Below are 57671 nucleotides of genomic sequence, written 5' to 3' on the forward strand. Positions count from 1 at the left end.
TCACCATGGGTAAAGGATGTTAAAAAGTGTTCACCATGTCCCCGAACACCTGTCTACCATGTCCCCGGACTGTACACCCACAGGGAGAGGGAGAAAACACAGACCACCACACTCAGACAATTCCCGACAGTCTTCCATATTTCCTCCATTTTTCCGCTGTGTTGCCTGACTAAACTAGTATCATTCCCCGAAGTATTCAGGATGAGAACGTATAACGATGAAAGGCAGTAACAAATCCCGCTGGGCAATCGCCGCTGGCATCATTGTGGTGGTCCTTGCCGCCGCCTGGTACTGGCACAGTCAATCCGCGAACTCCGCCGCACCCGCCGGTGCCACCAGCCAGCCACAGCGCCCGGCTGGCGGAGGGCGTCACGGTATGCGTGGCGGCGCGCTGGCACCGGTCCAGGCGGCCACGGCGGTGAATAAAGCCGTTCCTCGCTATCTTACGGGACTCGGGACCATTACCGCCGCCAACACCGTGACGGTGCGCAGCCGCGTCGACGGCCAGCTGATGGCCATTCACTTCCAGGAAGGCCAACAGGTCAAAGCTGGCGATCTGCTGGCGGAAATCGACCCGAGCCAGTTTAAGGTCGCCCTCGCCCAGGCGCAGGGGCAGCTCGCGAGAGACAAAGCCACCCTCGCCAACGCCCGGCGCGATTTAGCGCGCTACCAGCAGCTGGTGAAAACCAATCTGGTCTCCCGTCAGGAGCTGGACACGCAGCAGTCGCTGGTCAGCGAAACGCAGGGCACCATTAAGGCTGACGAAGCCGCGGTAGCCAGCGCGCAGCTGCAGCTGGACTGGAGCCGCATCACCGCGCCGATTGACGGCCGCGTCGGCCTGAAGCAGGTGGATATCGGCAATCAGATCTCAAGCGGGGATACCACCGGCATCGTGGTGATCACCCAAACCCACCCGATTGATTTAGTCTTTACCCTGCCGGAAAGCGATATTGCCACGGTAGTGCAGGCGCAAAAAGCCGGCAAAGGGCTGGTGGTTGAAGCCTGGGACCGCACCAATAAGCAGAAACTGAGCGAAGGGTCCCTGCTCAGTCTGGATAATCAGATCGACACCACCACCGGCACCATCAAGCTAAAGGCGCGCTTTAATAACCAGGACGATGCCCTCTTCCCGAACCAGTTCGTCAATGCGCGCATGCTGGTAGCGACCGAAGAGAACGCGGTGGTGATCCCCACCGCTGCGCTGCAGATGGGTAACGAAGGCAACTTCGTCTGGGTGCTCAACAGCGACAATAAAGTCAGCAAGCATCTGGTGAAAACCGGGATTCAGGACAGCCAGACGGTGGTGATCAGCGCGGGCCTTTCCGCAGGCGACCGCGTGGTCACCGACGGCATTGACCGTCTGACCGAAGGGGCCAAAGTGGAAGTGGTAGAACCGGCGAAACAGGGAGCGACCTCCTGATGCAGGTGATGCCGCCAGGCTCCACAGGTGGGCCGTCACGCCTGTTTATCCTCCGCCCTGTCGCCACCACGCTGCTGATGGTGGCGATCCTGCTCGCCGGGATTATCGGCTATCGCTTTCTGCCCGTCTCGGCGCTGCCCGAGGTGGACTATCCCACCATTCAGGTGGTGACGCTTTATCCCGGCGCCAGCCCGGACGTGGTGACCTCCGCCATCACCGCCCCGCTGGAGCGCCAGTTCGGCCAGATGTCGGGATTAAAGCAGATGTCCTCCCAGAGTTCCGGGGGCGCATCCGTGGTGACGCTGCAGTTCCAGCTTACGCTGTCGCTGGACGTCGCCGAGCAGGAGGTTCAGGCCGCGATTAACGCCGCCACCAACCTGCTGCCGTCGGACCTGCCTAACCCGCCGGTCTACAGCAAAGTGAACCCGGCGGATCCGCCGATCATGACCCTTGCCGTCACCTCCTCCGCCCTGCCGATGACCCAGGTCGAAGACATGGTCGAAACTCGCGTGGCGCAGAAGATTTCTCAGGTCTCCGGCGTCGGGCTCGTCACGCTGGCGGGCGGACAGCGCCCGGCGGTGCGCGTTAAGCTGAACGCGCAGGCAATTGCCGCGCTGGGGCTGACCAGCGAAACCATCCGCAGCGCCATCAGCAATGCCAACGTCAATTCGGCAAAAGGCTCGCTGGACGGCCCGACCCGCGCCGTGACGCTCTCTGCCAACGACCAGATGCAGTCCGCCGATGAATACCGTCAGCTGATCATCGCGTACCAGAACGGCGCCCCGGTGCGTCTGGGCGATGTGGCGACCGTGGAACAAGGCGCGGAGAACAGCTGGCTGGGGGCGTGGGCTAACAAACAGCAGGCGATTGTGATGAACGTGCAGCGCCAGCCTGGGGCGAACATTATCGAAACTGCCGACAGCATCCGCGCGATGCTGCCGCAGCTGATTGAAAGCCTGCCGAAATCGGTCAGTGTGAAGGTGCTTTCCGACCGCACCACCAACATTCGCGCCTCGGTCACCGACACCCAGTTTGAGCTGATGCTGGCGATTGCGCTGGTGGTGATGATTATCTATCTGTTCCTGCGTAACGTTCCGGCAACCATTATTCCCGCCGTCGCCGTCCCCCTCTCGCTGGTGGGCACATTTGCCGTCATGGTGTTCCTTGATTTTTCGATCAATAACCTGACGCTGATGGCGCTAACCATCGCCACCGGGTTCGTGGTGGACGATGCCATCGTCGTTATCGAGAACATCTCGCGCTATATCGAGAAAGGTGAAAAACCGCTGGCCGCCGCGCTGAAAGGCGCAGGCGAAATCGGCTTTACCATTATTTCGCTCACCTTCTCGCTGATTGCGGTGCTGATCCCGCTGCTGTTTATGGGCGATATCGTCGGGCGTCTGTTCCGCGAGTTTGCCGTGACGCTGGCGGTCGCCATTTTGATCTCCGCCGTGGTCTCACTGACCCTGACGCCGATGATGTGCGCACGCATGCTGAGCCACGAATCACTGCGCAAGCAAAACCGTTTCTCGCGCGCCTCCGAGCGCATGTTCGAGCGGATTATTGCCGCCTACGGTCGCGTACTGGCGAAAGTCCTCAACCATCCATGGGCCACCCTCGGCGTGGCGCTGGGAACCCTGGCGCTCAGCGTGATGCTGTGGATTTTCATTCCGAAAGGCTTCTTCCCGATCCAGGACAACGGCATTATTCAGGGTACGCTACAGGCCCCGCAGTCGGTCTCCTTCGCCAACATGGCCCAGCGCCAGCAGCAGGTGTCTGAGATCGTCCTGAAGGATCCGGCCGTGGAAAGCCTGACCGCCTACGTGGGGGTGGATGGCACCAATCCGTCGCTGAACAGCGCGCGTCTGCAGATCAACCTCAAGCCGCTGGATGAGCGTGACGATCGCGTCAACACCGTGATTGAACGGCTGCAAAACGCCGTCGCCCGCGTGCCGGGCGTGGAGCTTTACCTGCAGCCGATTCAGGATTTGACCATCGATACCCAGGTCAGCCGTACGCAGTACCAGTTCACGCTGCAGGCCACCTCACTGGACGCGCTCAGCACCTGGGTGCCGCAGCTGGTGGATAAGCTTAATACCCTGCCGCAGCTCTCCGACGTCAGCAGCGACTGGCAGGACAAAGGGCTGGCGGCGTATGTAAACGTCAACCGCGACGCCGCCAGCCGCCTGGGCATCACTATGGCGGATGTGGATAACGCGCTGTATAACGCGTTCGGGCAGCGTCTGATCTCCACCATCTACACCCAGGCGAACCAGTATCGCGTGGTGCTGGAGCACAACACGGAAAACACGCCGGGCCTGGCGGGGCTGGACTCGGTGCGCCTGACCAGCAAAGACGGTGGGATTGTGCCGCTGAGCGCGATTGCGACGGTGGAAGAGCGCTACACCCCGCTGTCGGTTAACCATCTGGATCAATTCCCGTCCACCACCATCTCCTTCAACGTGCCGGACAATTATTCACTCGGCGAAGCGGTGGAGGCCATTCAGGCGGCGGAAAAAGCGGTAAGCTTCCCGGCTGATATTCAGACCCAGTTCCAGGGCAGCACGCTGGCGTTCCAGGCCGCGCTGGGCAACACCATCTGGCTGATCGTCGCCGCCGTGGTGGCGATGTATATCGTGCTCGGCGTGCTGTACGAAAGCTTTATTCACCCAATCACCATCCTCTCCACCCTGCCGACGGCGGGCGTGGGGGCGCTGCTGGCCTTAATGCTGGCGGGGAGCGAGCTGGACGTGATTGCCATCATCGGCATCATCCTGCTTATCGGGATCGTAAAGAAAAACGCCATCATGATGATCGACTTCGCCCTGGCCGCCGAGCGCGAGCAGGGCATGTCGCCGCGTGATGCCATCTTCCAGGCCTGCCTGCTGCGTTTTCGCCCGATCCTGATGACCACGCTGGCGGCCCTGCTGGGGGCGCTGCCGCTGATGCTGAGCACCGGCGTCGGCGCGGAGCTGCGTCGTCCGCTGGGCATTGGCATGGTCGGCGGTCTGCTGGTGAGCCAGGTGCTGACGCTGTTCACCACGCCGGTGATTTATCTGCTGTTTGACCGCCTGGCGCTGTGGGCCAAAAGCCGCTTCCCGAAACGTGAAGAGGAGGCATAAGTGAAGTTTTTCGCCCTCTTCATTTATCGCCCGGTGGCGACAATATTAATCTCGCTCGCCATTACGCTGTGCGGCGTGCTGGGCTTCCGGCTGCTGCCGGTAGCGCCACTGCCGCAGGTGGATTTCCCGGTGATCATGGTCAGCGCCTCGCTGCCGGGTGCGTCACCGGAAACCATGGCCTCGTCCGTTGCCACGCCGCTGGAGCGCTCGCTCGGGCGGATCGCGGGGGTCAACGAGATGACCTCCAGCAGCTCGCTCGGCAGTACGCGCATCATTCTGGAGTTCAGCTTCGACCGGGATATCAACGGCGCGGCGCGCGACGTGCAGGCCGCCATTAACGCCGCGCAAAGCCTGCTGCCAAGCGGGATGCCGAGCCGTCCGACCTACCGGAAAGCCAACCCGTCCGACGCGCCGATCATGATCCTGACGCTGACCTCGGATACCTACTCGCAGGGCCAGCTGTACGACTTTGCGTCCACTCAGCTGGCGCAGACAATTTCACAAATTAACGGCGTCGGTGACGTAAGCGTCGGCGGCAGCTCTCTGCCCGCGGTGCGCGTGGGGTTAAACCCGCAGGCGCTGTTTAACCAGGGCGTGTCGCTGGACGACGTGCGCTCCGCCATCAGCAACGCCAACGTGCGCAAACCGCAGGGGGCGATTGAGGACGGAAGCCACCGCTGGCAGATCCACACCAACGACGAGCTGAAAACCGCGGCAGAATATCAGCCGTTGATCATTCACTACAACAACGGCGCGGCGGTGCGCCTAAGCGACGTCGCCAGCGTCACCGACTCGGTGCAGGACGTGCGCAACGCCGGGATGACCAACGCCAAACCGGCGATTTTGCTGATGATCCGCAAGCTGCCGGAAGCCAACATCATTGAGACGGTGAACAGCATTCGCGCCCGCCTCCCGGAGCTACAGCAGACCATCCCGGCGGCTATCGATCTGCAAATTGCCCAGGATCGCTCCCCGACCATTCGCGCCTCGCTGGAAGAGGTGGAGCAAACGCTGGTGATCTCGGTTGCGCTGGTGATCCTTGTGGTGTTCCTGTTCCTGCGCTCCGGCCGGGCGACGCTGATTCCGGCGGTGGCCGTGCCGGTGTCGCTGATTGGCACCTTTGCCGCCATGTATCTGTGCGGCTTTAGCCTCAACAACCTGTCGCTGATGGCCCTGACGATTGCCACGGGCTTTGTGGTGGATGACGCCATTGTGGTGCTGGAGAATATTTCCCGCCACCTGGAAGCCGGGGTTAAACCCCTGCAGGCTGCCCTGCAGGGGACGCGCGAGGTGGGCTTTACGGTGCTCTCCATGAGCCTGTCGCTGGTGGCGGTGTTCCTGCCGCTGCTGCTGATGGGTGGGCTGCCGGGCAGGCTGCTGCGCGAGTTTGCCGTCACCCTCTCCGTCGCCATCGGTATTTCGCTGATTATCTCCTTAACGCTCACGCCAATGATGTGCGGCTGGATGCTTAAGCGCAGCAAGCCGCACTCGCAGCCGCGCCGCAAAGGCTTTGGCCGCGTTCTGCTGGCGATGCAGGAGGGCTACGGAAAATCGCTGAAGTGGGTGCTGAACCATACCCGGCTTGTCGGTCTGGTGCTGATCGGCACCATCGTGCTCAACGTCTGGCTCTATATCTCCATCCCGAAAACCTTTTTCCCGGAGCAGGATACCGGCGTGCTGATGGGCGGTATTCAGGCGGATCAGAGCATTTCGTTCCAGGCGATGCGCGGCAAGCTGCAGGACTTTATGAAGATCATTCGTGAAGACAAAGCCGTGGATAACGTCACCGGCTTTACCGGCGGGTCACGCGTGAACAGTGGGATGATGTTTATTACCCTTAAGCCGCGCGGCGAGCGCAATGAAACCGCCCAGCAGGTAATTGACCGCCTGCGGGTGAAGCTCGCCAAAGAGCCGGGCGCCAACCTGTTTTTGATGGCCGTTCAGGACATCCGCGTCGGTGGGCGTCAGGCGAACGCCAGCTACCAGTACACGTTGCTTTCTGACGATTTAGCCGCCCTGCGCGAGTGGGAGCCGAAGATCCGCAAGGCGCTGGCCGCCCTGCCCCAACTGGCGGACGTAAACTCCGATCAGCAGGACAACGGCGCCGAGATGGCCCTGACCTATGACCGCGAAACCATGTCGCGGCTGGGCATTAACGTTGAAGCCGCCAACAGCCTGCTGAACAACGCGTTCGGTCAGCGCGAAATTTCAACCATCTACCAGCCAATGAACCAGTATAAGGTGGTGATGGAGGTTGATCCGCGTTACACCCAGGACATCAGCGCCCTGGACAAAATGTTTGTCATCAACAACGACGGCAAGGCGATTCCGCTCTCGTACTTTGCCAGCTGGCAGCCCGCCAACGCGCCGCTGTCGGTGAACCATCAGGGGCTGTCGGCGGCCTCGACCATCTCCTTTAACCTGCCCGCTGGTTCGTCGCTTTCGGAGGCCAGCGAGGCGATCAACCGGGCGATGACGCAGCTTGGCGTACCGTCCACCGTGCGCGGCAGCTTTGCCGGCACCGCGCAGGTGTTCCAGGAGACGATGAACTCGCAGGTGATTTTGATTCTGGCCGCCATCGCCACGGTCTACATTGTGCTGGGCGTTCTGTATGAGAGCTACGTGCACCCGCTGACCATCCTCTCGACGCTGCCGTCGGCGGGCGTGGGGGCACTGCTGGCGCTGGAGCTGTTCGATGCGCCGTTCAGCCTCATCGCGCTTATCGGGATCATGCTGTTAATCGGTATTGTGAAGAAAAATGCCATCATGATGGTCGACTTCGCCCTGGACGCCCAGCGCAACGGCAACCTGTCGCCGGAAGAGGCCATCTTCCAGGCCTGCCTGCTGCGTTTTCGTCCGATCATGATGACCACCCTGGCGGCGCTGTTTGGCGCGCTGCCGCTGGTGATTTCCGGGGGCGACGGCTCGGAGCTGCGCCAGCCGCTGGGGATCACCATTGTCGGCGGGCTGGTGATGAGCCAGTTGCTTACGCTCTACACCACGCCGGTGGTCTATCTTTTCTTTGACCGCCTGCGGCTGCGCGTTGCACGTAAAAACAGAACCACGGTGACCGGGTAAATGACTGAGCTTCCCAGCAGCGTTCGCTGGCAATTATGGATTGTCGCCTTCGGCTTTTTTATGCAGTCGCTGGATACGACTATCGTTAACACCGCCCTCCCCTCGATGGCGAAAAGCCTGGGGGAGAGCCCGCTGCATATGCATATGGTGATTGTCTCCTACGTGCTGACGGTGGCCGTGATGCTGCCTGCCAGCGGCTGGCTGGCCGACAAAGTCGGCGTGCGGAATATCTTCTTCACCGCCATCGTGCTGTTTACCACCGGCTCGCTGTTTTGCGCCCAGGCCAATACCCTCGACCAGCTTGTCATGGCGCGCGTGCTGCAGGGTATCGGTGGGGCGATGATGGTCCCCGTCGGGCGGTTAACGGTGATGAAGATTGTTCCGCGCGAGCAGTACATGGCGGCAATGACCTTTGTCACCCTGCCCGGCCAGGTGGGACCGCTGCTGGGTCCGGCGCTGGGTGGCGTGCTGGTGGAGTATGCCTCCTGGCACTGGATTTTCTTAATCAACCTGCCGGTGGGCATCGTTGGCGCGATTGCCACCCTGGCGCTGATGCCAAACTATAAAATGCAGACGCGGCGCTTTGATTTCTTTGGTTTTATCCTGCTTGCCGCAGGCATGGCAACGCTCACCCTCGCCCTCGACGGGCAAAAAGGGCTGGGGATTTCGTCCCTGACGCTGGGTATCCTGGTCGCCCTCGGCCTCACCGCTATTTTGGGGTACCTCTGGCACGCCAGAGGAAACGACAAGGCGCTGTTCAGCCTGACGCTGTTTAAAAATCCCACCTACCGTCTTGGCCTGTTCGGCAGCTTTGCCGGACGCGTCGGCAGCGGCATGCTGCCCTTTATGACGCCCGTTTTTCTACAAATCGGCATGGGCTTTTCACCGTTTCACGCGGGCCTGATGATGATCCCGATGGTGCTCGGCAGCATGGGGATGAAGCGCATCGTGGTGCAGGTCGTCAACCGCTTTGGCTATCGTCACGTGCTGGTGGCCGCCACGCTTGGCCTGGCGCTGGTCAGCCTGCTGTTTATGGCCGTGGCGCTGATGGGCTGGTACTACGTCCTGCCGCTGGTGCTGTTCTGCCAGGGGGTGATCAACTCCATGCGCTTCTCATCGATGAATACCCTGACGCTGAAAGACCTGCCGGATGAGCTGGCGAGCAGCGGCAACAGCCTGCTGTCGATGATCATGCAGCTCTCCATGAGCGTCGGCGTGACTATCGCCGGTCTGCTGCTCGGCATGTACGGTCAGCACCACCTCAGCGTCGACACGCCGGTGGCACATCAGGTCTTTTTATATACGTATCTCAGCATGGCGGTCATTATCGCCCTGCCCGCATTCATCTTCGCCCGAGTGCCGGATGATACCCGCAAGAACGTCGTGATTGGTCGCGGCAAAAGGAGTGGCTCATGAAATTCTGGCGTCCGGGGATTACCGGTAAGCTCTTTCTGGCGATTTTTGCCACCTGTATCGTTCTGCTGATCACCATGCACTGGGCGGTGCGGATCAGCTTCGAGCGCGGGTTTATTGATTACATCAAGCATGGCAATGAACAGCGTTTACAGGGCTTAAGCGATGCGCTGAGTGAACAGTACGCCCAGCACGGCAACTGGCGTTTTCTGCGCAATAACGACCGCTTTATTTTCCAGATCCTGCGTTCGCTGGAGCACGACACCGGTGATGACCGCCCGGGACCGGGCATGCCGCCGCACGGCTGGCGTACCCAGTTCTGGGTGATCGACCAGGAGATGCGCCCTCTGGTTGGCCCGCGCGCGCCAATTCCGCCGGACGGCACCCGCCGGGCGATTAAAGTGAATAACGCCACCGTCGGCTGGGTGATCGCCTCGCCGGTGGAGCGCCTGACGCGCAACACCGACATTAACTTTGACCGCCAGCAGCGCCGGACAAGCTGGCTGATTGTCGCCCTCTCCACCCTGCTCGCCGCGCTCGCCACCTTCCCGCTGGCGCGTGGTCTGCTCGCGCCGGTAAAACGGCTGGTGGAAGGTACGCACAAGCTGGCGGCCGGGGATTTCACTACCCGCGTCGACACCCGCAGCCAGGACGAACTGGGCAAGCTGGCGCAGGACTTTAACCAGCTCGCCAGCACCCTGGAAAAAAACCAGCAGATGCGCCGCGATTTTATGGCCGATATCTCCCACGAGCTGCGCACGCCGCTGGCGGTGCTACGCGGCGAGCTGGAGGCCATTCAGGACGGCGTGCGCCAGTTTACGCCTGAATCAGTGGCCTCTCTGCAGGCGGAAGTGGGCACGCTCACCAAACTGGTGGATGACCTCCACCAGCTCTCTATGTCCGATGAAGGGGCGCTGGCTTACCAGAAGGCACCCGTCGATGTGATCAACGTGCTTGAAGTCGCCAGCGGCGCCTTCCGGGAACGGTTTGCCAGCCGCAATCTGAAGATTGATCTCTCCCTGCCGGACAGCGCGGTAGTGTTTGGCGACAAAGATCGCCTGATGCAGCTGTTCAACAACCTGCTGGAAAACAGCCTGCGCTATACCGACAGCGGCGGCGGGCTGCATATCTCCGGCAAACAGGAAAACGGACGCTTCGCCCTCACCTTCGCGGATTCCGCCCCCGGCGTGCAGGATGCGCAGCTGGAAAAACTGTTTGAGCGTTTTTATCGCACCGAAGGGTCCCGTAACCGCGCCAGCGGCGGCTCCGGGCTGGGGCTGGCGATTTGCGTTAACATCGTCGAGGCGCATAATGGGACGATCCGCGCCGCCCATTCGCCTTTTGGCGGGGTTAGCATTACAGTAGAGTTACCGCTGGAACGGGAGTTATCGAGAGAAGTATGACCGAGTTACCCATTGACGAAAACACACCGCGCATTTTGATCGTCGAAGACGAGCCCAAGCTCGGGCAGTTGCTGATCGACTATTTACGTGCGGCCAGCTACGCCCCGTCGCTGATTAGCCACGGCGACCAGGTGCTGCCGTACGTGCGCCAGACGCCGCCGGACCTGATCCTGCTGGATCTGATGCTGCCCGGTACCGATGGCCTGACCCTGTGCCGGGAAATTCGTCGCTTCTCCGACGTGCCGATCGTGATGGTCACCGCCAAAATTGAAGAGATCGACCGCCTGCTGGGGCTCGAAATTGGCGCGGACGATTACATCTGCAAACCTTACAGCCCGCGTGAAGTGGTCGCCCGCGTGAAAACTATTCTGCGCCGCTGTAAACCGCAGCGCGAGCTTCAGGTGCTGGACGCGCAAAGCCCGCTGATTGTGGATGAAAGCCGCTTCCAGGCGAGCTGGCGCAGCAAGCTGCTGGACCTCACGCCCGCCGAGTTCCGCCTGCTGAAAACCCTCTCCCACGAGCCGGGGAAAGTCTTCTCCCGCGAGCAGTTGCTGAACCGCCTGTATGACGATTACCGTGTCGTGACCGACCGCACCATCGACAGCCACATCAAAAACCTGCGCCGCAAGCTGGAGGCACTGGACGCTGAACAGTCATTTATTCGCGCGGTGTATGGCGTGGGGTATCGCTGGGAAGCGGATGCGTGCCGGATAGTGTGACGTTTCACCTCTGAAACCCGCCCTCTGGCGGGTTTTTTCTTTTCTGGAATCCATCCCGGAATCAACCATACTCTTTTTACCGGTTCGCTTACTTATAACTGGTGCTGATAATTTTTACTTTCGCTCAAGGAGTTCCTATGTCTGGTTGGTTCGAATTAAGTAAAAGCAGTGATGGTCAGTTCAGGTTTGTGCTGAAAGCTGGAAACGGGGAGATCATCCTGACCAGCGAGCTTTACACCAGCAAAAGTGCCGCCGAAAACGGCATTGCTTCCGTACGCACGAACAGCCCGCAGGACGAGCGTTACGAAAAGAAAACAGCCTCGAACGGTAAGTTCCATTTCAATCTCAGGGCGGGTAATCATCAGGTGATTGGCAGCAGCCAGCTTTATGCGACGGAACAATCGCGTGATAAGGGTATCGCCTCCGTCAAAACGAACGGGTCATCTCAGACGGTAAAAGACAATACCTGACAGCAGGACGCGCGCCGGGAGAACGGTGACGCGACCCGGCGCTTTACCTTCCTGCCCCGCAGCGCTACAATGCCCGCCCTTAAAGTGGGGGATCTCCCCTTACCGCTGCACCGTGTGCACGCGGATCTGACCTGTCATCAGAACGAGAACAAACATGTTTAAACCGGAACTCCTTTCCCCGGCGGGAACGCTGCAAAATATGCGTTACGCTTTCGCCTATGGTGCCGACGCTGTCTACGCGGGCCAGCCGCGCTACTCGCTGCGCGTACGTAACAATGAATTCAACCACGAGAACCTGCAGCTCGGCATCAATGAAGCGCATGCGCTGGGCAAAAAATTCTACGTGGTGGTCAACATCGCGCCGCACAACGCCAAGCTGAAGACCTTCATCCGCGACCTGAAGCCGGTGGTGGAGATGGGGCCGGACGCGCTGATCATGTCGGATCCGGGTTTAATCATGCTGGTTCGGGAGAACTTCCCGGAGATGGATATTCACCTCTCCGTACAGGCTAACGCCGTAAACTGGGCGACGGTGAAATTCTGGAAGCAGATGGGGCTGACCCGCGTCATTCTCTCCCGCGAGCTCTCCCTGGAAGAGATCGAAGAGATCCGCACCCAGGTGCCGGATATGGAAATCGAAATCTTTGTTCACGGCGCGCTGTGCATGGCCTACTCCGGCCGCTGCCTGCTCTCTGGTTACATCAACAAGCGCGACCCGAACCAGGGGACCTGCACCAACGCCTGCCGCTGGGAATATAACGTCCAGGAAGGCAAAGAGGACGACATCGGCAATATCGTCCACAAGCATGAACCTATCCCGGTGACTAACGTTGAGCCTACACTGGGCATCGGCGCGCCCACCGACAGCGTATTTATGATTGAAGAAGCCAAACGTCCGGGCGAGTACATGACCGCCTTTGAAGATGAGCACGGCACTTACATCATGAACTCAAAAGATCTGCGCGCTGTTGCTCACGTCGAGCGGTTGACCCAGATGGGGGTGCACTCCCTGAAAATCGAAGGCCGCACCAAATCCTATTACTACTGCGCGCGCACCGCACAGGTGTACCGCAAAGCCATCGACGATGCCGCCGCCGGTAAACCGTTCGATACCAGCCTGCTGGAGACCCTGGAAGGCCTGGCGCATCGCGGCTATACCGAAGGCTTCCTGCGCCGTCATACCCACGACGACTACCAGAACTACGAGCACGGCTACTCCGTATCCGAGCGCCAGCAGTTTGTCGGTGACTTCACCGGCGAGCGTAAAGGCGCGCTGGCGGCCGTAGCGGTGAAAAACAAGTTCACCAAAGGCGACAGCCTGGAGCTGATGACCCCGCAGGGCAACATGAACTTCACGCTGGAGCATCTGGAAAACGGCAAAGGCGAAGCGATTGACGTAGCGCCGGGGGACGGTCATACCGTCTGGCTGCCGGTGCCGGAAGAGGTGGAGCTGAAGTTTGCGCTGCTGATGCGTAATTTCAACGGTGAAAGCACCCGAAACCCACACGGCAAATAGTTAATCAGGGAAATTTTTTCGCGCTGGGATAATTCTTAGAATCGGATCACATACCGCTTCGTTCAATACGGGTATTATCCCCCCGCTGAAAAACATAACCCATAAATGCTAGCTGTACCAGGAACCACCTCCTTAGCCTGCGTAATCTCCCTTACGCGGGCTTATTTTTTTGCACCGTTCAGTCCACTTATTAAGAATCAAATTGCAAAGACCCACCATATGAAGGGTGTTGGGCAGTGCTATCTCGGGTACAATCCGGAATTCTCAGAATATTACACAATCTGGAAAATACGTTTTTGGTTTGATTCAGTCTTTTTCATATACAGGAAGTAATTGACCCGGACATGATAAAATACATCAAGAAGAGCCTTGCATTAAGTACTCTGATTACACGTCAAATGGCGACTGACGATCTCCATCGGCTTGAATCATTGAAAGATCGCTTAAAAGGTCAGTTCGGTGTTCCTGTGGGTGTACATATGACAGGCATACCCTTAGCAATAAGTACCTTACTCACTATTTTTTGCTACGCTATGCTACAAGTTTCTGTCTGGATGTTGCTATTTCGCCTGCTCGGCTTACCTGAGTTTAAGGTAATGATGGGGGTATTCCTTGCAGCAGTGGTGTATTGCATAGTTGTGATGAGCACGATGTTTCTAACTGCCAGAGGATCCTTAACGGGATATAAACTGCATATTTCTGTCATTACACTGACTGGCTTGATGAGCATCGTTTACTTTATCTGGACGTGGGTTTCGCTTGTATTCAGCTCTGTAGAGAATTACACACCGCAAATAACCTCATTATTAGGATTGGGATTTTTCTGCCTGAATATCGTGTGGATGAATACATCGGTCTTTTACCGTTCAATTGCGCTAACGCTACATAATCGGGTGTGGCGTAAGCAGTTGAAAATAGAGGCAAAGCAAACGGCAGGACTCAAACGTTAAGGGTATGAGTCCTTTGAGGAACCGGCATATAAAAGATGAAGGCCATGAAGGGGGATAAATCCCCTTTCCGCAGCCTTATTTTTGCCTTTCATCCTGTTCTTACCCGCTTTTTTTCTCTCTGCTATACACTCTTATTAACGCTAAAAAAGGGAGCAGCGAGGATGGCAACCTATCCAGACAGTTTATTGATTCTCAATGGCAAAAGTGCAGGCAACGATCTGTTGCGCCAGGCAATAACCGAACTACGTGAAGACGGTGCGCGAATTCACGTCCGGGTGACATTCGAAAAAGGTGACGCAGCACGGTACATCGATGAAGGCATTCGACTGGGCGTTAAGACCATCATTTCCGGCGGCGGCGATGGCACCATCAATGAGATCGCCTCTGCACTTATCGACCTGCCCCCGGCAAACCGCCCGGTGATGGGCATTTTACCGCTCGGCACCGCCAATGATTTTGCCACCAGCGCCGGGATCCCTGAGGAGTTAGCGAAGGCGCTTCAGCTGGCTATCCTCGGTAAAGCTACCTCCGTGGACATTGCTCAGGTGAATGATAAAACCTGCTTTATCAATATGGCGACCGGCGGGTTTGGCACCCGCATCACCAGCGAAACGCCGGAAAAACTGAAGGCGGCGCTGGGCGGCGTGTCATATCTGATCCACGGCCTGATGCGCATGGACACCCTCAAACCTGACCGCTGCGAAATTCGCGGCGAGGATTTTCAGTGGCAGGGCGACGCGCTGGTGATTGGCATTGGCAATGGACGCCAGGCGGGTGGCGGACAGCAGCTGTGCCCGGAGGCGCTGATTAATGACGGTCAGCTACAGCTGCGGATTTTCACGGGCGACGGCCTGCTGCCCGCGCTGTTTACCACGCTGACGCAGCCGGAAGAGAGTCCGAATATCATTGCCGGGAAATCGGCATGGTTTGAAGTGAATGCCCCGCACGGGATGACCTTTAACCTTGACGGGGAACCGCTGAGCGGGACGCAGTTCCGCATTGAGGTGTTGCCCGGCGCGCTGCAGTGTCGGTTGCCGCCGGACTGTGCGCTTCTCCGCTAATTGTATTGCCGGGTGGCGGCTACGCCTTACCCGGCCTACATTTCGCCCTCAGGTCAGGCAATCGTCACTTTACTGTCCAGATAAACGTCCTGCACCGCATTGATCAGCTTCACGCCGTCGGCCATCGATTTCTTAAACGCCTTACGGCCCAGGATCAGCCCCATGCCGCCCGCGCGCTTGTTGATAACCGCCGTACGCACCGCGTCTGACAGGTCAGTATCCCCGCCCGCCGCCCCGCCGGAGTTAATCAGCCCCGCACGGCCCATGTAGCAGTTCGCCAGCTGGTAGCGCACCAGGTCTATCGGGTTATCGCTGGTCAGCTTGCTGTACACGCGGTCATCGGTGTAACCGAAGTTCACCGCTTTGTACCCGCCGTTATTCTCGGCCATTTTCTGCTTCACAATATCCGCGCCGATGGTGGCCGCCAGGTGGTTCGCCTGACCGGTCAGGTCCGCAGACACATGATAATCCACGCCCTCTTTTTTGAACGCCGGGTTACGCAGGTAAGCCCACAGCACGGTCACCATGCCCAGCTCGTGCGCGCGCTCAAACGCCGCAGAGATCTCTTCAATCTGACGACGGGACTGTTCAGAGCCGAAATAGATCGTCGCCCCGACGGCGACCGCCCCCATATTGAACGCCTGCTCGACGCTGGCGTAGAGGGTTTGATCATATTCGGTGGGGTAGCTGAGGGTTTCATTATGGTTGAGCTTCACGAGGAACGGAATGCGGTGCGCATAGCGACGCGCGACCGAGGCCAGCACGCCATAGGTGGACGCCACGCAGTTACAGCCCGCTTCAATCGCCAGCTCAACAATATTCTTCGGATCAAAATAGAGCGGATTCGCCGCGAAAGAGGCACCCGCCGAGTGCTCAACGCCCTGGTCTACCGGCAGAATAGAGAGATACCCGGTGCCACCGAGCCGCCCGGTGTTGTAGAGGGTCTGCATGTTTCGCAGCACGGCAGGCGGACGGTTGTTATCGACCATCACGCGGTCGACGTAGTCATGACCAGGCAGATAAAGCTGGTCGGCTGGAATGGTCATACAACGATGCTGTAAAAGGCTGTCGGCGTCTTTGCCAAGCAACTGCGCAATATCAGTCATGTGATACTCCCGTAAGTCCGACGTCGTGTCGGTGTGTGTTTATCCAGTCCCATTATTTCTGGGCAGACTAAGCCTGGTACCGACTTAACAGATTTTCCACCTTTTGCATTTTTTTTCAGCACAATCTGCTGGCTCGATTCGTGTACAACAAAACTGTTACATTGATCAAACAATCACCACAAAGGTATTTAAAAGGTATTATTGAATGGTATGTTAAAGGCGTACCCTCTGACATGCAGGATTAAACAATGAAAACGAAAGTCCAACTGTCATTCATGATGTTTGTTGAATGGTTTATCTGGGGAGCCTGGTTCGTACCGCTGTGGCTGTGGCTGAGCAAAAGCGGGTTTACCGCCGGGGAAATCGGCTGGTCTTACGCCTGTACCGCTATTGCCGCTATCCTCTCACCTATTCTTGTCGGCTCGCTGACTGACCGCTTCTTTGCCGCGCAGAAAGTATTGGCGGTGCTGATGTTTGCCGGCGCGATTCTGATGTACTTCGCCGCACAGCAAACCCAGTTCAGCACCTTCTTCCCGCTGCTGCTGGTTTACTCCCTGACCTACATGCCCACCATCGCGCTGACCAACAGTATTGCCTTCGCCAACGTGGACGACGTCGAGGCCGATTTCCCGCGCATCCGCGTGATGGGAACTATCGGCTGGATCGCCTCCGGGCTGGCGTGCGGCTTCCTGCCGCAGATGCTGGGCTACAGCGATATTTCCGATACCAATATTCCATTGCTGATGACCGCGGCCAGCTCCGCCCTGCTCGGCGTGTTTGCCCTGTTCCTGCCGAACACGCCACCGAAAAGTACCGGCAAGCTGGATTTCAAAGTGATGCTGGGGCTGGATGCGCTGATCCTGCTGCGTGACAAAAACTTCCTGGTGTTCTTCTTCTGCTCGTTTCTGTTCGCCATGCCGCTGGCCTTCTACTACATCTTCGCCAACGGCTATCTCACGGAAGTGGGAATGAAAAACGCCACCGGCTGGATGACGCTCGGTCAGTTCTCTGAAATCTTCTTCATGCTGGCGCTGCCGTTCTTCACCAAACGCTTTGGTATTAAGAAGGTCTTGCTGCTGGGCTTGATCACCGCCGCTATCCGCTACGGTTTCTTTGTTTACGGCGGCGCAGAGCAGTACTTCACCTATGCCCTGCTGTTCCTCGGCATTCTGCTGCACGGGGTGAGCTACGACTTCTACTACGTTACCGCGTATATCTACGTGGATAAAAAAGCGCCGGTGCATATGCGCACTGCCGCGCAAGGCCTGATTACGCTCTGCTGTCAGGGGTTTGGTAGCCTGCTGGGCTACCGCCTCGGCGGCGTAATGATGGAAAAAATGTTCGCATACAAAGAGCCGGTGAATGGGCTGACCTTCAACTGGGCCGGAATGTGGACATTCGGCGGGATCATGATTGCTGTGATTGCCGTGCTGTTTATGCTGTTTTTCCGCGAATCGGACACTGAGATCACCGCAATTGAGGTGGTGGATGGCGATTCTGCGCTGACACAAGGGGAAGTTAAATGAAACAAGAACGTGTTCTCGGTGCCCTCTATGGGCAGGCGTTAGGGGATGCGATGGGCATGCCGTCGGAGCTGTGGCCGCGAAAGCGCGTCAAAGCGCACTTCGGCTGGATAGACCGCTTCTTACCCGGCCCCGCAGAGAATAACGCGGCCTGCTATTTTAAGCGCGCGGAGTTCACCGACGATACCTCAATGGCGCTGTGCCTGGCGGATGCGATCATTGAGTGCGAAGGGGAAATTAACGCGGATGTTATCGGCAAACATATTCTGCGCTGGGCGCTCGATTTCGACGCCTTTAACAAGAACGTGCTTGGCCCGACATCGAAAATCGCGCTCAACGCTATTCGTGACGGGAAACCGGTCAGCGAGCTGGAAAATAACGGTGTCACCAACGGGGCGGCGATGCGTGCCTCCCCGCTGGGCTGCCTGCTTCCGGCGACGCGGCTGGAACACTTTGTCGCGCAGGTGGCGCTGGCCTCCAGCCCGACCCATAAATCTGACCTCGCGATTGCCGGCGCGGTGGTTATTGCCTGGGCGGTTTCACGCGCCATCGACGGGGAATGCTGGCAGAACATCGTCGATGCCCTGCCGGGTATCGCCCGCTATGCCCAGGAAGCGAAAACCACTACCTTCAGCGCCTCGCTGGCGGCACGTATTGAGCTGGCGCTGAAGACCGTACGGGAAGCCAACGGTATCGACTCCGCCAGCGAGCGGATTTACCAGTTGACTGGTGCGGGAACCAGCACCATTGAGTCCGTTCCGGCGGCCATCGCGATGGTCGAACTGGCGGGAACAGACCCGAACCGCTGCGCGGTGTTATGCGCCAACCTGGGCGGAGACACCGACACCATTGGCGCAATGGCGACGGCCATCTGCGGGGCGCTCCACGGCGTGCAGGCCATTGACCCGGCGCTTAAAGCCGAGCTCGACGCCGTCAATCAGCTTGATTTCGGCCATTACTGCGAAAAACTGCTGCACTACCGGGAGCAAAGGGAGGGGGTATGAGTTCATTTGCCCAACGCCTGGAAACCCTGCACGCCACGCGCCCGGTGACGGTACTGGGCGCGGCGGTGATTGACGTCATCGCCGACGCCTGGGCCCTGCCCTGGCGCGGGTGCGATATCGAGTTAAAACAGCAGGGGGTAAATATTGGCGGCTGCGCGCTGAACACCGCCATCGCTCTGAAGCGGCTCGGCATTTCGGCGCAAAACGCCCTGCCTGTCGGCCACGGCGTGTGGGCGGATATTATTCGTAACGCGATGGCGAAGCAGGATCTGCACAGCGCCGTGGAGGCCGAAACCGGCGACAACGGCTGGTGTCTGGCGCTGGTGGAGCCTGACGGCGAGCGCACCTTTATGTCCTTTAGCGGCGTGGAGAACCAGTGGCAGCAGCGCTGGCTGGCTGCGCTTCACGTTCCGCAAAACAGCCTGGTCTATTTGTCCGGCTACCAGCTGGCCTCGCCGTGCGGCGAGCTGCTGACGGGCTGGCTGGAAGGGTTGCGGGACGTGACGGCGTTTATCGATTTCGGCCCACGCATTGCGGATATCCCTGACGCGCTGATGGCACGGATTATGGCCTGCAGGCCGATCGTCTCGCTGAATCGTCAGGAAGCGGAGATCGCTGCTGAAAGACTGGATGTGGAGGCTGAGAACCTGGGTGAGGTATGGCAGGAGCGCTTCGGCGCCGCGCTGATTGTGCGCCATGATAAAGACGGTGCTACGTGGTATGACGGTAACGCCTCAGGTGTTGTTCCGGCGTTTCCCGCCACGGTGGTGGACACCATTGGCGCTGGCGACAGCCATGCGGGCGGTACGCTTGCGGGGCTGGCCGCGGGATGGACACTGGCAGACGCGGTGCAGCTCGGCAACGCGGTCGCCGCGTGGGTGGTCAGCCACCGTGGCGGTGATTGCGCCCCGACGCGCGAAGCGCTACTCCTCGCACACAAAGACGTATAGGTCGCTGCGACAGTAGCTGATACTGTACTCAATCGGCCGGTGCTGCTGATCGAGCGCAACCTGCTTGATCACCAGCACCGGTATTTTTTCATCCATCTTGATGTGCGCCTGAAACTCGCTGTCCGGCATGCGGGCGCTGACGCGCGAGCGGGTACGCTGCGGGAAAATATTCTGGCTGCGGAAGTAATCGTAGAGCGAAATACCGATCGCATCCGGGTCAGGGATTAACCCGACCGGTACCCATGACTCCTCAATCGAGACGGCGTCCTCGTCAACGTAGCGAATACGTTTGAGCAGGAATACCTCGCTCTCGGGGGGGATGGAAAGGTGATTCGCCACCTCTTCCGGACACTTCACCACCCGCTTGTTGACCCACAGCGTATTCGGCTTTTGACCGCGCAACACCACCTGCTGGGAAAAACCGCGCGCCTCTTTCAGGGAATATTCGAAGATATTGTTGATTTGCGTGCCATAGCCGCGGGCGCGCGTCACCACGCCCTCTTCTTCCAGCGCCTGCATCGCTTTACGCACGGTGATGCGCGACACGCCGGTTAACTGACTCAGATCGCGCTCGCCGGGCAAAATATTACCGTGCTCCAGCACCCCGCTGCGCACCGCGTTTTTTACCGTTTCGGCAAACTTCAGGTACAGCGGCGTGTTATCGGGCGCGGCGATCCGTTCATTCAATTGAGCGATTAACCGGGTATGCGCTTGTTCCATCTCTGTTTTTCTCAGGCGTGACGTGTTCTGCCAGTATAAGGCCTACCACCATGCATGAAAATGGTGAACCGGCCCAATACCGTGACCCACTTCCAGAGTATCGGCTTTTGCCAGCGCCGCGGAGAGCCAGGCTTTCGCTTCCTGCACCGTATCGGCCCAGTTTTTATGCCGTGGACGCAGCGCCGCCAGCGCGGCCGAGAGTGTACAGCCCGTGCCATGGGTATTTTTGGTTTGCACGCGCGGGGCGGTGAAACGCACTTCGCCTTCGCGAGTGAAGAGCCAGTCCGGACTTTCAGCGTCATCCAGATGCCCACCCTTCATCAGCACCGCCCCGCAGCCCATCGCCAGCAGGGCATTCCCCTGCTCTTTCATTTCACGCTCAGTTTGCGCGTGCGGCGCACCTAACAGCGCGGCAGCTTCAGGCAGATTAGGGGTAATGAGCGCCACCTGCGGCAGCAGCTTTTTGCGCAGCGTCTCCACGGCGGAAGCGGAGAGCAGCGGGTCACCACTTTTTGCCAGCATGACGGTATCCAGCACCACGTTTTGCACCTGATAACGCTTAAGCCGTTCCGCCACCGCTTCAACAATGTCCGTCTCGGCCAGCATGCCGATTTTGGTGGTATCGATGCGCACGTCGCTGAACACCGAATCCAGCTGTGCGGCGACAAAATCGGGCTCGATACGGTAGACCGACTGCACCCCGCGCGTATTTTGCGCCACCAGCGCGGTGATCACCGAGCAACCGTACGCGCCAAGAGCCGAGAACGTTTTCAGGTCAGCCTGGATACCGGCGCCGCCGCTGGGATCGGTGCCGGCAATGGTCAGGGCGTTAATCCGTTTCATGCCGGTACCTCCAGCGTGTAGAGCGCATCCAGGAACGCGCTGGCAAAACTGCCCGGGCCACGAGAGTGCGCAACGGCAACCGATCCGGCCCGTTTCATCCAGCCGCAGGCGGCAGCGACGTTATCCAGCCTGTCGCCCGGCAGCGAGCAGCTCGCTGCCACAACGGCAGAGAGCGCACACCCGGTGCCCACCACGCGCGTCATCAGCGGGTCACCACCCGTGACCGTGCGGGTTCGCTGTCCGTCGGTGATGTAATCCACTTCACCGGTGACGACCACAATGGCGTTGGTCTGGCGGGCCAGCGCCTCGGCAGCTGGCACCGCGCTGGCAGCGGTATCGGTCGTATCAACGCCACGTCCACCCGTGCTCATGCCGGCAAGGGCCAGGATTTCGGAGGCATTGCCGCGAATGGCCGCCGGTTTCAGGGCAAGAATTTGATGGCAAAAACGGGTGCGGAACGCCAGGGCGCCCACCGCCACCGGGTCCAGCGTCCAGGGTTTGCCTGCCTCCACTGCACTTTCAATGGCACGACGCATTGACTGGGCGCGCGGCGATGTGAGCGTGCCAACGTTAATCAGCAGCGCATCGGCCATCCCGGCAAATTGTTCAGCCTCTTCGGCTTCAATCACCATCGCGGGGGATGCGCCAAGCGCCAGCAAAACGTTGGCCGTAAAGGTCTGCACGACATCGTTGGTCATACAATGCGTGAGCGGAGAACGGGTTCGGAAGTGGTGTAAAACGTGTAAATCGAGCAGGTCAGGCTGCATGGTTTCGCTCCTGCCTTGCGTGAAGAAGCGATGACCGGGAAGGCATCTGACTTCCCTACGCTGGCATTATCCAGATCAGGTAATACGGGTATTTCTCAGCCTTCACAAAGAAGGGCACCCCGAGTCATTTGGTACATTTCTGTTACTTTTTGCCAGATTAGGGGAAGTTGTTTGCTGACGCAAGCCCGCCCTTCCGCTTATCGCTTCTTCACGCTGTACCTCGGTTTGTACCCCACTCTAACTATGAAAAAAGTCGCCATTAAGCTCCTTTGTTACATTAGTCATGATATCAAAGCATATCCTGTTGCCCCTGACCGTATAGAACGTAAAATGACCAGGCACATTCAGGAAAGGAGGCTTTATGGATATCGCGCTGCTCAACAGGGGATGGAACAGAACCTGGTCAGATACCATGGTAAATCTGGAAGCCCGGAAACTCGTCGAAACAGCAAACCGGCTGTCAGCATTCTATTTGCAAGATGGGATAACACGTATCAAGTTTGTCGAAGAGATGAAACAGGTCGTAGAAAAGGAGTTTGAGGCAGCGCGGCGAGCTAAAACAGACGAAGAATGCATTGTATGCATCAAAAATCTGCGTGCTGAAACAGACAATCTGCTTGAACAAGAGCGTCTGTTAAGAACTAAGTCCGCACAGCTTTACGCGAAGGTCGAGTTTGTTAAGGAAAATAATAAAATCGTCGGGTACATGATTTCGGCTGTGAATATCGTTATATCAGGGATAGTTTTCTACGGCGGAATGATCATGATCTCGACGATGACCCCCATTGGCGTCCTCGCTGGCGCAATCTTAGTTGCTGATGGCACTAACGGTATAACCAGAGAAGTGAATACATTATTATCTGAAGGGAAATCTAACTCTGAAGGTGTGGTCGCTGACAAAGTGATTAATACTGCTCAGTTTATGGGATTTAAAGCTGAATCTGGTCTGGCTTTTTATAACGCTCTAACACTAAGCGCAAGCATCTACAGCATTTTTGGATTAGCGCGAAAAGCAGGTGCCTGGCGATTGTTCCGTTGGCTTCCCCACGATTACCACCGTAAAGTCAACACAATGAGCCGCCCCAGGTTAACGATGAAAATAGTAGGCTATGGTATCAAGGCTAAAGTTATTTTTGACCTGCTTTCCACCGAAGCACCGAATCATTAACCCCTGTATTTTCTCCAGAACCGCCAGGATTTGTAAGAAAGGACTGGCGGTTGAACAAAAACAGCAATCAACATTGCTATAGATAAACTGATCCCCGTTGATATGATATATTCTATTTCTTTTGAAATGATTACCCAGAGAAACATTGCTATGAAAGCGTAAAAGATCCAAAGAACGATCCTGAATCGATTAGCCAGATCCTGAATCGCTTCTCCCAGGGTTCCGCCGTAGCTTTCAACGTTGTTTTTTATCTTCTGCAAATCCGAAGGTGTAAACCCTGAACGTAACAACGCCTCATCAGTCACTTTCATATCGTATCGTCCTTTAACTCTCAAAAGTTGTTTCCCCAATCACTGATTGTGCAAGCAATCATACTGATGAGTGTTATCGCAATCCAGCCGAAACTTTCCGCAGACTCTATCCCCCTTTCTTATCGTCTGGGTGGTGTCCAGGCGTTTCGACCATGTAAGGGTTAACGCTCACATGATGTTTGGACAATTTATCAGATTTTAGACAATACACGTCTTGCTGAGTTGCATTAAACCTCGCATTCGACGGTGCGGAGACGACTCCATCAGCCGGATGGCAAAATACTATTAAAGCAGGAGCTTATATATCGGTAAATCGCAGAAAACAGCGTAACCGGGGCTTAACCCCAGGTGCCAGAATTTTCGAATTATCACACCGGAAACAGAATAATTGTGAAGAGACTTGAGACCGTAGCACAGCCTGTGAATGGGGGGCGATCATGGCCCCTCTTCTAAACATCTCATTTTTTATAACAATCCTCTTACTCATTTATAGCAATTTATGTTAGATACATTTTAAATTTAATTTTCAACATAAATATTTTTATCGGGCATCCAATGTTACCAAAGTCTCCCAGCAAAACTTTCATTCAAAAGAACAGGAATATTCAATGATAAAAGAAGTCGTGAATCCTATAAATTTGAATTAACTATTTTGTCAATTTCACAGGTCTTTTGGTCAAAACACTTAAGCAGTTCTTATTGATCAGTGTTTAATACTTTTTTCACCTCCCCATACCCAACATTAACTATGCAACTGAATTTATTGATAATATCATCTAAAGCAACGCTGTGAAGCGGATGAACAATTAATGCGACTTATGATTTAGATCAATAATCAAAATTACACATTCAAAGATAGTTACTGCACGTTACAAAATAAGTCACCAAACTAAAACTTGATCGTTAATCGTGAATTAATGCAGATATAACAAGAAGTTGTATCTTCCCGCCAGGATAGCGCCCAAAGTTTTTTCCGTATTTGTATTTATGATGAGAGCTTTGAAATGAAAAAATCTATTATTGCTGTTTTTGTATTTAGTGTTTCATCTGCTGCAATGGCAATACAGCATAATCCTGTTAATCCACAATATAATGTTACCTATAATACGAATTTCGGTAACAGCTACATAAACGCTAAAAACAACCAGTCAGCGTGGAATTCTGCTCCTTATGCGGTTCCTGTTAAACCGCAGTCTATCCCTGGTCCGGTTCCAATGCTGATTCAGCTGACGCCACCCAAGCCAATTTTGCCACCCCAGCAAACACCCACTCCGCTTGTCGCCCCACAGCCTGTTCTGCCACTACAGAAAACGCCGGTTGTTCCGCCAAAGCCGCAGGCTTATAACGTTCCGGGTAAAATCCCTGCATTACAAACTCAATTAATGTATACCCCCTCTGTACCGCCAAAAGCGATTATTCAGGCTCCGGTGCAACCGCTGATTAGCCGTAATGATCCCATCGGGGTTCAGGGTGATATTCAGAAACTAACAATCACGGTAGTCGATACCCAAACTCCGGTAGGCCCGACAACAACCCCTGCTCCTGCTTCGGCTAAAACAACTATTGCGACTGCACCTCAACGTATACTGACTATTAATGGAATTAACGGGAAAGATGGCGCTACCGGAAAACCGGGCCCACAAGGTGTGGCAGGTAAAGCGGGGCGTAACGGAATCACCACTACCATTACAAAAAGTGTTGTTGATAAATCAACCATCGCCAAAGTTGATGCAACTATCAATCACGTTAAATCACTTAGTGCGCAAACTACAGCACAAGCTAAAGATCTGAAAGCGGCTCAACAGGTATTTGCGCAGACACAAGCTAACACTCACTCTCAATTCGAAAACCTGAAAGATGAAGTTGATGGTAATAAAAAAGAAGCGCGTGGTGGCGTAGCCTCTGCTGTTGCAATGGCTTCCATGCCCCAGGTTGAAAAAGATCAGGCTGTAATGTTCTCTGCGGGTGCCGGTGAATTTAAAGGGGAGGAAGCGGTCAGTGTCGGCGCTTCCTTCCATGCGGGTAGCGCGGTTGTGAAAGCGGGTATGAGTGACTCAACGAATAATGATTTCGCAATGGGTGTCGGTGTCGGCATCGGATTTTAAATAATAGTTTTTCATTCAGCGCCTTCTGTTGAAGGCGCTTTATAACTGTAATTTATGAGGTAATAATAATGAAAAAGTTAATGATGGTAGCTGCCGTAATGTCTCTTGCTGCATGTTCTTCACCCGCTCAACGTATGGCTGAGTGTGAAGCGCAAGGTGTCAGTAAAGACGCATGTTATGTCGCGGAGCAAAACCGCACGACAGCAATTAACGCTGCGGCTGAAAAACAGGCACTTGAAAACGCGGCTCAACGTGCACAATCAGCACACAAGCACCTGCCGAAAGGCTGTACGCAATTGCAGGACGCGAACGGTGAATGTAACGTGAAGCCAGCTACACAGAGCAGCAGCGTTAAACAACTTACCAGTGAAGCAGATCACGTTATGAACCAGCCAATCTCGGATGCTGCAGAATACCTTCTCTCTAAAGGCTGGAAACCAAACAATGGTACGTGGAGCAAAGGCGGCTACTCCCTTCAATTGGTTGTAGAGAATGAGAAAGTCATGAACGCTCAACTCTCTAAAGATTAAAAATAATCATCATTTAAGAATCTATATTTACGTCGCCCCATCAAGATGGGGCAGTATTTTAAATTAAGCTGACCTGATGCCCGTCGCCACCAGGTCCGTGTTTACTCCAGTTGCCAGGCCCCGCCATGGATGAGCGACGCCCGCCCCGTCCAGGCAAACAGCGCCAGATCACGGCAATCTTCATCAGGATAAATGCGGCTGCTGAGGCACGCTTCTCCCTCATTAACAAACACTTCAACGGAAGATCTGTCAAAGAACAGGCGCAGATTAAGCGCATTATTCAGATTGAGCGCGACGCTACGTGAGCCACACAGGCCATACTGCGGGTAGTATCGCTCCAGCACCAGGCGCTGCATCTGCGCATCAACATAGACGCGTAGCCCGGTGCCAAGACGAATGCCGTAGTGTTCCGCCGTGCTGTTTGCGCAATCCCACTGCAGAATAACCTCCAGCGCGTCGCAGCGTTCCACCAGCGCTATCTGCTGATTGGTCAACGTACTCACCGGCCAGGGGAACCACGCTCCCCGGAGGCTTTCGACCTCTCTGGCCGGCCGCATTTGCAGACGATTATCCGCGCTCAGCGTCAGTTCGCGCGGTAACGAGAGCATGCCTGCCCAGCCATCCTCCTGTTCCGGTAGGGGAGATTCCCACATATCCAGCCAGCCGATAACGATGCGGCGCCCATCAGGCGTCAGGAAACTCTGTGGAGCATAGAAATCATGCCCGCGATCCATCTCCACAAACTCACCTTCACGCACAAAATGCTGCCCGGGCTGCCACTCGCCCACCAGATAGCCGCTCTGGAAAAGATTGCGATTTTCGAATCCTTCGGCAGCCAGTCCCTGTGGTGAAAACATCAGCACGCGTTTACCGCTGAGAGTGAAAAAGTCCGGGCATTCCCACATATAGCCCATCTCTTTTTCAGCCACCGCAAGCACGCCCATATCCTGCCACTCGCGCAGATCGGCAGAACGATATACGCGCACCTGGCCCGTCTCGCCGTCGCGCGCGCCAACAACCATGTACCAGCTCTCTCCTTCACGCCACACTTTTGGGTCGCGGAAATGATGCAGGCCAGGCGGCGTATCAACGATCATTCCCTGCCGGGCAAAATGAATGCCGTCACGGCTGGTCGCCAGGCACTGCACCTGGTAGAGATTCGCCTCGTCATCCGGATCGCCGTGGAATTTATGTCCGGTGTAAATCAGTGCCAGCGTATCGCCATCCACCACCGCCGAACCGGAAAAACAGCCATCCTTGTCTTCAGGCCCTTCCGGCGCCAGCGCAACGGGAAGGTGTTCCCAGTGAACTAAATCTTTACTGCGCGCATGGCCCCAGTGCATCGGGCCCCACTGGGTCGAGTAGGGATGATGCTGATAAAAAGCGTGATACCAGCCGTCAAACCAGACCAGGCCATTTGGGTCGTTCATCCAGCCAGCGCGGGCTGCCAGGTGGTAACGCGGATACCAGCGCAGGTTAAGCTCTTCGCGTCTGGACTGAAGTTCCAGCTCTGCTTTCGTAATGGAATACGTCATTTCTCTACTCTTTCGATCAGATGGTGGAAGGTTGCGGCATGAGCGGGTCAGAAGAGGACTTACCCGAGCGCAACAGGAAAATGGAGATAAACGTGGTGCTGAACACTAACAGCCCCATAATGAGATAGGACTGGGCAAAGCCGTATTTCTCATAGCTGTAGCCCGCCAGCGGCGACAGGACCGAGGCAATCACCGAGCTTGTACAGGCAAAGCCCACCAGATAGAGGGTGGAAGAGAGCCGCTTATCAAAGTGTAAACTGTTGTATTTAAAGATAGAGACCAGCAAAACGGGCAGTTCAACTGCGTGCAATAGCTTGGTAATGGAGATAAGTACCGGCCCCTCAACCAGCCCCGACGCCACCATACGCATTGCCATCACCATTCCCGCGAAAATCAGGCCGTTCTTCGCGCCAAGGCGATTCACCAGCCATGGCGCGCAGAACATACCCGCCGCCTCAAGGAAAACCTGGAAGGAGTTGAGATAGCCGTACATGGCGTTTCCTTCCTGTAACGTCGGGAACTGGGAGGAGAAATAGACCGGGAACTGCTGGTCGTAAACGCCATAAATACAGGTGCCGATAACGAAAAACACCAGCGCCCAGAACCGCGGCAGCGTCAGCAGGCGCAATGCATCTTCCAGGGTGACCTTACCGCCGGATACCGCTTCCTGCATAGCGTGTGGGGCGGAAGAGACCCTGAGTCGCGCCAGCAAAACAAAAAACGCCAGCCCTGCACAGCTCGCGACAGCGAAGTTGAGCTTCGGATTAAGGTTAAACAGGAGCCCCGCAAAAAAGGTTGCCACCGCCCAGCCAAGCGATCCCCACATCCTCGCCTTGCCGAACTCAAACTGGCTCTGGCGGGCCACTCGCTCGGTATAGGACTCCAGTACCCCTATCCCGCCGTTAAACGTCAGGCCGATATAAATCCCGCCAAAAATACTGCCGAGTAAAACGTTAATCTGCAGCAGATAACCAAACAGCAGGAAGGCAGGACCAGAAAGAATGAGCAGGCTGGTCAGAAACCAGAGCAGGTTTTTGCGCAGGCCGAGTTTGTCCTGAATGAAGCCGTAGCAGATTTGCGCGCATAGCGCGGAGACAGAAAGCACGGCATAGATGACTCCCGTATCGCCTGCCTTTAGCCCCACCTCCTGGTGGAGCCAGATGGAAAGCAGCGAGCCGGAGGATGACCACGTGACAAAAAAGAAAAACAGTAATGCGCTTAATAAAGGGTAGCTGTGAGAGTGATGCGTTTTCATCATGACATTCTCATGTTGGAGTAATGACACAATGGTAACGTTAACATTTATCCTTTCTCATGCGGTTTGGCTGGAATTTAAGATGTTAATCACGAAAGTTAACGTTAACATCAAAGGAATGAGATCGCGATCAAATATTCATCACTGAGGGCAGCATGGCCTGGCCTGTGCATCAGCCTTCCTTTTACATCAGCGACTTAGTTGTATACCCTTTCACACAGAGCATTAACGGAGTAAGAAAATGGCATCCCTGAAGGACGTCGCAAAGCTGGCTAACGTATCGCTGATGACCGTCTCACGCGCGCTTAACAACCCGGAGCGCCTTAAGCCGGAAACGCTGGCGCGCGTACAGCAGGCTATCGAGCAGACCAGCTACGTACCCGATCTTTCCGCCAAGAAAATACGCGGCGCGCATGCCTCGCCGAAAACCATCGGCGTGCTGGCGCTCGATACGGTGACGACGCCTTTCTCGGTGGAGATTACGCTGTCCATTGAAGAGACGGCCCGGATGCATGGCTGGAACAGCTTCGTCATGAATATGTTTACCGATGACAACCCGGATACGATCGTCGATCTGCTGCTCTCCCACCGCCCGGACGGGATTATTTACACCACAATGGGATTACGTCAGGTTCCTCTCCCTGCAAAACTGCTTACCCTTCCCTGTGTGCTGGCCAATTGCGAAAGTGTCGATGAACAGGTCGCCAGCTATATCCCTGATGATGAACAGGGGCAGTACGCCGCCGTGCAGGCGTTACTCGCCGAGGGCTACCGGCAGCCTTTTTGCCTGCATTTACCCGCGGACCATCTGGCCACAACCCGGCGCCGTCAGGGGCTGGAACGTGCGTGTCGTGAAGCGGGGCTCGACCCGGACACCCTGGAACATAGCTACATGGCGTCGGGGGACGAGCACTATCGTGACATTCCGTCAGTGCTGCTGGCGCGCATTCAGAATGGCATTCCCCTGTTCGACTCCGTTATCTGCGGTAACGATCGTATCGCATTGATGGTGTACCAGACTCTGCTGGCGCAAGGGCTTCGCATCCCTGAAGATATCGCGGTTATCGGTTATGACAATATGGTGGGCATTGGAGAACTCTTTCTCCCCCCGCTTTCAACCGTTCAGCTGCCGCATTATGAAATTGGTCGCCTGAGCGCCCTGCATATTATTAACGGTGAAACCCACCGGGAAACCCTGCGTGTTGAAAGTCCTTTTTTGATGCGGAATTCCGTTGCGCATCCATCCTGACCACCGCTTTTTGCCCCTGTTGCCGAAATAAGCGTGTTAAGTTCGCGGATGGCACGATTTGTCACACTCTTTTTTATGATTTTGCTGCCAGAACGTTAAGTACGTAACCGCCTGTTTTTATTTGCCATAAACTGCAATTTTCCGCCTGAAAACGGGGATATACCTCCCCCTGTGCGCCGTGTCACAAAACAGTAAACAAATTAACCATTGAGCCCCGTGGCAAAAGGCTCTATATTGGCGGCGTTTTTTTCAGGCCCCCCATCTGTTTTTTAACTTTTTATTCAATCGTGGCTCATAACGAAGCGGCGGTTGTAGGAGTGATATGATGACGGATAAAGTCCGTATTGACACCGTAGATGCCCACAAAAGCAACGAAACCTATCTGGCCCGTCAGGCCGAGTTTGAATCTAACGTCAGGAGTTATCCGCGCAAACTGCCTTTAGCGATCACTAAAGCAGAAGGCGTGTGGGTAACCGATGCAGACAATAAAGAATACCTTGACTGTTTAGCAGGCGCAGGCACCCTTGCGCTTGGCCATAACCACCCTGATGTGCTGAAAAGCATCCAAAATGTCATTACCAGCGGCTTGCCGTTACATACTCTGGATCTGACTACGCCTCTGAAAGACGCGTTTTCCGAATACCTGCTCTCTCTGCTGCCTGGTCAGGGCAAAGAGTACTGCCTGCAGTTCACCGGTCCATCCGGTGCTGACGCTGTGGAAGCCGCGCTGAAGCTGGCGAAAAAAGTGACCGGCCGTAGCGGTATCATCAGCTTCTCGGGTGGTTACCACGGCATGACCCACGGCGCGCTGTCCGTGACCGGCAACCTGTCTCCGAAAGAAGCGGTAGACGGTATGATGCCAGAAGTGCAGTTTATGCCTTACCCGCACGAGTACCGTTGCCCGCTGGGTATCGGTGGTGAAGCGGGCGTGAAAGCGCTGACTTACTACTTCGAAAACCTGATCAACGACGTTGAGAGCGGCGTGCGCAAACCTGCTGCCGTCATTCTGGAAGCGGTTCAGGGCGAAGGCGGCGTGAACCCAGCGCCGGCTGAGTGGCTGCAGCGCATCCGTAAAGTGACTCAGGAACACGGCATTCTGCTGATCCTCGACGAAGTTCAGGCGGGCTTTGCCCGTACCGGTAAATTCTTCGCCTTCGAACACGCTGGCATTGAGCCAGACATCATCGTGATGTCTAAAGCTGTTGGTGGCGGTCTGCCGCTGGCCGTGCTCGGTATCAAAAAGCAGTTCGATGCATGGGCACCAGGCCACCACACCGGTACCTTCCGTGGCAACCAGCTGGCGATGGCAACCGGTCTGACGACGCTGAAAATCCTGAAAGACCAGAACATTGCAGGCAAAGTGGCTGCACAGGGCGAATGGCTGAAAGGCCAGCTGAAAGAGATGGCGAAACGTTATCCGGTTATTGGTCACGTTCGCGGTCTGGGCATGATGATCGGTATCGAGATCGTTAAGCCACACGAAGCCGCTGACCACATGGGTTGCTTCCCGGGCGACGGCGAGCTGTCTGCACTGATTCAGAAGAAGTGCTTCGAAGCCGGTCTGATTCTGGAGCGTGGCGGTCGTAACGGTATCGTTCTGCGTCTGCTGCCATCTCTGCTGATCAGCGATGAAGAGCTGAAAGTCTTCCTGGATAAATTCGAGCAGGCCCTGCTTGCTGCGGGCGTTCGCCCGGCGTAACCGGAGTTGTTGATTACGATGTCTGATTCAAACCCAATTTTGTTCTCCTCTGCGCAGAGCATTGAAGCTTACCAGCAGGCGATTGAACAAAGCACTCAGGCTGTGATGCAGTGGCTGAAGCAGCCTGAGATGTATCAGGGCAAAACGGTCGCGGAACTGCGCGACCGCATTAAGCTGGATTTCAACCCGAAAGGGCTGGGCAACGAAGCGGCGATTGAACGCGCCGTGGAGTTCTTCCTGAAAGACAGCCTGTCCGTTCATCACCCGCAGTGCGTGGCGCACCTGCACTGCCCAAGCCTGGTTGTTAGCCAGGCGGCGGAAGTGCTGATCAACGCCACCAACCAGAGCATGGACTCCTGGGATCAAAGCCCGTCCGCAACCATCATCGAGATCAAACTGATCGAATGGCTGCGTACCCGCGTGGGTTATCAGGCTGGCGACGCCGGTGTCTTCACCAGCGGCGGCACCCAGAGCAACCTGATGGGCCTGATGCTGGCCCGTGATGCGTTCTTCGCGCGTCAGGGTCACTCCGTTCAGCAGGACGGTTTAACAGGCGATCTGCGTAAAATCCGCGTGCTGTGCTCCGAAAACGCGCACTTCTCCGTGCAGAAAAACATGGCGCTGATGGGTCTGGGTTACCAGTCCGTGGTGCAGGTGAAAACGGATGAATTCTCCCGTATGGATCTGACCGATCTGGCGGCGAAAATTGAACAGTGCAACGCGAACGGCGAACAGATTCTGGCGATTGTCGCGACAGCAGGTACCACCGATGCCGGTGCAATCGACCCGCTGCGTGCCATTGCCGAGCTGGCGGCGAAGCAGAACATCTGGGTACACGTTGATGCGGCCTGGGGCGGCGCGCTGCTGATGTCTGAGCAGTATCGTCACTACCTGGACGGCATTGAGCTGGTGGATTCCGTGACCCTGGACTTCCACAAGCAGTTCTTCCAGACCATCAGCTGCGGTGCGTTCCTGCTGAAAGAAGCGCGCCACTATGAGCTGATGCGCTATCAGGCGGCTTACCTGAACTCTGAGTTCGATGAAGAAGCCGGCGTGCCAAACCTGGTGTCCAAATCGCTGCAGACCACCCGTCGTTTCGACGCGCTGAAGCTGTGGATGAGCCTGGAAGCGCTGGGTCAGGAGCAGTACGCGGCGATTATCGATCACGGCGTGACGCTGGCGCAGCAGGTTGCGGCTTACGTGAAAGAGCAACCTGCTCTGGAACTGGTAATGCAGCCACAGCTGGCAAGCGTGCTGTTCCGCTTCCGTGGCCAGGTGCAGGCCGATGACGCAGGTATCGCCCTGTTGAACCAGAAAATTGGTGATGCGCTGCTGGAGTCTGGCCGTGCAAACGTCGGCGTGACCGAGCATAACGGCGTGACCTGCCTGAAGCTGACGCTGCTGAACCCAACCGTGACGCTGGAGGATATCAAAATCCTGCTGTCGCTGGTTGAGCGCACCGCGCAGGAAGTTCTGGCGAAGTAATACTCCACCCCTCTTCTCCGGAAGAGGGGTTTATTTTTATATCCCTGCCCACCACATTCTGATTTTTAATCCCCAGTAGCTCGTCCAGCCCGTCGTGGTACTGACGACGTTCCCCTTCGATACAATGACCAGCGTCGGCGTCACGCTTACCTGCCATTCCTGCGACAGCGCACCGTTTTCATCGTTTATCACCGGCATTTTCAGCTGTTTCTTGTCAACCCAACGAGCAAGCTTAGCGTTATCACCGGAGCGCATGGCGATACTCACCACGTTCCCGCCCTCTTCTGCCAGCTGATTGACCGCGGGCGTCGTGAAACGGCAGATGCTGCACCAGGTGGCCCAGACGTAAATCAGCAGTGGGCGCTCGTGGCTGAGCGCCGCGATATCGTGCGTTTTCCCGTCGATGCTCTGCATTGGGGTTGCGCTAAACGTGGCGGGTAAGGTCGGTTTTCGATACTGATCCACGCCCCACACCACGGCCAGCGTCAGCACAACAAGTATTATCCCTTCCCGCGCCCAGCGGCGCAGTCGGCTCAATTTACGGTTATCCATTGTGACCTCTTGATTTAACAGAGGTCATCTTAGCGGGCTGCACGCCGTCACGCTGTAAAGAAGTGTCGCGTTACTTCGTTCGTAGGGTGTCGACCATCAGCGTAAAGCAGGATTCAATGAGCGGAGGAAGCGCCTGCGGGGCACGCATCAGCGCCACCGTGCGGAACAGTGCCGGCTGCTGAAGATGAACCACCTTAAGCCGGGGATCCTGCAAATGGGTGGTATAAAGCTGCGGCAATATCGCCACGGCCAGCTTCGAACGCACCAGGCCGTACAGCGTCTCAATATAGTCCACCTGATAACGCGTCTGCAGCGAAAGACGATGACTTTCGGCAAGCGCATTGACCAGCCGCTGGATGTTGCCTTTGGAGAAGACGGCAATATCCCGACCCACCAGCTGTTTCCAGGGCACGTGTGCCGACGCGCCCAGCGGATCGTCGCAATGGAATACCGCCACAAACGGATCTTCCTGCAGCGGGAACACGTTAAGCTGGTCGGGAACCGAGCTGTCCAGCGCCCCGATACCGAAATCAATCTGCCCTTTCAGCAGTTGCGCCACCAGCGCGTCATTGGTTTGATCGTGAAACTCCACCCGAAGGCGTGGAAAGGCCTGCGCAAGCGTCTGCGGCAGCAGCGGAAACAGCAGCGAGCTGACGGAAGGCACCAGACCGATTCGTACCGTGCCGTCGCCGCCGGCCTGCACAATCTGCTGCATATCATCAAACGCCAGCTGCGCTACGCTGAGCACCCGCTGGGCGTGGGGCAAAATGGCGTGACCCAACTCGGTCAGCGTAACCGCCGACGCGGTACGATTGACCAGTTTGCCGCCGAGTACCGTTTCGATTTGTCGCAGGGCGCTGCTGAGCGCAGGCTGGCTAATGGCCAGTTTACTGGCGGTATCCGTAAAATGACGCAGCTGCGCCAGCGTGACAAAATACTGTAGCTGCCGAAGGGAGAGCGCAGGTAAGCGCTGCCAGGGTTCCGTCATCATTCTCCATTACACCCGTCACAGAATAACCCGGGGTTATCGGGCGATAAATTTTATCAGCTGGGCAAACGTTTGCCGGGTGCATAGAGTAACGTCAATATTTCAATGCTGGAACTGTTAATTGCATGACTGCCGAAACCCGACGCCGCGCCGTTCAGGCCGCACGAGGCGAAACGCCCTTTGACCTGCTGCTTACCCATACCCGAATTGTCGATATGGCAACCGGTGAGATCCGCGAGGCGGATGTGGGGATCGTCGGCTCGCTTATCGCCAGCGTCCACCCGCGCGGCAGCCGCAGTGATGCGCTTGAAACGCACGACCTGAATAACCAGTTCCTCTCTCCGGGCCTCATGGATACGCACGTGCACCTTGAAAGCTCGCATCTGCTGCCCGCACGCTACGCGGAGATCGTGCTGGCACAGGGCACCACGGCTGTCTTCTGGGATCCGCACGAGCTGGCGAACGTGCTCGGCATTGAAGGCGTCCGCTTTGCGATTGCGGCCAGCCGCAGCCTGCCGCTGCAGGTGATGGTCGCAGCGCCCTCGAGCGTACCTTCCACGCCGGGGCTGGAGATGTCCGGCGCAGATTTTGCGGGCGAAGAGATGAATACCCTGCTCGGCTGGCCAGAAGTGCGCGGCGTGGCGGAGGTGATGGACATGCACGGGGTGCTGAACGGCAGCCAGCGTATGCTGGAGATCCTGCAGGCCGGCCTGGAAAGCGGAAAGCTGATTGAAGGCCATGCGCGCGGTCTCAGCGGCGCCGATTTACAGGCGTATCTGGCGGCGGGCGTCACCTCTGACCATGAGCTCACCTCCGCCGACGATGCGCTGGAAAAATTGCGCGCCGGGCTGATGCTGGAGATCCGCGGCTCGCATCCCTACCTGCTGCCCGAGATTGTCAGCGCCCTGAAAACGCTGCCGCACCTCTCGTCGCAAATCACGGTCTGCACCGATGACGTTCCCCCTGACGTGCTGCTGGAAAAAGGCGGTATTATCGCCCTGCTCAACCTGCTGATTGAACACGGTCTTCCGGCGACGGACGCGCTGCGGTTTGCCACGCTGAACGCCTCCCTGCGTCTTCAGCGCAACGATCTCGGACTGATTGCCGCCGGAAGACGCGCAGACCTGGTGGTGTTTGACTCTCTGGAAAAACTGACGGCTCGCCGGGTGTACGTCGCCGGGAAATGCATTGCCCGTGACGGCGCGATGATTGAGCCGATCGTTGATACGCCGCTGGCGCTACCGCGTGATACCGTGCGCCTGTCGCCCCTGGCCGCCAGTGACTTTTACCTGCGTATCGACAACGCAAACCACGGTGTCGCGCGCCTGCGCCACATCAGCGGCGCACGTTTTACCCGCTGGGGCGAAACTGACGCCCGGGTGCGTAACGGGCGCGTTGAAATACCGGCTGGCTTTAGCCTGATCTGGGTTCAGCACCGCCACGCGCGCCATGCGGCAACGCCGCAAATCGCCCTGCTGGAAGGCTGGGGAGAGCTGCGGGGAGCCATCGCCACCACTTACTCCCACGATTCACACAATCTGGTGGTGCTGGGGCGCGATCCCGACGATATGGCGCTGGCTGCCAACACGCTAATCGGGAGCGGCGGTGGGATGGCGCTGGTCCAAAACGGTAGCGTCATCGCGCATGTTGCGATGCCGATCGCGGGCATGTTGTCGGAACTTCCCCCGGCTGAGCTAGCCCGTCAGTTTCGCACGCTGCGTGAACGCAGCAGCCAGATTGCCGACTGGGAGCCGCCGTACCGGGTCTTTAAAGCCATTGAAGGAACCTGCCTTGCATGTAACGCCGGGCCGCATCTGACCGATCTTGGACTGACCGATGGCAGCACGCGCCAGATTGTTAATCCGCTGATTTCTTACCGGGAAACCCCGGACACCACACAATAATATCGAAGGAGAGCCGGATAATGGCCGACAACACCGTTAATTCGCCAGCACCAGGGAGCTGGCTTGAACGTCGTTTTGCACTGCATACGCATGGCAGTACCGTGCGTACCGAGTGTCTGGCGGGTCTCACCGGTTTTCTCGCCGCCGCCTATTTGCTGGTGGTCATCCCGGGCCTGCTGGCCGTGGGCGGGATGGACAAAGGCGCGGCGACGACCGGCACCATTTTAGTGTTTGTGGCCGGAACGCTGCTGATGGCCTTTTACGCTAACCTGCCGTTTATTGTCGGGCCGGGCATTGGTGGCTCGGTGCTGGTTGGCGTGACGCTGGCGGGAAGTGAAGGCATCGGCTGGGAAATCGGTCTGGGCATTGCCTGCTGGTCGGGGATTTTGTTCTTTCTGCTGACCCGCTTTGGCCTGCGCGAAGTGGTCACCCGCTCCGTACCGCAGTCCATCAAACTCGGGCTGACGGCCTCTATCGGCTTGTTTGTCGCCGTACTCGGTTTCCGTAATGCCGGGCTGGTGCTGGCCAACGCCAAAACAAATGCGCTGATGCTGGGGGATTTTCTCTCACCCGGTGCGCTGGTGGCGCTCGCCGGCCTGTTCCTGGCCATTGCCCTGCAGGCGCGCCGTATTCCGGGTGCTATCTTGTGGGCCATTTTGTTCGCCACCCTCGTGGGCATCCCGATGGGGGTCACGCGGTTGCCGGCAAGCTTCATCGATATGCCCCATTCGCTCACGCCGGTGCTGGGCCATATCGACATGCTGGGTGCCCTGAATATTGCCTTCCTGCCTTTCCTGTTCGTCTTCTTCGCCTCGGAATTTTTCTCCACCATGGGTACCACGCTGGCGGTGGGAGGAGAAGCCGGGCTGCTGGATGACGAGGGTAATATGGTCAATATCAATCGCCCGTTTATGGTGGACTCTATTGCCGCGGCGTTAGGTCCGTGGGTCGGCATTCCTGCCGCCACGGCGCTGATTGAATCCTCGGCGGCCGCGGAAGCGGGGGGAAAAACAGGCATCACGGCGCTGGCCGCCGCGTTCATGTTTCTGTTGATGCTGCTGTTTACCCCGGTAGCGCTGATGATCCCGAAAGAAGCCACAGCGCCTGCCCTGATCCTGATCGGTCTGAACATGTTCAGCGGACTGCGTAAGGTGGATCTGGCGAATTTCACCGACGGGCTGCCGGTACTGATGATGGTAATGATTACGCTCATCGCCAACAGCTTCGGGACAGGCATTGCAGGGGGACTGCTGTTTTACATTGTCATTAAAGCGATTGCAGGAAAATGGCGAGACATCCCTGTTGGCCTTTGGATCCTCGCCATCCCGCTGGTCTATTATTTTGCCACGCTGGTGAAGCATTAATCCTTGCGCTGTCGCCGGGTCGGGCTTTGGCCATACTCATAATGATCATAGCCCGCACGGTAATACTGCGCGGCCGATTTAATCACGTCGTTCAGCACGGTACCGCCGATGCGCGCGCCCGTTTGTTGCAGACGCTTGATGCTGTTCTCCATCTCTTTCAGGCGGGTCTTGCCAAAGCGGGCAACCAGCAGCGAGGTGCCCGCCACCCGAACGGCCACTGCGGCGTCGGTCACGGCCAGCACTGGCGGTGTGTCGAGGATCACCAGGTCATACTGTTCATTCGCCCAGGTCATTACCGCCCTGAAGCGTTCGCTCATCAGCAGTTCGGAGGGGTGTGATGGAACCGGCCCGCAGGTCAGCACATCTATATTGCCTTGCTCATAGTGCTGAATCGCCTCCTGACAGGCGCACTGTTCTTCAAGCACGCAGGAAAGTCCGGTGTGGTTTTTCAAACCAAATACGTTGTGGACGTATCCCTCGCGCATATCCGCATCGATAAATAACACCCTGAGCCCGGCCTGCGCCTCAATCGCGGCCAGCGAGGTGCTGACCAACGTTTTTCCGCAGTCCTGGGTGGGTCCTGAAATCATGACGATGCGGTTAGCGGCATCCTGCAACGTGAAATGCAGGCTGGTACGCAGCCCCCGCACGGCCTCGACAAAAATATCGGCGGGCCGGTCAACCGGCAGAAAAGGCACATCGTTAATCTTGTGCCTCCAGCGCGAACCCAATACGCGTTTGCGGCGCAGATTCGTTTTTTTCCACAACCACATCGAACGCGGTAAGGTCGCCATCACCGGGACGCCGAACCCTTCCAGTTGTTCTGAGGTATTGATACCCCGTCGGAATGCAATACGAAGCAAAACAAGGCCCACAGAGCACATCAGGCCCAACAGCGTGCCCGACACCATAATTAGCGTCTTTTTCGGTTTAATGGGATCGGGTTGCGTCACCGCGCTGTCGATAATTCGCACGTTCCCGATGGTGCTGGAGCGTGAAATATTCAGCTCCTGCTGACGGGTAAGCAGCTGCAGGTAGATGGTGCGGCCTGACTCCACATCCCGGCTGAGGCGCAAAATGTCCTGCTGAGTCGAAGGCATGGCGGCAACACGCTGATTCAGGTGGATCTTCTCCTGCTCCAGAATGTGACGTTTTTCACGCAATGCACGGTAGTTCGGGTGCTCTTTCTTAAACAGCTGAGAGATCTCTGCCTCACGAAACGTCAGCTCGTTGAGCTGGTTTTCGATATTCACAATCTGTTCGAGCACCGATTTCGCTTCCAGAGAGAGATCGACCGAATCACGCTGTTTGCGATATTGATTCAGCCGCTCTTCGGCCTGATCCAGTTCGCTTCGGATTTTAGGTAACTGCTGCTGCAAAAACGCAAGACTGCGGGAATCCTGCGCTTCCTGGCGGTTAATATTTTGCTGCAGATAGTTGTTGGCAATCCGGTCAAGCACATGGGCAATCCGCTCCGGATCGCTGCCGGTGAGCGTTAGCGTCAGCACCCCGCTCTGTTTTGCCGATTCAACCACGGAAAACTGGGTACTCAGGACATTAATGGCCTCCAGACGGGTGCTGCTTTGCAGCGTAAATTCGGTGCCCGGCGGGGCATCAAGGTTCACCACCAGCAGGGATACTCCCGCTTTTTCCAGCGCTTTTCCCTCTCTGCCCTCAGCAGAAAAGTTGTCACCCTCCAGCCGATATGCGCCCTTTTCCAGCACCGTGAGGAGAAGTGTGCGTGGCTTTCCTTCGACAGGTGAAAGCTGCAGCCAGCCCAGGGTTAGCGTGGCGGGTTTATGGCCCTGCAACCGCGCCCACAGACGTCCCCTCTGTGTCACGTTCTGCGTTAAGCCTAATTCATCAACGGTGGCCCCGAGTATCATGCGCGATTTAAGCAGCAGAATTTCGGGTTCAACATCGGGAGAGAGCTCATTACTGAACTGTCTTAAATTTTTGAGCAGGCTGTTATCCTGTTTTCCTTCCACCTGGATTAAGGCATCTGCGCGATAAACAGGCGTCGCCAGAAAGGCGTATAGCCCCGCCAGGACGGTGAATATGAAGGTCACTGAGAGAATAAGTACACGATGATCGAGCATCTCGCTGAGGAGACGAAGGAGATCAATTTCCTGATTTTCGGGTGCCGCTGCACCGTAACTGTCTGTTGTATAAGACGACATTAATGCTTCATTCCTTTTTGACTCAACCGATGAGCCCATTCCTGACTGGCTTTGCCTAACAGCCCGAAAACATAGTCAAATGCTTCACGACTCTTGCGATAGGGATCGGGGATCTCCTGCGGCTCCAGCCATTGCCCAAAGAGCAGCGATTTGCCGCGCAGTTCCGGGGCCATAGCAGAGATAAAACGCAGATGGGCGGGTTCCATCACCAGAATAAGATCCGACTCCCGCATCAGCTGCCGGGTCAGCTTACGTGCGCGATGACCCTCCAGTGAGATCCCATGACGCCAGGCCACGTCCTGAGCGCTGAGATCCGCCGGGCTTCCCTCTAGGCCGAATATGCCTGCCGAGGTGATCCGTTTTCCCGGGAGCTGCTGGCGTAACAGCCGCTCGCCAATCGGTGAACGGCAAATATTGCCCGTGCAGACCACTAAGATGGAATCAAACATTATTGCGGCCACGACCTGAGGTAGCGGACCGTTTCGGTCAGGTCATGCACACCTGAGATGGTCGGCACAAGCTGAGCGATCACGCGGTTCCAGCGTGACAGCGGTGCCGTGGTGACATAGACAATATCGTAGGGTTCAAGCTGGAATTCGGTCCCCAGCACCATCGCAGAGGCATCCTGCGCATTAAGCTGGTAAATACGGGCTATTTTTCCCGCGTCATTGCCTTTAGCCATGGAACGAATGACAAAAATGCCCGTCGCATCGGCCATGTCCTGATTCAATCCCCCCGCATTGCTCAGCGCTTCCGCCAGGGTCATGCCGCTTCTGTCCATCTTAAGCGTGCTCTGCTTGACAACTTCGCCCATCACAAACACTTTCAGTGCGTCGTTACGCGGAACAAACAGGATATCGCCCGGGTAGAGCAGCTTATTTTGCGTCAGGTCGCCGTGCTGCATCAGCGCATACAAGGAGAGAGGAGAATCCTTTCCCTCGTGAGTGAGCACCACATTACGCCAGTCAGCGTCGGCAGAGAGTCCCCCCGCTGCGTTGACGGCATCCATCACCGTCAGGGGGATATTGGTGATGGGCTGCTGACCAGATTTGACCACTTCTCCGGTGACGTAGGCTTTTTGCGAACGGAAGGCGGCCACGCTGACGTCCACCTGCGGGCTTTCGATCACGCTATTCAGGCGGGCGGCGATCTCCTCCCTCACTTCAGAGACCGTTTTGCCTGCCACCGGCAGTTTCCCGACATAGGGATAAAAGAGCGTGCCGTCCGCATTCACCCAGTTACCGGTGTCACTGGCACTGCGATACTGCCCGGCAGGTGTTGTCAGTTCCGGGTGATCCCAGACGGTCACGGTTAAAATATCCCCGGCGCCGATGCGGTACTCCCACTCCCTGACCTGATCATCCAGCTTAGGATTTGGCTGAGATTTCGCGACAGCAGGCCGCAATTTCTCAATCAGTGACGGGGTAAGAGGATAAAGATCCACGCGCTTATCTAAATAATTGCCCTCTTCATCCGACGCAATAATATTTTTCCCGGATGAACGTAATGTTTGCCCGGGAGAAAATATACAGCCGGTCAACTGACTTATTGCCAAAAATATTACAGAGAATGCTATTGTGTTTTTCATTAAAATTAAAATATCACTGATGATCGCGCCAAACGCGTAACAGGCAATCCCTTTAAGAATCACCCAATATCATAACGCACTGTTTTCAAATAATTAAATATAGAAATAAACATCATAAAATAGAGGAAAGAAACACCAGAATAACGTAAGACTGATAATTAAACCGGTCGCCTTTCATGAGTTTAAAACGCCTTCAAATAAAAAGCATGCCTTGTGACTCACATTCTTATGGCAAACTCCCCTTTTCAGATTTAGTTAAAATAAATATTTTTTCACTGAATTAATTTCCCCAAATAACATTCACAAAAGTAATGTTATTAACCTTTGGCGCTACACAAAATCGTTCACTTTTGTTACATTTTTTTTCTAACAGCCCCTGCGGGGATACTTAAAATAGGCTCTCAGCAGGCTGAGAGTATCAGTAACGGTATAACTGGAGAAAAAATGGCTAAGCGTACATGGCTGCTTCTGGGTGTAGTAATGTCTCTTGCAAGTGCAGCGTCAGCAGCCCCGCAAACCGCGTCGGCGTCTGGCGGCATCAAAGCTTATGAAGAACAGGAGTTCATTGCTGATTTCACGAAGTTTAAAATTGGCGATACGGCGCCCGCGCAGTATCAAACCCCGGAATACACCATCAAACAGTATCAACTGCGTAACCTTCCGGCACCGGATGCGGGTACCCACTGGACCTATATGGGTGAAAACTACGTCCTGATTGGCGATGCAGACGGTAAAATCTACAAAGCCTACAACGGAGATATCTTCTATCATCGCTGATACGATCCTGATTCGCCCCTGGCAGGAAAGCGACCGCCCTTTCCTGCGTACCCTCTTCCTCCACGCCCGGCGTGAAGCCTGGCCATGGCTGGACAGTGCTGACTGGCAGCTCGAAGATTTTGACGCAGCAACGCGTGACGAAGCGATCTGGGTTGCCACTCAGAACGGCCATCGTCTGGGTTTTGCGTCAGTGTGGACGAACGATAATTTTCTGCACAACCTGTTTGTTGACCCGCAGAATCAAGGTCTTGGGGTCGGGCATGTGCTCCTGGAACATGTGCAGAAGACGTTCACCAGTACGGGGTCACTGAAGTGTCTGGTGAAGAATACGCGGGCTATCGCGTTCTACCAGCGGCACGGTTGGCACATTGAGGCTACGGGGGATTCTCCGGAGGGAGAGTACTACCTGATGCATTACCGTTTGCGTTAACGTCGGGCGGCGGCTTCGCCTTACCCGACCTACGTCATGGTGCTATTTGTAGGCCGGGTAAGCGAAGCGCCACCCGGCCATTCGCGCTGAGGATTTACACCGCGCGGAACGCAATGTCGCCAGGGATGACTTCCCCCTGCCAGTAGAGCTGCGCGGCCACGCGCCCCGCAAGCTGACGATACATCTCTGCAAATTCACTGTCCGGACGGCTGACGACCGTCGGTTTCCCGCTGTCCAGATCTTCACGCAGGGTAATGTGCAGCGGCATCTGCCCCAGCAGCTGGGTGTGATACTTCGCGGCCAGTTTTTCTGCCCCACCGGTCCCGAAGATAGGCTCGTGGTGACCGCAGTTGCTGCAGATGTGCATGCTCATGTTCTCGACAATACCGAGTACCGGCACCTCCACTTTTTCAAACATCACGATGCCTTTTTTGGCGTCGATCAGCGCGATATCCTGCGGAGTCGTCACGACAACCGCGCCCGTGACCGGGATGTTTTGCGCCAGCGTCAGCTGAATATCACCGGTCCCCGGCGGCATATCCAGCACCAGATAATCCAGATCCGGCCACATCGTCTCCTGCAGCATCTGCATCAACGCTTTGCTGGCCATTGGGCCACGCCAGACCATGGCGTTGTCGTCGGTGACCAGATAACCGATGGAGTTCGTGGCCAGACCGTGCGCCATAATTGGCGCCATGTGGGTGCCGTCCGGCGAGGTTGGACGCTGATTCTCTGCGCCCAGCATATTGGGAATGGACGGGCCGTAGATATCGGCATCCAGAATACCGACCTTCGCTCCTTCCGCCGCCAGCGCCAGTGCCAGGTTGACAGCCGTGGAGGATTTGCCCACCCCGCCCTTACCCGAGCTGACCGCAATGATGTTTTTCACACCGTTAACGCCCGGCTGGTTTTTCACCCGCTTGAGGGTGGCGATGCTGTGGCTAAGCTTCCAGTCGATGGCTTTCGCGCCGGTAATGCGCAGCAGTTCAGCGCTGGTTTGTTCTTTCAGCGCGTCGAAGGCGCTGGTCCAGACGAAGGGCATCTGCAGCTCAATGTGCAGCGTGTCGTCCAGCCAGGCAACGTGATGTAACGCTTTCAGCGTAGTGAGATTGTGCTTCAGGGTTGGATGCTGAAAGTTAGCCAGCGTCCCGGCGACCATTGCTCGTAAGGCTTCCGGTGATTTGGCCTGGGATTGAGAACTCATCCCGACTCCTTTGTTCTTGTGAATAAGACCTTAGATGAACAAGTTTACCTGAAAGGCCGTGGTTTGTGCTTACTTAATAATGCCCCTTTTGGTAATATCAAAAACCCTTTTCACAGTTGAAAGAAGTAATGCCTACTATGACTCAAGTCGCGAAGAAAATTCTGGTAACGTGCGCACTGCCGTACGCCAACGGCTCAATCCACCTCGGCCACATGCTGGAGCATATCCAGGCTGATGTCTGGGTCCGTTACCAGCGAATGCGCGGCCACGAGGTTAACTTCATCTGTGCGGACGATGCCCACGGTACGCCGATCATGCTGAAAGCGCAGCAGCTGGGGATTTCCCCGGAGCAGATGATTGCCGAAATGAGTCAGGAGCATCAAACTGATTTTGCTGGCTTTGACATCAGCTATGACAACTATCACTCCACGCACAGCGACGAGAACCGCGAGCTGTCGGAGCTTATCTACACCCGTCTGAAAGAGAACGGTTTTATTAAAAACCGCACCATCTCTCAGCTGTACGATCCGGAAAAAGGCATGTTCCTGCCGGATCGTTTCGTCAAAGGCACCTGCCCGAAATGTAAATCCCCGGACCAGTACGGCGATAACTGCGAAGTGTGCGGCGCGACCTACAGCCCGACCGAGCTTATCGAGCCAAAATCGGTGGTTTCAGGCGCCACGCCTGTAATGCGTGACTCCGAGCACTTCTTCTTCGATCTGCCGTCCTTCAGCGAAATGCTGCAGGCGTGGACCCGCAGCGGCGCGCTGCAGGAGCAGGTGGCGAACAAGATGCAGGAGTGGTTCGAATCCGGTCTGCAGCAGTGGGATATCTCCCGCGATGCGCCATACTTCGGCTTCGAAATTCCGAACGCACCGGGCAAGTATTTCTACGTCTGGCTGGATGCGCCAATCGGCTACATGGGTTCCTTCAAGAACCTGTGCGACAAGCGTGGCGACACCGTCAGCTTCGACGAATACTGGAAGAAAGATTCCACGGCCGAGTTGTACCACTTCATCGGCAAAGACATCGTTTACTTCCACAGCCTGTTCTGGCCGGCCATGCTGGAAGGCAGCAACTTCCGCAAGCCAACCAACCTGTTCGTGCATGGCTACGTAACCGTCAACGGCGCGAAGATGTCCAAGTCCCGCGGGACATTCATTAAAGCCAGCACCTGGCTGAACCACTTCGACGCGGACAGCCTGCGTTATTACTACACTGCGAAGCTCTCTTCGCGCATCGACGATATCGACCTGAATCTGGAAGATTTCGTGCAGCGCGTGAACGCCGACATCGTTAACAAGGTAGTGAACCTGGCGTCCCGTAACGCAGGATTTATCGCCAAACGCTTTGACGGCGTGCTTTCTGCCGAACTGGCCGATCCTGAGCTGTATAAAACCTTCACCGATGCCGCCGCTGCGATTGGCGAAGCCTGGGAAAGCCGTGAATTCGGTAAAGCGATTCGTGAAATCATGGCGCTGGCCGATGTTGCCAACCGCTATGTGGACGAGCAGGCTCCGTGGGTGGTCGCAAAACAGGAAGGCCGTGACGCCGATCTGCAGGCCATCTGCACCATGGGCCTGAATATGTTCCGCGTGCTGATGACCTGGCTGAAGCCGGTACTGCCGCAGCTGGCAGCCCGTGCCGAAGCGTTCCTGAACACCGAACTGAGCTGGGATGCTATCCAGCAGCCGCTGCTCGGCCACAAAGTGAACACCTTCAAAGCGCTGTACAACCGCATTGAGATGAAACAGGTTGAAGCGCTGGTGGAAGCCTCTAAGGAAGAGGTGAAGGCGGCTGCGGCACCGGTAACCGGCCCGCTGGCTGACGATCCGATTCAGGACACCATCACTTTTGATGATTTCGCTAAAGTCGACCTGCGCGTGGCGCTGATTGAGAACGCGGAATTTGTGGAAGGCTCAGACAAACTGCTGCGCCTGACGCTGGATCTGGGCGGTGAGAAGCGCAACGTCTTCTCCGGCATCCGTTCAGCCTACCCGGATCCGCAGGTGCTGATTGGCCGTCAGACTGTGATGGTCGCCAACCTGGCACCGCGTAAAATGCGCTTCGGCATCTCTGAGGGGATGGTGATGGCCGCAGGCCCTGGCGGGAAAGATATCTTCCTGCTAAGCCCTGACGAAGGCGCGAAGCCGGGTCAGCAGGTGAAATAACAAAAAAGCCGGAGAGTGTCTCCGGCTTTTTTTTGCCCGGCGGCGCTACGCTTGCACGGGCCTACGGGTTTTGTAGGCCGGGTAAGGCGAAGCCGCCACCCGGCTAAAAATCACGCCTTCGGGTTATGCACCCTCTGAGTCAGCCCGCGCAGGAAATTACGCAGAAACTGGTCGCCGCACTCGCGGTAATTTTTGTGGTCCGGGGCGCGCATCATGGCGGTCACTTCCGGCACGGAGACGCGGAATTTTTGCTCCGTCATGATCGCCACAATATCATCCGTTTTCAGCGAGAATGCGATGCGCAGTTTTTTGAGCACCGTATTGTTATTCACCCGACGCTCCAGCGCCAGCTCTGGCGCAGAGCCATCTTTGCCACGCTTATCGTAGATCAGACCGTTCAGGAAACCCGACAGAATAATGTCAGGGCAGCGCACAAACCCCTCTTCGTCTTCTTTGGTCATCCAGGTGTCGAAACCGGCAGAGGTGGATTCCATGTCCGACAGCGCAAGAATGCGCACCATGTCGTTATTGTTCGCTTTCAGGGTGTAGCGCAGGCTACGAAGAATATCGTTACTTAGCATAGAGCCTTCGAATGTCGATGATGCAATGGCGCGCAGTGTAGCAGTTTTACAGCCCAATCGCCTCTTTCAAACTCTTCAGGTAGCGGCGGCTGACCGGGACGGTTTGCCCGGCGCGCAGGACCAGCTCGGCCTGTCCGTTATCTTCCAGCCGGATCTCTTTCAGGTGCGCCATATTGACCAGATACTGACGATGGCAGCGGATCAGCGGCGTGCGGCTCTCCAGTGTGCGCAGCGTCAGTTCGGTAAAGCCTTCGTTCCCTTCTGCGCTGGTGACAAATACGCCGCTCAGGCGGCTGCTGACAAACGCCACATCATCCATCTGCAAAAGATAAATCCGGCTGTGTCCGGTACAGGGGATAAACTTCAGCGGCTGCTGGTTTTCCGGCAGCACGGTGACATCCTGCGCGGTGCGCTCCTGGCGTAAACGGGTGAGCGTTTTTTCCAGACGCTTCTCTTCAATTGGCTTGAGCAGATAATCAAACGCGTGCTCCTCAAAGGCTTTGACGGCATATTCATCGAACGCCGTCAGAAACACGATGTAGGGACGATGCTCCGGGTCGAGCATGCCGACCATCTCCAGCCCGCTGATGCGGGGCATCTGAATATCGAGGAACAGCACGTCCGGGCGCAGTTTGTGTACCGCGCCGATGGCCTCAATGGCGTTAGCACACTCTCCCACAATCTCTATATCCGGCTGCTCCTGCAGCAGAACGCGCAGGTTTTCCCGTGCCAGCGGCTCGTCATCCACAATCAGCACTCTTAACATGCGTTTTCCTCCAGCGGCAGTCGTACGGTAATACGGGTAAATCGGTCAGGCTCGCAGGCGACGGTAATGCCGCAGTCATCGCCAAAATGGGCGCGCAGGCGTTTATCCACCAGGCTCATCCCTAAACCGCCGGAGGCGGAAGGCTGATAAAGCCCGGCATTATCTTCAATATCCAGCACCAGATGGTGATTGAAACGGCTGGCGGCAATGGTTATCTGCCCTGTTCCCAAAAGCTGAGACGTACCGTGTTTAATGGCGTTTTCCACGATTGGCTGCAGGGTAAACGCCGGGAGATGCTGATACGCCAGCTCGTCCGGAACGGAGAGCGACACCTGCAGGCGCGACTGAAAACGCGCCTGCTCGATCTGCAGATAGGCATTAACGTGCTCAATCTCATCGGCGAGGGTCACGATCTCCGACGGCCGTTTCAGGTTTTTGCGGAAGAAGGTCGACAGAAACTGTACCAGCTGCGCGGCCTGATCGCTGTCGCGGCGGATCACCGCTTTGAGGGTGTTGAGCGCATTAAACAGGAAATGCGGGTTGACCTGGGCATGCAGCAGTTTAATTTCTGACTGGGTTAACAGGGCCTTCTGCCGTTCGTATTGCCCGGCGAGGATTTGCGCTGACAGCAGCTGGGCAATCCCCTCCCCCAGCGTGCGGTTGATCGAGCTGAACAGACGGTTTTTCGCCTCATACAGTTTGATGGTGCCCATCACCCGCTGATTTTCGCCGCGCAGCGGAATGACCAGGGTGGAACCCAGCTTGCACTGCGGATGCAGCGAACAGCGGTACGGCACTTCGTTACCGTCGGCATACACCACCTCGCCGGTCTCAATGGCGCGCAGCGTATAGGCTGAGGAGATGGGTTTACCCGGCAGATGGTGATCGTCCCCGGTGCCGGTAAAGGCCAGCAGCCGCTCACGGTCGGTTATGGCCACCGCGCCGATGTCCAGCTCCTTGTAGAGCACCTGCGCTACCTTCATGCTGTTCTCTTCGTTAAATCCCTGGCGCAGGATCCCTTCTGTCGAGGCGGCAACCTTCAGCGCCGTGGCGGAAAAGGCTGAGGTGTACTTCTCAAACATGGCGCGCTTGTCGAGGAGAATACGCATAAACAGCGCCGCGCCCACGGTGTTGGTGACCATCATCGGGGCAGCAATGCTGCCGACCAGATGCAGCGCATCGTCGAAGGGACGGGCAATCAGCAGAATGATCGCCATCTGCGCCATTTCAGCCACAAAGGTGATTGCCCCGGCGGTCAGGGGGCTAAAGACTTTATCCGGCCGGCCGCGTTTAATCATGTAGCTGTGGACCAGGCCGCCGAGCAGCCCTTCCACGATCGTCGAGATCATACAGCTCAGGGCCGTCATCCCGCCCATGGAATAACGATGCAGCCCGCCGGTTAAACCGACGAGCCCCCCGACGACCGGACCGCCCAGCAGCCCGCCCATCACCGCGCCGATAGCGCGCGTATTGGCAATAGAATCTTCGATATGGAGACCAAACCAGGTCCCCATAATGCAGAATATGGAAAATACGACATAGCAGAGGAATTTGTGCGGCAGGCGTACGGTGACTTGCATCAGCGGGATAAACAGGCGCGTTTTACTCATCAGCCACGCAATGACAAGAAACACGCACATCTGCTGAAGCAACAGCAGCACCAGATTAAACTCGTACATACTCAAAACCGCACACGCTAAAAACGCGTAACATACACGGGTACGGCTCAACTTTCTTTGAAGCATCCCAAAAAAGCGCAAAATCGTGTCCGTTATCACACCTTTTTCTGAATATCGCGCATGCTTCGCATTGTTTGTTCAAAAATCAATCAACTCTTCCTGGTTCGGCAAACTGGGTCTACAGTTAAGCTGGGGACGCGTAAGCCAGGGGGCGAATATGGCGCTTTACACGATAGGTGAAGTGGCACTCCTTTGTGATATCAATCCCGTTACCCTACGGGCGTGGCAGCGACGGTATGGATTACTCAAACCGCAGAGAACGGACGGTGGGCACCGCCTTTTCAATGATGCCGATATCGACCGGATCCGTGAGATCAAAAGCTGGATCGACAACGGGGTGCAGGTCGGGAAAGTGAAGTCCCTCCTCAGCCACGACGACCCTGACACGCAACACCGCTGGCGCGAACAACAGGAAACCCTGCTGCGGCTCCTGCAGGCAGGCAACCTGCAGCGCCTGCGCGGATGGATAAAAGAGCAGGGTCGCGATTATCCGGCGCAGACGCTGATCACCCATCTGTTTATTCCCCTGCGTCGACGCCTGCAGTGCCAGCAGTCTACTTTGCAGGCACTGCTCAGTATGCTCGACGGCGTGCTGATCAACTACATTGCCGTCTGCCTTGCCTCGGCGAAGAACAAAGCCGGAAAAGATGCGCTGGTGGTCGGCTGGAACGTACACGACACCACCCGCCTGTGGCTGGAAGCGTGGATTGCCACCCAGAAAGGCTGGCGCGTGGACGTCCTGGCGCACTCCCTGGCACAACTCAGACCTGAGTTTTTCGACGGTCAGACCCTGCTGGTCTGGTGTGGCGAAGTGCCGTCCGCCACCCAGCAACAGCTGCTGGCGCAATGGCGTGAGAGTGGTTACCCGGTTTATTCCCTTGGCCCGGATGAGCCATAACGGCATTTAATGGTTCATTAACAGCTGCGCTTCACCGTATAATTGTTCTGTTAACAACAGGAGCAGATGATGAAGGCAACCAAACTGGCCGTTATTACCCTTTTTGTCCTGATGGCCGTAAGCGGCATCGGCGGCGTGATGCTGGCAGGGTACTCGTTTATTGTTCGTGGCGGTGTCGGCTGAGGTACTGCGCCAGTCGCTCAAAAACGCGATCGACGACAATTGCCGCCAGCGCGACCAGCACCGCCCCCTGCACAATATAGGCCGTATTAAACCCGCTTAAGCCGATAATAATCGGCGTTCCCAACGTACTGGCACCGACCGTAGAGGCAATGGTCGCCGTCCCGATGTTAACGATCACCGACGTGCGGATCCCGGCAATGATAACCGGTGCCGCAAGCGGCAGCTCAACCTTGCGCAGCCGCTGGCCGCGACTCATCCCCATTCCTTCCGCCACGCTCAGTACGGACGCAGGTACTGCCGCAAGGCCCGCCAGCGTGCCCTGCAGCACCGGCAATACGCCATACAGAATCAGCGCAATAATGGCAGGCTGCTGCCCAAAGCCCATCACCGGGACCGCTATCGCCAGCACCGCCACCGGGGGAAACGTCTGTCCTATGGCCGCAATGGTCTCCACCAGCGGACGAAACTCCCGACCCGCAGGCCGTGTCACCGCGATACCAGCACCGGTGCCCAGCACCACCGCAATGGCGCTTGAGAGCGCCACCAGCCAGAGATGCGCCAGGGCGAGATTAACAAAGCTCTCCTGCTGATACACCGGCCGCGGTAGCCCGGGGAACAGCGTACTAAACAGCACCGCGCTGTGTGGCATCAGAAACAGTAAGGCGACAAAAAGCGCTACCAGCCAGAGGAGAGGATCACGCAGAGCCTTCACGCGCCACCTCCCCTGCCAGCAGATCGCGAAAATGTAAGGTACCGCATGGCGCCCCCCGGGCATCCGAAACGGGTAATACCTCGCACTGGCGCGCGACAAACGCGGAGAGGGCATCCCGCAGGCTCATCTGCTCCTGTAATGGCTCGCCGCTCACCGGCATCCCTTCCCGACGCATATAGTCACTGACCGTCCGCAGGGAGAGCAGCCTGACACCCAACTCGCTGCGGCCAAAAAATTCGCGCACAAAATCGTTCTTCGGCCATGTTAATAGCTCAAGTGGCGAGCCCTGCTGCACCACCTCGCCATGATCCATCAGCACCAGATGGTCAGCCAGACGCAGGGCTTCATCAATGTCGTGCGTCACGAGCACGATCGTGCGTCCGAGAATACGGTGAATGCGGGTCATCTCTGCCTGCAGCGCCCCGCGCGTCACCGGATCCAGCGCGCCAAAGGGTTCATCCATCAGCAGTACCTGCGGATTGGCCGCCAGCGCGCGCGCCACGCCCACGCGCTGCTGCTGGCCCCCGGATAACTGATGCGGATAGCGGTCACGCAGCGCGGGCTCCAGCCCCAGCAGCGCCATCAGTTCATCAACCCGATCGGCGATGTTGGCCCGCGACCATTTCTCCAGCTGTAGCACGGTGGCAATGTTCTGCGCCACCGTCCAGTGCGGAAACAGGCCGATAGACTGAATGGCGTATCCCATCCGGCGACGCAGCTCCAGCACCGGCAGGCTGCGGATCTCTTCCCCGGCAAAGCGGATCATCCCGCTGTCATGCTCAACCAGCCGGTTGATCATCTTCAGCGTGGTGGATTTTCCCGACCCGGAGGTGCCAATCAGCACCGAAAACGCCCCCTCGGCAAAGTTCAGGTTCAGATGGCTCGCGGCCGGGCGGCCGGCAAAGGTTTTACTGACATCAAGAAATTCAATCATTGGCTCTTCTCCCGAGCAGCGCGAGCCATAAGGCAAACAGGGCGTCGACAACAACCGCCAGCGCAATCGTGGGTACCACACCCAACAGCACCAGATCCAGAGCACTGCTCAGCAGCCCCTGGAAGACCAGCGCACCAAATCCCCCCGCGCCAATCAGCGCCGCGATGACCGCCATACCAACGGTTTGTACCGCCACCACCCGCAGGCTGCGCAGCAGCAGGGGCAGCGCCAGCGGCAGCTGGATCTTCCAGAAACACTGCCGCGCGCTCATTCCCATCGCATGGGCGCTTTCCAGCACATCCGGGGCGACCTGGCTTAAGCCCGCGACCACACCGCGCACCAGCGGCAACAGCGCATACAGCACCAGCGCGATCAGGGCAGGCGTTAACCCCGTTCCGGCGATGCCCAGCGTTCCCAGCGCGGGAAACGACTTCACCAGCCCGGCCAGCGGGGCAATCAGCAGACCAAACAGCGCGACGGAAGGGATGGTCTGGATAACGTTAAGCACGGCAAAAATACCGCCCTGACGTGAAGGATGGCGATAGCACCACATGCCCAGGGGTATCCCGAGCAGGAGCGCCGGAAAGAGCGTGCCGAAAAGAAGGGTCAGATGTTGCGCCAGGGCATCATCAAACACCTCCTGTCGGTTAGCGTACTCTTTTAACAGCGAAAGGTTGTTCAGCTCACCGCTGAACAGCAGAAATAAGGGGATACACCATATCTGCGCATTAAGTACCCAGCGCCAGACGCTACTTGCGATGAGTCGACGAATGGCGTCGCTGCAGGCCAGCAGACACAGCGCCAGCCACAGCCAGAGGCCGCTGCCCACCGTGGTTCTCGCCAGCGGACTTTCCGCCGACGTCATATGCGTTGCCGCCAGCCCGGCCCCCCAGAACAGGATGATAAACAGCCCTTCAGAGAGGAGCAGCGTCAGCCACTGCGCCGTGCGCCCCTGCCAGAGAGAAAGGATCACCCACGCGCCGAGCGCCGACGCCAGACACCACGGCGTGAATGACCAGATCTGCCAGAGCGCTTTTCCTTCTCCCGACATCAGGCGGTTAGGGGCAACATTCACAAACGGTAGCGCGACTGCCGCGATGGCCACGCAGGCCAACAGCAGCAGTACGCGGTTATGACATTTTATCGGCACAGCCCTTTCCCGTTACTTCACAAGCCCTTGTTGTTTCAGGAAGTCGGCGGCCACTTTTTTGGCATCCAGCCCCTCGACGGCAATGCTGGCATTCAGCTGCTGCAGCGTTTTTTCATCCAGCTTTTCGAAGACCGGTTTGAGCCATTCTGCAATGTCCGGGTACGCTTTCAGCACCGCCTCGCGCACCACCGGAGTTGGGGCGTAAATCGGCTGAACGCCTTTTGGATCGGTCAGGGTTTGCAGGCCGAGCGCCGCGACCGGGCCGTCGGTGCCGTAAGCCATTGCGGCGTTAACGCCGGAGGTTTGCTGCGCCGCAGCTTTGATGGTCACAGCGGTATCTCCGCCCGCCAGCGAGAGCAGCTGCGCCTGGTCAAGCTTGAAGTTATAGGCTTTTTCAAACGCCGGCAGCGCATCAGGCCGCTCGATAAACTCCGCGGACGCCGCCAGCTTAAAGTCGCCCTTCTCTTTCAGGTAGCGGCTGAGATCCGCAAGCGTGGTCAGTTTACCTTTCTCCGCCACGTCCTTACGTACGGCGATAGTCCAGGTATTGTTAGCCGGGGCCGGCGTCAGCCAGACCAGTTTGTTCTGTTCCGCGTCGAGTTTTTTGACTTTTTCATACCCGGCGCTGGCGTTTTTCCATGCCGGATCGTTTTCATCTTTGAAGAAGAATGCCCCGTTGCCGGTGTATTCCGGGTAGATATCCAGTTCGCCGGAGGTAATCGCGCCGCGTACGACGGGCGTGGTTCCGAGCTGGACTTTATTGACGGTTTTCACGCCGTGGCTTTCCAGCACCTGCAGAATAATATTGCCAAGCAGTGCGCCTTCGGTATCGATCTTTGAGCCCACTTTTACCGGCTCCGCCGCCTGTAGCGGCAGGCTTAGCGCTGCGAGTAGCGCCACAGAAGCTACCATCCCCGTTTTAATCGTCATTCCGCTGTCCTCATTTTTTTATCGCCTTTTTCAGAGGCTTGAGAGAAAAGCGTAGCTTAAAACGGCGGATTTACCCGGCAAAATGCCTTTTTAGCATAAGGTAAGACGCATCCCCCGGAAGTCGGGGGATGCAAAGGCAGGAAAGGTTACAGCAGCTCGAATTCGCCCTGGTTTACGCGGGCGGAATCCACGCCGATAAAGACATTAAACTTGCCCGGTTCCGCATCGTATTTCATCTGCTGGTTCCAGAACTTCAGCGCGTCCACGTCAATCGGGAAGCTGATGGTTTTGGTTTCGCCTGGTTTCAGAGTGATTTTCTCGAAGCCGCGCAGCTGTTTCACCGGACGGCTCATGGAGGCCGTGACATCCTGAACGTACATCTGGATCACCGTCGCCCCTTCGCGCTTGCCGGTGTTGGTCACGTCAACGCTGGCGGTGACCTTGCCGTCACGCTTCAGGGTTGGCGCCGACATTTTCACGTCAGAGACCTTGAAGGTGGTGTAGCTCAGACCGTAACCAAACGGATACAGCGGGCCGTTAGCTTCGTCGAAGTAACGGGAGGTGTACTTGTTCGGTTTGTCGGCATTGTAAGGGCGGCCGGTGTTCAGGTGGCTGTAGTAAACCGGGATCTGCCCGACAGAGCGCGGGAAGGACATCGGCAGCTTGCCCGACGGGTTGTAATCGCCAAACAGCACGTCGGCGATGGCATTACCGCCTTCGGTACCGGCAAACCAGGTTTCCAGAATGGCGTCAGCCTGCTGGTCCTCTTTCACCAGCGCAAGCGGACGACCGTTCATCAGCACCAGCACCAGCGGCTTGCCGGTGGCTTTCAGGGCAGCGATCAGATCGCGCTGGCTCTGCGGGATGGTGATGTCCGTTCGGCTGGAGGCTTCGTGCGCCATCCCCTGCGCTTCACCCACCACCGCGACAACAACGTCAGACTGCTTCGCGGTATTCACCGCCTCGTCAATCATCTCCTTCGGCGTGCGCGGATCGACCTTCACCGCCTCCTCATACTGGTTGAGGAAGGTCACGATGTCTTTATCGTTGGTGACGTTGGCGCCTTTGGCATACAGCACTTTCGCGTTATCACCCACGGCGCTCTTAATCCCGGTCAGCACGGTCACGGACTGGTCGGCCACGCCCGCGGCAGACCAGCTGCCCATGACGTCGCGCTTGCTGTCGGCCAGCGGGCCTACCACGGCAATGGTGCCGGATTTTTTCAGCGGCAGCGTCTCAAGGCGGTTTTTCAGCAGCACCAGGCTTTCGCGCGCCACGTCACGCGCTTCTTTGCGGTGCAGACGGCTTTCGGCGTTGGTATCTGCCGGGTCAGACCCTTTCGGACCCAGGTGACTGTAAGGATCGTTAAACAGCCCCATATCGTATTTCACGTTCAGCACGTGACGCGTGGCATCGTCCAGCTCCGCCATCGTGACCTTGCCGCTCTTCACCAGACCCGGCAGGTATTTGCTGTAGTACTCATCGCTCATGCTCATGTTAATGCCGGACTTGAGCGCCACGCGCACCGCATCTTCCGGGTCGGAGGCGGTGCCGTGTTTGATAAGCTCCTTAATCGCGCCGTGGTCAGACACCGTGATGCCCTTGAAGCCCCACTGGTCGCGCAGCACGTCTTTCAGTAGCCAGGAATCAGACGTCGCTGGCGTGCCGTTGAGTGAGTTCAGCGCCACCATCACCGCGCCGCTGCCCGCATCGAGCCCTGCCTTGTACGGCGGCATGTAGTCGTTAAACAGGCGCTGCGGGCTCATGTCGACGGTGTTGTACTCTTTACCGCCTTCCACTGCGCCATAGGCCGCGAAGTGCTTGACGCTGGTCATCACCGAGTAGCGATCCGCCGGGCTCTTGCCCTGCATCGCTTCCACCATGGTTTTGCCCATCGTGGAGGTTAAATACGTATCTTCACCGAAGCCTTCCGAGCCGCGGCCCCAGCGCGGATCGCGCGAGACATCCACCATCGGTGCCCAGGTCATGTTCAGGCCGTCGTCCGCGGCTTCATAAGCCGATACGCGCCCCACGGTTTTCACCGCGTCGAGGTTAAACGAAGAGGCTAAGCCAAGGCTGATGGGAAAGACGGTACGCTGGCCATGTACCACGTCATAGGCGAAGAACAGTGGAATTTTCAGGCGGCTGAGATCCATCACCTGATCCTGCATCTTGCGGATATCCTGACGGGTGACGGTATTAAAGATGGCGCCAACCTGCCCGTCTTTGATCATCTCGCGGATCGCCTCTTTTGGGTTATCCGGACCGACGCTGATCAGACGCAGCTGGCCAATCTTTTCATCGACCGTCATTTTCTTGAGCAATTCCGTGACAAACGCGTCCCGGGCTTCAGGCGTGAGCGGATGGTTACCAAACAAATCCTCTGCCAGCGCAGGTTGCAGCGCCAGGCTGACGGCGACACCTACAGAACATAGCCATTTCATGTCGTTTTACTCTCTCATCAATAACCGCCGGACGATCTCGGCCATACCGTGCGAAAAGCGCAGTGTGCCACAAACCCTCTGAACGTTGCAGGGTTATTCTCTGATTTTTCTCGTGAATACTCGACCGCTTAACAGTTAATCGCGCTATGCTTTACAGCGAGAAATTTGCCCCACCACAAGGAGTGGAAGATGTCTTCTGTTCGAACAAACGATAACACGGCTTTTATTAACGAACTGTCGCGCCTGGTTGGCTCCTCTCACCTGCTTACCGACCCGGCGAAAACTGCCCGCTACCGTAAGGGCTTCCGCTCCGGCCAGGGCGAGGCGCTGGCGGTGGTTTTCCCCGGCACGCTGCTGGAGCTGTGGCGCGTGCTGAGCGCCTGCGTTGCCGCCGACAAGATTATTTTAATGCAGGCGGCCAACACCGGGCTGACTGAAGGTTCAACGCCGAACGGCAACGATTACGACCGTGACATTGTGATCATCAGCACCCTGCGCCTCGACAAACTGCACCTGCTGGATAAAGGCGAGCAGGTGCTCGCCTTCCCCGGCACGACGCTCTACTCCCTCGAAAAAGCGCTTAAGCCGCTGGGCCGCGAACCACACTCGGTGATCGGCTCCTCCTGTATTGGCGCTTCGGTGGTCGGTGGGATCTGCAATAACTCCGGCGGCTCGCTGGTGCAGCGCGGCCCCGCCTATACCGAGATGTCCCTGTTTGCCCGTATCGATGAAAACGGCAAGCTGACGCTGGTTAACCATCTGGGTATCGATCTT

The 57671-nt window shown here is 56.8% G+C and carries 48 protein-coding genes and 1 riboswitch (1 of these 49 running past the window's edge); of the genes, 27 read left to right on the forward strand and 21 right to left on the reverse strand.

Translation table 11 applies throughout. The features are described from left to right. The first annotated feature begins 217 nt into the window (after positions 1-217). From GM298_RS20220 to yegS, 10 genes are all read left to right on the forward strand, one after another. Positions 218-1420 carry an MdtA/MuxA family multidrug efflux RND transporter periplasmic adaptor subunit gene (locus tag GM298_RS20220; RefSeq protein ID WP_045285614.1) on the forward strand — a complete coding sequence of 401 codons (1203 nt, stop codon included), beginning with the start codon at positions 218-220 and terminating at the stop codon, positions 1418-1420. Continuing rightward, the gene (locus GM298_RS20225; protein ID WP_262746144.1) at positions 1420-4542 is read left to right on the forward strand and encodes an MdtB/MuxB family multidrug efflux RND transporter permease subunit; all 3123 of its coding nucleotides are present in this window, start codon (positions 1420-1422) and stop codon (positions 4540-4542) included. The genes GM298_RS20220 and GM298_RS20225 overlap by 1 nt, the downstream gene beginning before the upstream one ends. Then, positions 4543-7620 carry a multidrug efflux RND transporter permease subunit MdtC gene (gene mdtC / locus GM298_RS20230; RefSeq protein WP_266155134.1) on the forward strand — a complete coding sequence of 1026 codons (3078 nt, stop codon included), beginning with the start codon at positions 4543-4545 and terminating at the stop codon, positions 7618-7620. It begins immediately after the preceding gene. Next, the gene (locus GM298_RS20235; RefSeq protein ID WP_095450414.1) at positions 7621-9036 is read left to right on the forward strand and encodes an MFS transporter; all 1416 of its coding nucleotides are present in this window, start codon (positions 7621-7623) and stop codon (positions 9034-9036) included. Beyond that, a complete protein-coding gene (gene baeS / locus GM298_RS20240; protein ID WP_025758708.1) occupies positions 9033-10436 on the forward strand; it encodes a two-component system sensor histidine kinase BaeS in 1404 nt (467 codons plus the stop codon). The genes GM298_RS20235 and baeS overlap by 4 nt, the downstream gene beginning before the upstream one ends. Beyond that, positions 10433-11155 (forward strand): two-component system response regulator BaeR, encoded by a 723-nt coding sequence (baeR, locus tag GM298_RS20245; protein WP_025758707.1) that lies wholly within the window; start codon positions 10433-10435, stop codon positions 11153-11155. Before baeS ends, baeR begins: the two co-directional genes overlap by 4 nt. A 137-nt stretch (positions 11156-11292) precedes the next feature. Then, positions 11293-11625 carry a YegP family protein gene (locus GM298_RS20250; protein WP_025758706.1) on the forward strand — a complete coding sequence of 111 codons (333 nt, stop codon included), beginning with the start codon at positions 11293-11295 and terminating at the stop codon, positions 11623-11625. Positions 11626-11779: 154 nt separating this feature from the next. After that, positions 11780-13141, forward strand: a complete 1362-nt coding sequence (gene yegQ / locus GM298_RS20255) for a tRNA 5-hydroxyuridine modification protein YegQ (RefSeq protein ID WP_025758705.1) — start codon at positions 11780-11782, stop codon at positions 13139-13141. A 344-nt stretch (positions 13142-13485) separates the two neighbouring features. Further along, the gene (locus GM298_RS20260; protein WP_266155137.1) at positions 13486-14091 is read left to right on the forward strand and encodes a hypothetical protein; all 606 of its coding nucleotides are present in this window, start codon (positions 13486-13488) and stop codon (positions 14089-14091) included. A 161-nt stretch (positions 14092-14252) separates the two neighbouring features. Then, positions 14253-15152: a lipid kinase YegS gene (yegS, locus tag GM298_RS20265; RefSeq protein ID WP_025758702.1), complete on the forward strand. Its 900-nt coding sequence runs from the start codon at positions 14253-14255 to the stop codon at positions 15150-15152. A gap of 53 nt (positions 15153-15205) precedes the next feature. On the opposite strand, the gene fbaB is transcribed toward yegS, so the two are convergent. Then, positions 15206-16258, reverse strand: a complete 1053-nt coding sequence (fbaB, locus tag GM298_RS20270; protein WP_025760285.1) for a class I fructose-bisphosphate aldolase — start codon at positions 16256-16258, stop codon at positions 15206-15208. A 248-nt stretch (positions 16259-16506) separates the two neighbouring features. Here fbaB and GM298_RS20275 point away from each other — a divergent pair, with 248 nt between their 5' ends. Genes GM298_RS20275 through GM298_RS20285 form a run of 3 tightly spaced genes read left to right on the forward strand, consistent with a single transcriptional unit; the run spans position 16507 to position 19735 of the window. Further along, positions 16507-17784, forward strand: a complete 1278-nt coding sequence (locus tag GM298_RS20275; protein ID WP_094919095.1) for a nucleoside permease — start codon at positions 16507-16509, stop codon at positions 17782-17784. Continuing rightward, the gene (locus tag GM298_RS20280; protein ID WP_266155140.1) at positions 17781-18785 is read left to right on the forward strand and encodes an ADP-ribosylglycohydrolase family protein; all 1005 of its coding nucleotides are present in this window, start codon (positions 17781-17783) and stop codon (positions 18783-18785) included. The genes GM298_RS20275 and GM298_RS20280 overlap by 4 nt, the downstream gene beginning before the upstream one ends. After that, positions 18782-19735, forward strand: a complete 954-nt coding sequence (locus GM298_RS20285; protein WP_266155142.1) for a PfkB family carbohydrate kinase — start codon at positions 18782-18784, stop codon at positions 19733-19735. Before GM298_RS20280 ends, GM298_RS20285 begins: the two co-directional genes overlap by 4 nt. Here the strand turns inward: GM298_RS20285 and GM298_RS20290 are convergent. From GM298_RS20290 to thiM, 3 genes are read right to left on the reverse strand one after another with little or no spacing between them, the layout of a single operon-like run. After that, on the reverse strand, positions 19709-20455 hold the full coding sequence (locus tag GM298_RS20290) for a GntR family transcriptional regulator (RefSeq protein ID WP_025760289.1): 747 nt from the start codon (positions 20453-20455) through the stop codon (positions 19709-19711). The genes GM298_RS20285 and GM298_RS20290 overlap by 27 nt on opposite strands. 42 nt (positions 20456-20497) lie before the next feature. Continuing rightward, on the reverse strand, positions 20498-21298 hold the full coding sequence (gene thiD, locus GM298_RS20295) for a bifunctional hydroxymethylpyrimidine kinase/phosphomethylpyrimidine kinase (protein ID WP_266155144.1): 801 nt from the start codon (positions 21296-21298) through the stop codon (positions 20498-20500). After that, positions 21295-22065 (reverse strand): hydroxyethylthiazole kinase, encoded by a 771-nt coding sequence (gene thiM, locus GM298_RS20300; protein WP_045285604.1) that lies wholly within the window; start codon positions 22063-22065, stop codon positions 21295-21297. Before thiM ends, thiD begins: the two co-directional genes overlap by 4 nt. Positions 22066-22100: 35 nt before the next feature. Further along, a riboswitch (TPP riboswitch) is annotated at positions 22101-22197 on the reverse strand. Between the two features lie 229 nt (positions 22198-22426). Between thiM and GM298_RS20305 the strand changes: the two genes are divergently transcribed. Further along, entirely contained in the window at positions 22427-23233 is an 807-nt protein-coding gene (locus GM298_RS20305; RefSeq protein WP_095450420.1) for a DUF4225 domain-containing protein, read from the forward strand. Here the strand turns inward: GM298_RS20305 and GM298_RS20310 are convergent. Further along, positions 23230-23544, reverse strand: coding sequence for a hypothetical protein (locus tag GM298_RS20310; RefSeq protein ID WP_025760293.1), 315 nt, complete (start codon positions 23542-23544; stop codon positions 23230-23232). The genes GM298_RS20305 and GM298_RS20310 overlap by 4 nt on opposite strands. 1004 nt (positions 23545-24548) lie before the next feature. Here GM298_RS20310 and GM298_RS20315 point away from each other — a divergent pair. Next, positions 24549-25649, forward strand: coding sequence for a YadA C-terminal domain-containing protein (locus GM298_RS20315; protein WP_266155145.1), 1101 nt, complete (start codon positions 24549-24551; stop codon positions 25647-25649). A gap of 68 nt (positions 25650-25717) precedes the next feature. Then, positions 25718-26179: a hypothetical protein gene (locus GM298_RS20320; RefSeq protein WP_266155147.1), complete on the forward strand. Its 462-nt coding sequence runs from the start codon at positions 25718-25720 to the stop codon at positions 26177-26179. A 101-nt stretch (positions 26180-26280) separates the two neighbouring features. On the opposite strand, the gene GM298_RS20325 is transcribed toward GM298_RS20320, so the two are convergent. Further along, positions 26281-27714, reverse strand: a complete 1434-nt coding sequence (locus tag GM298_RS20325) for a glycoside hydrolase family 32 protein (protein ID WP_266155149.1) — start codon at positions 27712-27714, stop codon at positions 26281-26283. Positions 27715-27730: 16 nt separating this feature from the next. Then, positions 27731-28972, reverse strand: coding sequence for an MFS transporter (locus tag GM298_RS20330; protein WP_104557466.1), 1242 nt, complete (start codon positions 28970-28972; stop codon positions 27731-27733). 238 nt (positions 28973-29210) lie between these two features. Here GM298_RS20330 and GM298_RS20335 point away from each other — a divergent pair, with 238 nt between their 5' ends. From GM298_RS20335 to GM298_RS20345, 3 genes are all read left to right on the forward strand, one after another. Next, complete coding sequence (locus GM298_RS20335; RefSeq protein ID WP_266155151.1) at positions 29211-30218, forward strand: LacI family DNA-binding transcriptional regulator; 1008 nt, start codon at positions 29211-29213, stop codon at positions 30216-30218. A gap of 322 nt (positions 30219-30540) precedes the next feature. Next, complete coding sequence (locus GM298_RS20340) at positions 30541-31917, forward strand: diaminobutyrate--2-oxoglutarate transaminase (protein ID WP_025759990.1); 1377 nt, start codon at positions 30541-30543, stop codon at positions 31915-31917. 18 nt (positions 31918-31935) lie between these two features. Beyond that, complete coding sequence (locus GM298_RS20345; RefSeq protein ID WP_025759992.1) at positions 31936-33402, forward strand: pyridoxal phosphate-dependent decarboxylase family protein; 1467 nt, start codon at positions 31936-31938, stop codon at positions 33400-33402. 36 nt (positions 33403-33438) lie between these two features. Here the strand turns inward: GM298_RS20345 and GM298_RS20350 are convergent, their stop codons facing one another. Together GM298_RS20350 and GM298_RS20355 are read right to left on the reverse strand one after the other, a co-directional pair. Then, positions 33439-33954, reverse strand: coding sequence for a protein disulfide oxidoreductase (locus tag GM298_RS20350; protein WP_032672686.1), 516 nt, complete (start codon positions 33952-33954; stop codon positions 33439-33441). 70 nt (positions 33955-34024) lie between these two features. Then, on the reverse strand, positions 34025-34945 hold the full coding sequence (locus GM298_RS20355; protein ID WP_176472211.1) for a LysR family transcriptional regulator: 921 nt from the start codon (positions 34943-34945) through the stop codon (positions 34025-34027). Between the two features lie 122 nt (positions 34946-35067). On the opposite strand from GM298_RS20355, the gene GM298_RS20360 reads away from it, so the two are divergent. Continuing rightward, positions 35068-36846: an adenine deaminase gene (locus GM298_RS20360; protein WP_266155156.1), complete on the forward strand. Its 1779-nt coding sequence runs from the start codon at positions 35068-35070 to the stop codon at positions 36844-36846. Between the two features lie 20 nt (positions 36847-36866). Then, the gene (locus GM298_RS20365) at positions 36867-38210 is read left to right on the forward strand and encodes an NCS2 family permease (RefSeq protein ID WP_266155157.1); all 1344 of its coding nucleotides are present in this window, start codon (positions 36867-36869) and stop codon (positions 38208-38210) included. Here GM298_RS20365 and GM298_RS20370 read toward each other — a convergent pair. From GM298_RS20370 to GM298_RS20380, 3 genes are read right to left on the reverse strand one after another with little or no spacing between them, the layout of a single operon-like run. Beyond that, positions 38207-40390: a polysaccharide biosynthesis tyrosine autokinase gene (locus GM298_RS20370; RefSeq protein WP_266155158.1), complete on the reverse strand. Its 2184-nt coding sequence runs from the start codon at positions 40388-40390 to the stop codon at positions 38207-38209. The genes GM298_RS20365 and GM298_RS20370 overlap by 4 nt on opposite strands. Then, positions 40390-40839 (reverse strand): protein tyrosine phosphatase, encoded by a 450-nt coding sequence (locus GM298_RS20375; protein WP_126801454.1) that lies wholly within the window; start codon positions 40837-40839, stop codon positions 40390-40392. Before GM298_RS20375 ends, GM298_RS20370 begins: the two co-directional genes overlap by 1 nt. After that, the gene (locus GM298_RS20380) at positions 40839-41978 is read right to left on the reverse strand and encodes a polysaccharide export protein (RefSeq protein WP_266155159.1); all 1140 of its coding nucleotides are present in this window, start codon (positions 41976-41978) and stop codon (positions 40839-40841) included. The genes GM298_RS20375 and GM298_RS20380 overlap by 1 nt, the downstream gene beginning before the upstream one ends. Positions 41979-42422: 444 nt before the next feature. Here GM298_RS20380 and GM298_RS20385 point away from each other — a divergent pair, with 444 nt between their 5' ends. Then, complete coding sequence (locus tag GM298_RS20385; protein WP_025760019.1) at positions 42423-42755, forward strand: RcnB family protein; 333 nt, start codon at positions 42423-42425, stop codon at positions 42753-42755. Beyond that, positions 42700-43185 carry a GNAT family N-acetyltransferase gene (locus tag GM298_RS20390; RefSeq protein WP_126801455.1) on the forward strand — a complete coding sequence of 162 codons (486 nt, stop codon included), beginning with the start codon at positions 42700-42702 and terminating at the stop codon, positions 43183-43185. Before GM298_RS20385 ends, GM298_RS20390 begins: the two co-directional genes overlap by 56 nt. 94 nt (positions 43186-43279) lie before the next feature. On the opposite strand, the gene apbC is transcribed toward GM298_RS20390, so the two are convergent. Then, the gene (gene apbC, locus GM298_RS20395) at positions 43280-44389 is read right to left on the reverse strand and encodes an iron-sulfur cluster carrier protein ApbC (RefSeq protein ID WP_025760017.1); all 1110 of its coding nucleotides are present in this window, start codon (positions 44387-44389) and stop codon (positions 43280-43282) included. 137 nt (positions 44390-44526) lie between these two features. Here apbC and metG point away from each other — a divergent pair, with 137 nt between their 5' ends. Next, the gene (metG, locus tag GM298_RS20400; RefSeq protein WP_045285178.1) at positions 44527-46560 is read left to right on the forward strand and encodes a methionine--tRNA ligase; all 2034 of its coding nucleotides are present in this window, start codon (positions 44527-44529) and stop codon (positions 46558-46560) included. A gap of 110 nt (positions 46561-46670) precedes the next feature. Here the strand turns inward: metG and GM298_RS20405 are convergent, their stop codons facing one another. The 3 genes from GM298_RS20405 to GM298_RS20415 are packed head-to-tail and all read right to left on the reverse strand — an operon-like array spanning position 46671 to position 49586. Continuing rightward, entirely contained in the window at positions 46671-47141 is a 471-nt protein-coding gene (locus tag GM298_RS20405) for a DUF1456 family protein (protein WP_266155161.1), read from the reverse strand. Positions 47142-47187: 46 nt separating this feature from the next. Further along, positions 47188-47907, reverse strand: a complete 720-nt coding sequence (gene btsR, locus GM298_RS20410; RefSeq protein ID WP_025760014.1) for a two-component system response regulator BtsR — start codon at positions 47905-47907, stop codon at positions 47188-47190. After that, entirely contained in the window at positions 47901-49586 is a 1686-nt protein-coding gene (locus GM298_RS20415; RefSeq protein ID WP_045285176.1) for a sensor histidine kinase, read from the reverse strand. Before GM298_RS20415 ends, btsR begins: the two co-directional genes overlap by 7 nt. A 217-nt stretch (positions 49587-49803) precedes the next feature. On the opposite strand from GM298_RS20415, the gene mlrA reads away from it, so the two are divergent. Both mlrA and GM298_RS20425 read left to right on the forward strand, forming a co-directional pair. Further along, positions 49804-50544, forward strand: a complete 741-nt coding sequence (gene mlrA / locus GM298_RS20420) for an HTH-type transcriptional regulator MlrA (protein WP_025760012.1) — start codon at positions 49804-49806, stop codon at positions 50542-50544. Positions 50545-50613: 69 nt separating this feature from the next. Next, the gene (locus tag GM298_RS20425) at positions 50614-50727 is read left to right on the forward strand and encodes a protein YohO (protein WP_010433613.1); all 114 of its coding nucleotides are present in this window, start codon (positions 50614-50616) and stop codon (positions 50725-50727) included. Here GM298_RS20425 and GM298_RS20430 read toward each other — a convergent pair. The 5 genes from GM298_RS20430 to bglX all read right to left on the reverse strand — a co-directional run bounded on the left by GM298_RS20430 (position 50702) and on the right by bglX (position 56897). Continuing rightward, positions 50702-51439 carry an ABC transporter permease gene (locus GM298_RS20430; protein ID WP_266155163.1) on the reverse strand — a complete coding sequence of 246 codons (738 nt, stop codon included), beginning with the start codon at positions 51437-51439 and terminating at the stop codon, positions 50702-50704. The genes GM298_RS20425 and GM298_RS20430 overlap by 26 nt on opposite strands. Further along, positions 51423-52373 (reverse strand): ABC transporter ATP-binding protein, encoded by a 951-nt coding sequence (locus GM298_RS20435; protein ID WP_266155164.1) that lies wholly within the window; start codon positions 52371-52373, stop codon positions 51423-51425. Before GM298_RS20435 ends, GM298_RS20430 begins: the two co-directional genes overlap by 17 nt. Further along, positions 52366-53523 (reverse strand): ABC transporter permease, encoded by a 1158-nt coding sequence (locus GM298_RS20440; RefSeq protein ID WP_262746105.1) that lies wholly within the window; start codon positions 53521-53523, stop codon positions 52366-52368. The genes GM298_RS20435 and GM298_RS20440 overlap by 8 nt, the downstream gene beginning before the upstream one ends. A gap of 12 nt (positions 53524-53535) precedes the next feature. Further along, positions 53536-54453: an ABC transporter substrate-binding protein gene (locus GM298_RS20445; protein ID WP_025760006.1), complete on the reverse strand. Its 918-nt coding sequence runs from the start codon at positions 54451-54453 to the stop codon at positions 53536-53538. Positions 54454-54599: 146 nt separating this feature from the next. Next, a complete protein-coding gene (gene bglX / locus GM298_RS20450) occupies positions 54600-56897 on the reverse strand; it encodes a beta-glucosidase BglX (RefSeq protein ID WP_045285173.1) in 2298 nt (765 codons plus the stop codon). 189 nt (positions 56898-57086) lie between these two features. On the opposite strand from bglX, the gene dld reads away from it, so the two are divergent. Next, positions 57087-57671, forward strand: partial view of a D-lactate dehydrogenase gene (dld, locus tag GM298_RS20455; protein WP_252086592.1) — the beginning only. 1164 nt of this gene lie beyond the right edge of the window; only the first 585 of its 1749 coding nucleotides appear in the window; it begins with the start codon at positions 57087-57089; its stop codon lies beyond the right edge, outside the window.

It is taken from the genome of Enterobacter sp. HSTU-ASh6 (assembly GCF_026319105.1).
In the GTDB taxonomy this organism is placed as follows: domain Bacteria; phylum Pseudomonadota; class Gammaproteobacteria; order Enterobacterales; family Enterobacteriaceae; genus Enterobacter; species Enterobacter sichuanensis.

Bases quoted from the DNA above. Each gene is read 5' to 3' on its own strand.
- GM298_RS20220 (WP_045285614.1), top strand. From the start codon at position 218: ATGAAAGGCAGTAACAAATCCCGCTGGGCAATCGCCGCTGGCATCATT.
- GM298_RS20225 (WP_262746144.1), top strand. From the start codon at position 1,420: ATGCAGGTGATGCCGCCAGGCTCCACAGGTGGGCCGTCACGCCTGTTT.
- GM298_RS20235 (WP_095450414.1), top strand. From the start codon at position 7,621: ATGACTGAGCTTCCCAGCAGCGTTCGCTGGCAATTATGGATTGTCGCC.
- baeS (WP_025758708.1), top strand. From the start codon at position 9,033: ATGAAATTCTGGCGTCCGGGGATTACCGGTAAGCTCTTTCTGGCGATT.
- baeR (WP_025758707.1), top strand. From the start codon at position 10,433: ATGACCGAGTTACCCATTGACGAAAACACACCGCGCATTTTGATCGTC.
- GM298_RS20250 (WP_025758706.1), top strand. From the start codon at position 11,293: ATGTCTGGTTGGTTCGAATTAAGTAAAAGCAGTGATGGTCAGTTCAGG.
- yegQ (WP_025758705.1), top strand. From the start codon at position 11,780: ATGTTTAAACCGGAACTCCTTTCCCCGGCGGGAACGCTGCAAAATATG.
- GM298_RS20260 (WP_266155137.1), top strand. From the start codon at position 13,486: ATGATAAAATACATCAAGAAGAGCCTTGCATTAAGTACTCTGATTACA.
- yegS (WP_025758702.1), top strand. From the start codon at position 14,253: ATGGCAACCTATCCAGACAGTTTATTGATTCTCAATGGCAAAAGTGCA.
- fbaB (WP_025760285.1), bottom strand. From the start codon at position 16,258: ATGACTGATATTGCGCAGTTGCTTGGCAAAGACGCCGACAGCCTTTTA.
- GM298_RS20275 (WP_094919095.1), top strand. From the start codon at position 16,507: ATGAAAACGAAAGTCCAACTGTCATTCATGATGTTTGTTGAATGGTTT.
- GM298_RS20280 (WP_266155140.1), top strand. From the start codon at position 17,781: ATGAAACAAGAACGTGTTCTCGGTGCCCTCTATGGGCAGGCGTTAGGG.
- GM298_RS20285 (WP_266155142.1), top strand. From the start codon at position 18,782: ATGAGTTCATTTGCCCAACGCCTGGAAACCCTGCACGCCACGCGCCCG.
- GM298_RS20290 (WP_025760289.1), bottom strand. From the start codon at position 20,455: ATGGAACAAGCGCATACCCGGTTAATCGCTCAATTGAATGAACGGATC.
- thiD (WP_266155144.1), bottom strand. From the start codon at position 21,298: ATGAAACGGATTAACGCCCTGACCATTGCCGGCACCGATCCCAGCGGC.
- thiM (WP_045285604.1), bottom strand. From the start codon at position 22,065: ATGCAGCCTGACCTGCTCGATTTACACGTTTTACACCACTTCCGAACC.
- GM298_RS20305 (WP_095450420.1), top strand. From the start codon at position 22,427: ATGGATATCGCGCTGCTCAACAGGGGATGGAACAGAACCTGGTCAGAT.
- GM298_RS20310 (WP_025760293.1), bottom strand. From the start codon at position 23,544: ATGAAAGTGACTGATGAGGCGTTGTTACGTTCAGGGTTTACACCTTCG.
- GM298_RS20315 (WP_266155145.1), top strand. From the start codon at position 24,549: ATGAAAAAATCTATTATTGCTGTTTTTGTATTTAGTGTTTCATCTGCT.
- GM298_RS20320 (WP_266155147.1), top strand. From the start codon at position 25,718: ATGAAAAAGTTAATGATGGTAGCTGCCGTAATGTCTCTTGCTGCATGT.
- GM298_RS20325 (WP_266155149.1), bottom strand. From the start codon at position 27,714: ATGACGTATTCCATTACGAAAGCAGAGCTGGAACTTCAGTCCAGACGC.
- GM298_RS20330 (WP_104557466.1), bottom strand. From the start codon at position 28,972: ATGATGAAAACGCATCACTCTCACAGCTACCCTTTATTAAGCGCATTA.
- GM298_RS20335 (WP_266155151.1), top strand. From the start codon at position 29,211: ATGGCATCCCTGAAGGACGTCGCAAAGCTGGCTAACGTATCGCTGATG.
- GM298_RS20340 (WP_025759990.1), top strand. From the start codon at position 30,541: ATGATGACGGATAAAGTCCGTATTGACACCGTAGATGCCCACAAAAGC.
- GM298_RS20345 (WP_025759992.1), top strand. From the start codon at position 31,936: ATGTCTGATTCAAACCCAATTTTGTTCTCCTCTGCGCAGAGCATTGAA.
- GM298_RS20350 (WP_032672686.1), bottom strand. From the start codon at position 33,954: ATGGATAACCGTAAATTGAGCCGACTGCGCCGCTGGGCGCGGGAAGGG.
- GM298_RS20355 (WP_176472211.1), bottom strand. From the start codon at position 34,945: ATGATGACGGAACCCTGGCAGCGCTTACCTGCGCTCTCCCTTCGGCAG.
- GM298_RS20360 (WP_266155156.1), top strand. From the start codon at position 35,068: ATGACTGCCGAAACCCGACGCCGCGCCGTTCAGGCCGCACGAGGCGAA.
- GM298_RS20365 (WP_266155157.1), top strand. From the start codon at position 36,867: ATGGCCGACAACACCGTTAATTCGCCAGCACCAGGGAGCTGGCTTGAA.
- GM298_RS20370 (WP_266155158.1), bottom strand. From the start codon at position 40,390: ATGTCGTCTTATACAACAGACAGTTACGGTGCAGCGGCACCCGAAAAT.
- GM298_RS20375 (WP_126801454.1), bottom strand. From the start codon at position 40,839: ATGTTTGATTCCATCTTAGTGGTCTGCACGGGCAATATTTGCCGTTCA.
- GM298_RS20380 (WP_266155159.1), bottom strand. From the start codon at position 41,978: ATGAAAAACACAATAGCATTCTCTGTAATATTTTTGGCAATAAGTCAG.
- GM298_RS20385 (WP_025760019.1), top strand. From the start codon at position 42,423: ATGGCTAAGCGTACATGGCTGCTTCTGGGTGTAGTAATGTCTCTTGCA.
- GM298_RS20390 (WP_126801455.1), top strand. From the start codon at position 42,700: ATGCAGACGGTAAAATCTACAAAGCCTACAACGGAGATATCTTCTATC.
- apbC (WP_025760017.1), bottom strand. From the start codon at position 44,389: ATGAGTTCTCAATCCCAGGCCAAATCACCGGAAGCCTTACGAGCAATG.
- metG (WP_045285178.1), top strand. From the start codon at position 44,527: ATGACTCAAGTCGCGAAGAAAATTCTGGTAACGTGCGCACTGCCGTAC.
- GM298_RS20405 (WP_266155161.1), bottom strand. From the start codon at position 47,141: ATGCTAAGTAACGATATTCTTCGTAGCCTGCGCTACACCCTGAAAGCG.
- btsR (WP_025760014.1), bottom strand. From the start codon at position 47,907: ATGTTAAGAGTGCTGATTGTGGATGACGAGCCGCTGGCACGGGAAAAC.
- GM298_RS20415 (WP_045285176.1), bottom strand. From the start codon at position 49,586: ATGTACGAGTTTAATCTGGTGCTGCTGTTGCTTCAGCAGATGTGCGTG.
- mlrA (WP_025760012.1), top strand. From the start codon at position 49,804: ATGGCGCTTTACACGATAGGTGAAGTGGCACTCCTTTGTGATATCAAT.
- GM298_RS20425 (WP_010433613.1), top strand. From the start codon at position 50,614: ATGAAGGCAACCAAACTGGCCGTTATTACCCTTTTTGTCCTGATGGCC.
- GM298_RS20435 (WP_266155164.1), bottom strand. From the start codon at position 52,373: ATGATTGAATTTCTTGATGTCAGTAAAACCTTTGCCGGCCGCCCGGCC.
- GM298_RS20445 (WP_025760006.1), bottom strand. From the start codon at position 54,453: ATGACGATTAAAACGGGGATGGTAGCTTCTGTGGCGCTACTCGCAGCG.
- bglX (WP_045285173.1), bottom strand. From the start codon at position 56,897: ATGAAATGGCTATGTTCTGTAGGTGTCGCCGTCAGCCTGGCGCTGCAA.